The 57,671-nt window shown below is 49.1% G+C and carries 57 protein-coding genes and 2 tRNA genes (2 of these 59 running past the window's edge); 23 read left to right on the forward strand and 36 right to left on the reverse strand.

What is annotated here, in order from left to right; translation table 11 throughout:
• On the forward strand, positions 1–67 hold the 3' portion of the coding sequence (locus AC0IXI_RS10680) for a LysR family transcriptional regulator (RefSeq protein ID WP_166671929.1). Its footprint begins 845 nt before the window's first position; 67 of the gene's 912 nt are visible here — the last part of the coding sequence; its start codon lies beyond the left edge, outside the window; it ends in the stop codon at positions 65–67.
• Between the two features lie 185 nt (positions 68–252).
• Positions 253–1,320, forward strand: a complete 1,068-nt coding sequence (locus AC0IXI_RS10685; protein ID WP_471683224.1) for an FUSC family protein — start codon at positions 253–255, stop codon at positions 1,318–1,320.
• Positions 1,321–1,430: 110 nt separating this feature from the next.
• Here the strand turns inward: AC0IXI_RS10685 and AC0IXI_RS10690 are convergent, their stop codons facing one another.
• Positions 1,431–2,360, reverse strand: a complete 930-nt coding sequence (locus AC0IXI_RS10690) for a LysR family transcriptional regulator (protein WP_471682382.1) — start codon at positions 2,358–2,360, stop codon at positions 1,431–1,433.
• Positions 2,361–2,510: 150 nt separating this feature from the next.
• On the opposite strand from AC0IXI_RS10690, the gene AC0IXI_RS10695 reads away from it, so the two are divergent.
• The 6 genes from AC0IXI_RS10695 (at position 2,511) to AC0IXI_RS10720 (ending at position 7,624) form a co-directional block, all read left to right on the forward strand.
• Positions 2,511–3,296, forward strand: a complete 786-nt coding sequence (locus AC0IXI_RS10695) for a gamma-glutamyl-gamma-aminobutyrate hydrolase family protein (protein ID WP_471682383.1) — start codon at positions 2,511–2,513, stop codon at positions 3,294–3,296.
• A complete protein-coding gene (locus AC0IXI_RS10700) occupies positions 3,268–4,353 on the forward strand; it encodes a M14 family metallopeptidase (protein ID WP_471682384.1) in 1,086 nt (361 codons plus the stop codon). The genes AC0IXI_RS10695 and AC0IXI_RS10700 overlap by 29 nt, the downstream gene beginning before the upstream one ends.
• A gap of 19 nt (positions 4,354–4,372) precedes the next feature.
• A complete protein-coding gene (locus AC0IXI_RS10705; protein WP_471682385.1) occupies positions 4,373–5,734 on the forward strand; it encodes an MFS transporter in 1,362 nt (453 codons plus the stop codon).
• 129 nt (positions 5,735–5,863) lie between these two features.
• Complete coding sequence (locus tag AC0IXI_RS10710; RefSeq protein WP_413499006.1) at positions 5,864–7,009, forward strand: transglutaminase-like domain-containing protein; 1,146 nt, start codon at positions 5,864–5,866, stop codon at positions 7,007–7,009.
• Complete coding sequence (locus AC0IXI_RS10715; protein WP_134182255.1) at positions 6,981–7,343, forward strand: mercuric transporter MerT family protein; 363 nt, start codon at positions 6,981–6,983, stop codon at positions 7,341–7,343. Before AC0IXI_RS10710 ends, AC0IXI_RS10715 begins: the two co-directional genes overlap by 29 nt.
• Positions 7,340–7,624, forward strand: a complete 285-nt coding sequence (locus AC0IXI_RS10720) for a heavy-metal-associated domain-containing protein (RefSeq protein WP_471682386.1) — start codon at positions 7,340–7,342, stop codon at positions 7,622–7,624. Before AC0IXI_RS10715 ends, AC0IXI_RS10720 begins: the two co-directional genes overlap by 4 nt.
• A gap of 75 nt (positions 7,625–7,699) precedes the next feature.
• Here AC0IXI_RS10720 and AC0IXI_RS10725 read toward each other — a convergent pair whose 3' ends face one another.
• The gene (locus tag AC0IXI_RS10725) at positions 7,700–8,908 is read right to left on the reverse strand and encodes an MFS transporter (protein ID WP_471682387.1); all 1,209 of its coding nucleotides are present in this window, start codon (positions 8,906–8,908) and stop codon (positions 7,700–7,702) included.
• 94 nt (positions 8,909–9,002) lie between these two features.
• Between AC0IXI_RS10725 and AC0IXI_RS10730 the strand changes: the two genes are divergently transcribed.
• Entirely contained in the window at positions 9,003–9,938 is a 936-nt protein-coding gene (locus AC0IXI_RS10730; RefSeq protein ID WP_471682388.1) for a LysR family transcriptional regulator, read from the forward strand.
• Between the two features lie 25 nt (positions 9,939–9,963).
• Here the strand turns inward: AC0IXI_RS10730 and AC0IXI_RS10735 are convergent, their stop codons facing one another.
• Genes AC0IXI_RS10735 through AC0IXI_RS10750 form a run of 4 tightly spaced genes read right to left on the reverse strand, consistent with a single transcriptional unit; the run spans position 9,964 to position 14,586 of the window.
• Complete coding sequence (locus AC0IXI_RS10735; RefSeq protein WP_064511782.1) at positions 9,964–10,935, reverse strand: Csu type fimbrial protein; 972 nt, start codon at positions 10,933–10,935, stop codon at positions 9,964–9,966.
• A gap of 41 nt (positions 10,936–10,976) precedes the next feature.
• Positions 10,977–13,298, reverse strand: coding sequence for a fimbria/pilus outer membrane usher protein (locus AC0IXI_RS10740; protein ID WP_471682389.1), 2,322 nt, complete (start codon positions 13,296–13,298; stop codon positions 10,977–10,979).
• Positions 13,299–13,314: 16 nt separating this feature from the next.
• Positions 13,315–14,034, reverse strand: a complete 720-nt coding sequence (locus AC0IXI_RS10745) for a fimbrial biogenesis chaperone (RefSeq protein WP_424222237.1) — start codon at positions 14,032–14,034, stop codon at positions 13,315–13,317.
• Between the two features lie 21 nt (positions 14,035–14,055).
• Complete coding sequence (locus AC0IXI_RS10750) at positions 14,056–14,586, reverse strand: Csu type fimbrial protein (protein WP_064511779.1); 531 nt, start codon at positions 14,584–14,586, stop codon at positions 14,056–14,058.
• A gap of 673 nt (positions 14,587–15,259) precedes the next feature.
• On the opposite strand from AC0IXI_RS10750, the gene AC0IXI_RS10755 reads away from it, so the two are divergent.
• On the forward strand, positions 15,260–17,224 hold the full coding sequence (locus tag AC0IXI_RS10755) for a PhoX family protein (RefSeq protein WP_471682390.1): 1,965 nt from the start codon (positions 15,260–15,262) through the stop codon (positions 17,222–17,224).
• A gap of 369 nt (positions 17,225–17,593) precedes the next feature.
• On the opposite strand, the gene AC0IXI_RS10760 is transcribed toward AC0IXI_RS10755, so the two are convergent.
• From AC0IXI_RS10760 to mdtK, 3 genes are all read right to left on the reverse strand, one after another.
• Positions 17,594–17,670, reverse strand: a tRNA-Val gene (locus AC0IXI_RS10760).
• A gap of 26 nt (positions 17,671–17,696) precedes the next feature.
• Positions 17,697–17,773: transfer RNA gene (locus tag AC0IXI_RS10765), tRNA-Val, on the reverse strand.
• 153 nt (positions 17,774–17,926) lie between these two features.
• Positions 17,927–19,300 carry an MdtK family multidrug efflux MATE transporter gene (gene mdtK, locus AC0IXI_RS10770; RefSeq protein ID WP_064511776.1) on the reverse strand — a complete coding sequence of 458 codons (1,374 nt, stop codon included), beginning with the start codon at positions 19,298–19,300 and terminating at the stop codon, positions 17,927–17,929.
• 226 nt (positions 19,301–19,526) lie between these two features.
• Between mdtK and AC0IXI_RS10775 the strand changes: the two genes are divergently transcribed.
• The gene (locus AC0IXI_RS10775; protein ID WP_064511775.1) at positions 19,527–20,168 is read left to right on the forward strand and encodes a riboflavin synthase; all 642 of its coding nucleotides are present in this window, start codon (positions 19,527–19,529) and stop codon (positions 20,166–20,168) included.
• Between the two features lie 87 nt (positions 20,169–20,255).
• Here AC0IXI_RS10775 and AC0IXI_RS10780 read toward each other — a convergent pair whose 3' ends face one another.
• The 5 genes from AC0IXI_RS10780 to punC form a co-directional block, all read right to left on the reverse strand.
• Positions 20,256–21,179 (reverse strand): LacI family DNA-binding transcriptional regulator, encoded by a 924-nt coding sequence (locus AC0IXI_RS10780; protein WP_064511774.1) that lies wholly within the window; start codon positions 21,177–21,179, stop codon positions 20,256–20,258.
• A gap of 56 nt (positions 21,180–21,235) precedes the next feature.
• Positions 21,236–22,627, reverse strand: a complete 1,392-nt coding sequence (locus AC0IXI_RS10785; protein WP_471682391.1) for a glycoside hydrolase family 1 protein — start codon at positions 22,625–22,627, stop codon at positions 21,236–21,238.
• Between the two features lie 50 nt (positions 22,628–22,677).
• The gene (locus AC0IXI_RS10790; protein ID WP_064511772.1) at positions 22,678–23,997 is read right to left on the reverse strand and encodes a PTS sugar transporter subunit IIC; all 1,320 of its coding nucleotides are present in this window, start codon (positions 23,995–23,997) and stop codon (positions 22,678–22,680) included.
• 206 nt (positions 23,998–24,203) lie between these two features.
• A complete protein-coding gene (gene cfa / locus AC0IXI_RS10795; protein ID WP_134182273.1) occupies positions 24,204–25,352 on the reverse strand; it encodes a cyclopropane fatty acyl phospholipid synthase in 1,149 nt (382 codons plus the stop codon).
• 295 nt (positions 25,353–25,647) lie between these two features.
• The gene (gene punC / locus AC0IXI_RS10800) at positions 25,648–26,841 is read right to left on the reverse strand and encodes a purine nucleoside transporter PunC (protein WP_471682392.1); all 1,194 of its coding nucleotides are present in this window, start codon (positions 26,839–26,841) and stop codon (positions 25,648–25,650) included.
• 115 nt (positions 26,842–26,956) lie between these two features.
• Between punC and punR the strand changes: the two genes are divergently transcribed.
• Complete coding sequence (gene punR, locus AC0IXI_RS10805; protein WP_064511769.1) at positions 26,957–27,868, forward strand: DNA-binding transcriptional activator PunR; 912 nt, start codon at positions 26,957–26,959, stop codon at positions 27,866–27,868.
• Between the two features lie 20 nt (positions 27,869–27,888).
• Here the strand turns inward: punR and purR are convergent, their stop codons facing one another.
• Entirely contained in the window at positions 27,889–28,914 is a 1,026-nt protein-coding gene (purR, locus tag AC0IXI_RS10810; protein WP_064511768.1) for an HTH-type transcriptional repressor PurR, read from the reverse strand.
• A gap of 295 nt (positions 28,915–29,209) precedes the next feature.
• Here purR and cydH point away from each other — a divergent pair, with 295 nt between their 5' ends.
• Positions 29,210–29,299: a cytochrome bd-I oxidase subunit CydH gene (gene cydH, locus AC0IXI_RS10815; protein ID WP_034455366.1), complete on the forward strand. Its 90-nt coding sequence runs from the start codon at positions 29,210–29,212 to the stop codon at positions 29,297–29,299.
• A 52-nt stretch (positions 29,300–29,351) separates the two neighbouring features.
• Here the strand turns inward: cydH and sodB are convergent, their stop codons facing one another.
• Positions 29,352–29,933, reverse strand: a complete 582-nt coding sequence (sodB, locus tag AC0IXI_RS10820; RefSeq protein WP_064511767.1) for a superoxide dismutase [Fe] — start codon at positions 29,931–29,933, stop codon at positions 29,352–29,354.
• Between the two features lie 192 nt (positions 29,934–30,125).
• A complete protein-coding gene (locus AC0IXI_RS10825) occupies positions 30,126–30,974 on the reverse strand; it encodes a C40 family peptidase (RefSeq protein WP_064511766.1) in 849 nt (282 codons plus the stop codon).
• Between the two features lie 362 nt (positions 30,975–31,336).
• Here AC0IXI_RS10825 and AC0IXI_RS10830 point away from each other — a divergent pair, with 362 nt between their 5' ends.
• Positions 31,337–31,681 carry a Grx4 family monothiol glutaredoxin gene (locus AC0IXI_RS10830; protein WP_064511765.1) on the forward strand — a complete coding sequence of 115 codons (345 nt, stop codon included), beginning with the start codon at positions 31,337–31,339 and terminating at the stop codon, positions 31,679–31,681.
• 13 nt (positions 31,682–31,694) lie between these two features.
• Here the strand turns inward: AC0IXI_RS10830 and rnt are convergent, their stop codons facing one another.
• From rnt to eptA, 5 genes are all read right to left on the reverse strand, one after another.
• Positions 31,695–32,399, reverse strand: coding sequence for a ribonuclease T (rnt, locus tag AC0IXI_RS10835; RefSeq protein WP_471682393.1), 705 nt, complete (start codon positions 32,397–32,399; stop codon positions 31,695–31,697).
• Positions 32,400–32,491: 92 nt separating this feature from the next.
• On the reverse strand, positions 32,492–32,899 hold the full coding sequence (gene gloA, locus AC0IXI_RS10840; RefSeq protein WP_064511763.1) for a lactoylglutathione lyase: 408 nt from the start codon (positions 32,897–32,899) through the stop codon (positions 32,492–32,494).
• 138 nt (positions 32,900–33,037) lie between these two features.
• On the reverse strand, positions 33,038–34,135 hold the full coding sequence (gene nemA / locus AC0IXI_RS10845; RefSeq protein WP_064511762.1) for an alkene reductase: 1,098 nt from the start codon (positions 34,133–34,135) through the stop codon (positions 33,038–33,040).
• 72 nt (positions 34,136–34,207) lie between these two features.
• Positions 34,208–34,807 carry a TetR/AcrR family transcriptional regulator gene (locus tag AC0IXI_RS10850; RefSeq protein WP_064511761.1) on the reverse strand — a complete coding sequence of 200 codons (600 nt, stop codon included), beginning with the start codon at positions 34,805–34,807 and terminating at the stop codon, positions 34,208–34,210.
• Positions 34,808–34,878: 71 nt separating this feature from the next.
• Positions 34,879–36,507 (reverse strand): phosphoethanolamine transferase EptA, encoded by a 1,629-nt coding sequence (gene eptA, locus AC0IXI_RS10855; protein ID WP_471683225.1) that lies wholly within the window; start codon positions 36,505–36,507, stop codon positions 34,879–34,881.
• 184 nt (positions 36,508–36,691) lie between these two features.
• Here eptA and AC0IXI_RS10860 point away from each other — a divergent pair, with 184 nt between their 5' ends.
• From AC0IXI_RS10860 to sodC, 3 genes are all read left to right on the forward strand, one after another.
• Positions 36,692–36,931: a DUF1289 domain-containing protein gene (locus AC0IXI_RS10860; RefSeq protein WP_064511760.1), complete on the forward strand. Its 240-nt coding sequence runs from the start codon at positions 36,692–36,694 to the stop codon at positions 36,929–36,931.
• A 57-nt stretch (positions 36,932–36,988) separates the two neighbouring features.
• On the forward strand, positions 36,989–37,885 hold the full coding sequence (locus AC0IXI_RS10865) for an aldo/keto reductase (protein ID WP_034455376.1): 897 nt from the start codon (positions 36,989–36,991) through the stop codon (positions 37,883–37,885).
• Positions 37,886–37,966: 81 nt separating this feature from the next.
• On the forward strand, positions 37,967–38,488 hold the full coding sequence (gene sodC, locus AC0IXI_RS10870; RefSeq protein WP_471682394.1) for a superoxide dismutase [Cu-Zn] SodC: 522 nt from the start codon (positions 37,967–37,969) through the stop codon (positions 38,486–38,488).
• A gap of 2 nt (positions 38,489–38,490) precedes the next feature.
• On the opposite strand, the gene AC0IXI_RS10875 is transcribed toward sodC, so the two are convergent.
• From AC0IXI_RS10875 to AC0IXI_RS10885, 3 genes are read right to left on the reverse strand one after another with little or no spacing between them, the layout of a single operon-like run.
• Positions 38,491–40,512 carry an FUSC family protein gene (locus AC0IXI_RS10875; protein WP_471682395.1) on the reverse strand — a complete coding sequence of 674 codons (2,022 nt, stop codon included), beginning with the start codon at positions 40,510–40,512 and terminating at the stop codon, positions 38,491–38,493.
• Positions 40,513–40,520: 8 nt separating this feature from the next.
• Positions 40,521–41,378, reverse strand: coding sequence for an efflux RND transporter periplasmic adaptor subunit (locus tag AC0IXI_RS10880; protein ID WP_064511757.1), 858 nt, complete (start codon positions 41,376–41,378; stop codon positions 40,521–40,523).
• A gap of 3 nt (positions 41,379–41,381) precedes the next feature.
• Positions 41,382–41,618 (reverse strand): DUF1656 domain-containing protein, encoded by a 237-nt coding sequence (locus AC0IXI_RS10885; RefSeq protein WP_034455380.1) that lies wholly within the window; start codon positions 41,616–41,618, stop codon positions 41,382–41,384.
• A gap of 174 nt (positions 41,619–41,792) precedes the next feature.
• On the opposite strand from AC0IXI_RS10885, the gene slyA reads away from it, so the two are divergent.
• Entirely contained in the window at positions 41,793–42,233 is a 441-nt protein-coding gene (gene slyA / locus AC0IXI_RS10890) for a transcriptional regulator SlyA (protein ID WP_034455381.1), read from the forward strand.
• Positions 42,234–42,337: 104 nt separating this feature from the next.
• Here the strand turns inward: slyA and slyB are convergent, their stop codons facing one another.
• Positions 42,338–42,805, reverse strand: a complete 468-nt coding sequence (gene slyB, locus AC0IXI_RS10895) for an outer membrane lipoprotein SlyB (protein WP_064511755.1) — start codon at positions 42,803–42,805, stop codon at positions 42,338–42,340.
• Positions 42,806–43,087: 282 nt separating this feature from the next.
• Between slyB and anmK the strand changes: the two genes are divergently transcribed.
• The 5 genes from anmK to pdxY all read left to right on the forward strand — a co-directional run bounded on the left by anmK (position 43,088) and on the right by pdxY (position 47,910).
• A complete protein-coding gene (gene anmK, locus AC0IXI_RS10900) occupies positions 43,088–44,209 on the forward strand; it encodes an anhydro-N-acetylmuramic acid kinase (RefSeq protein WP_471682396.1) in 1,122 nt (373 codons plus the stop codon).
• A gap of 161 nt (positions 44,210–44,370) precedes the next feature.
• Positions 44,371–44,694, forward strand: coding sequence for a C-type lysozyme inhibitor (gene mliC, locus AC0IXI_RS10905; RefSeq protein ID WP_151995865.1), 324 nt, complete (start codon positions 44,371–44,373; stop codon positions 44,692–44,694).
• 182 nt (positions 44,695–44,876) lie between these two features.
• Complete coding sequence (gene pdxH, locus AC0IXI_RS10910; RefSeq protein WP_413498165.1) at positions 44,877–45,533, forward strand: pyridoxamine 5'-phosphate oxidase; 657 nt, start codon at positions 44,877–44,879, stop codon at positions 45,531–45,533.
• A gap of 142 nt (positions 45,534–45,675) precedes the next feature.
• Positions 45,676–46,950, forward strand: a complete 1,275-nt coding sequence (tyrS, locus tag AC0IXI_RS10915) for a tyrosine--tRNA ligase (protein ID WP_064511751.1) — start codon at positions 45,676–45,678, stop codon at positions 46,948–46,950.
• A 99-nt stretch (positions 46,951–47,049) separates the two neighbouring features.
• Positions 47,050–47,910, forward strand: coding sequence for a pyridoxal kinase PdxY (gene pdxY / locus AC0IXI_RS10920; protein ID WP_064511750.1), 861 nt, complete (start codon positions 47,050–47,052; stop codon positions 47,908–47,910).
• Between the two features lie 44 nt (positions 47,911–47,954).
• On the opposite strand, the gene gstA is transcribed toward pdxY, so the two are convergent.
• The 10 genes from gstA to AC0IXI_RS10970 all read right to left on the reverse strand — a co-directional run.
• On the reverse strand, positions 47,955–48,557 hold the full coding sequence (gene gstA, locus AC0IXI_RS10925) for a glutathione transferase GstA (protein ID WP_064511749.1): 603 nt from the start codon (positions 48,555–48,557) through the stop codon (positions 47,955–47,957).
• 110 nt (positions 48,558–48,667) lie between these two features.
• Positions 48,668–50,176 carry a dipeptide/tripeptide permease DtpA gene (gene dtpA / locus AC0IXI_RS10930; RefSeq protein WP_064511884.1) on the reverse strand — a complete coding sequence of 503 codons (1,509 nt, stop codon included), beginning with the start codon at positions 50,174–50,176 and terminating at the stop codon, positions 48,668–48,670.
• Between the two features lie 615 nt (positions 50,177–50,791).
• Positions 50,792–51,427, reverse strand: coding sequence for an endonuclease III (nth, locus tag AC0IXI_RS10935; protein ID WP_134182287.1), 636 nt, complete (start codon positions 51,425–51,427; stop codon positions 50,792–50,794).
• Complete coding sequence (locus tag AC0IXI_RS10940) at positions 51,424–52,113, reverse strand: electron transport complex subunit E (RefSeq protein WP_064511747.1); 690 nt, start codon at positions 52,111–52,113, stop codon at positions 51,424–51,426. Before AC0IXI_RS10940 ends, nth begins: the two co-directional genes overlap by 4 nt.
• Positions 52,110–52,736: an electron transport complex subunit RsxG gene (rsxG, locus tag AC0IXI_RS10945; protein WP_471682397.1), complete on the reverse strand. Its 627-nt coding sequence runs from the start codon at positions 52,734–52,736 to the stop codon at positions 52,110–52,112. The genes AC0IXI_RS10940 and rsxG overlap by 4 nt, the downstream gene beginning before the upstream one ends.
• Positions 52,737–52,745: 9 nt before the next feature.
• Positions 52,746–53,795, reverse strand: coding sequence for an electron transport complex subunit RsxD (rsxD, locus tag AC0IXI_RS10950; protein ID WP_471682398.1), 1,050 nt, complete (start codon positions 53,793–53,795; stop codon positions 52,746–52,748).
• On the reverse strand, positions 53,796–56,087 hold the full coding sequence (gene rsxC / locus AC0IXI_RS10955) for an electron transport complex subunit RsxC (RefSeq protein WP_471682399.1): 2,292 nt from the start codon (positions 56,085–56,087) through the stop codon (positions 53,796–53,798).
• Positions 56,080–56,658 (reverse strand): electron transport complex subunit RsxB, encoded by a 579-nt coding sequence (gene rsxB, locus AC0IXI_RS10960; RefSeq protein ID WP_064511743.1) that lies wholly within the window; start codon positions 56,656–56,658, stop codon positions 56,080–56,082. Before rsxB ends, rsxC begins: the two co-directional genes overlap by 8 nt.
• The gene (gene rsxA / locus AC0IXI_RS10965) at positions 56,658–57,239 is read right to left on the reverse strand and encodes an electron transport complex subunit RsxA (protein WP_034455395.1); all 582 of its coding nucleotides are present in this window, start codon (positions 57,237–57,239) and stop codon (positions 56,658–56,660) included. The genes rsxB and rsxA overlap by 1 nt, the downstream gene beginning before the upstream one ends.
• Positions 57,240–57,328: 89 nt before the next feature.
• On the reverse strand, positions 57,329–57,671 hold the 3' portion of the coding sequence (locus AC0IXI_RS10970; RefSeq protein WP_064511742.1) for a DUF2569 domain-containing protein. The gene runs 110 nt beyond the window's last position; the window shows 343 of its 453 coding nt (coding positions 111–453); its start codon lies beyond the right edge, outside the window; the stop codon is at positions 57,329–57,331.

Here is a 57,671-nt window from a genome sequence, read left to right on the forward strand (position 1 = left end):
GCCAATTGTGAAAAAGTTTATTAATAATGTCGCTGCAACACAGGCTGAAATAATTGCTGGCAAATAAAAATATCAACTTAATAATATATATCAATAAAAACGGTATCTGTCTTATGTCTGACAGGTATCGTTCAGTCCATGAAGTATAAAGCAATAGCTTAAATGCAGGGTAACCCAATGTACTTGTCAGTTTTTATTGCCAGGGCACTGTTTATCCAGAGTAAAGAGTGAATGAAAAAATCTATCTTTGCAGTGCGTCGTGACAGGCCATTAACTCCTCGTGAATTATATATCCATCGCAATTACCGCATAATACATGGCATCCGCATCGCTGTAGCATTCGTACTGACATTCCTGATAATCAGGATGGCGAATTTACCAGACCACTCCTGGCCACTTATTACACTCGTGGTGGTTATGGGGCCAATAAGCTTTTGGGGGAATGTTATTCCTCGCGCATTTGAACGTATTGCAGGTACGTTAACCGGTGCGATATTGGGTATCATCGCTTTGCATATTGAAATGTACTCCTTGCCTTTAATGATGGCATGGTGTGGTTGTGCACTATTTATATGTGGTTATTTAACAATGAGTAAGCGCCCATATGCCGCCTTACTTATTGGTATCACAATGGCAGTGGTAAGTAGTGCTCCGGCTGGTGATTTCCAAACTGCGTTATGGCGAAGTACAAATATTATCCTTGGTTGCATTCTGGCGATGGTTTTTACCAGTATCTACCCGCAACGGGCCTTTATTCACTGGCGTATTCAGTTAGCGGACTTTTTGACTGATTTTTCGAAAATAAGTGCTACGGGCTTCTCCTGGAATGTTCTGAGCCGCCCGAATTTGACGAAACTGGACTCACGAATACTCGGGAATGTAGTGAAAATGCGCAGCCTGCTTATGCCGGTCAGTCGAGAGGCAGGAATATCTAAAACGCTTCTAAATGAGATTCAGTCCATTGCCCGAGATATGATTGCTACACAAGGATTACAGGCTAATGCTCATTGGGCCTCGCGCAGCAGCCGCTTTCTTATTCTGAATTCGCACACTCTTGCACAAGTGCAGCAGATGACTCAGCAAACGTTGCAAACACTGGCCGTGGCGCTGCATGAGGGAAATCCATCACCCGCAGCGGCAAATAGTGAGCGCTTGACTGACATAACGAAAGAATTGCATGAATTGTTAGTAGCCCACGCCGGGGATGAACTCGTTGAGAATGCTATCCACGGGTATGTCTGGTTGAGCCTTCAACTTGCTATCAAACTTGAAAAACTATCAACTTTAATCACTGAAGCCTTAACCGAGCAGAGAGGTTAATACATCTGGGGTGAACCAAAGTTTAGTGGAATCATTTCAGCTACCAGGCTCGTTTTGATACCAGGCACTGTGGGGACGGGGTTTTCATTTATACATAATAAGATGACGAACTAAAGCTGAGTGCGGCGAATTTCCGTCTGTTTAAGTCGGTTACGAATGAGTGTCATCACGCGTTCTGTGACCGGTGGCAGAACTCTGTCCGTAAGCCGAAGTATTCCGAGCGTCAATGTCAGAGAAAGTGGGGGAGTAACATGAAGTTTCACCACTTTTCCTGCCTCCACGTCATTGATCATTGAGATATCAGTGGCGGCGAGGATAGCGTTACTTGAACTGAGCAAGTATTTGACGATTTGGAAGTCGTTACTTTGCACATCGAAATTGTTGTAAAGCCCCGATGATAACCCGTACAGCTCTTCCATATGTTCAACTACTGCAGGGTCAAAATACCCTGAAGCAATCACCATTGGCCAGCACTTGAGCTGGGCGATATCAATGTTCTTCTGCTGCGCGATAGGATGTTGGCGACTGGCGTACCATGCAAACCCGCAGGTAAAAAGAGCTTCTACGGCGAGGTCTTGTTGATGGCGCGCAATACTTGTATCCCCCACGAAGAAGTCAATTTGTCGGTCGCGTAGCAAATATAGCAACGGGCCTGATGTTTCCACGCTGACTTTAATCTGTACTTCCGGAAGCGTATTGAGCATCGTCTCGATAAGCGGGCCAAGTAATTCATCTATGAGTGACGATCCCATTCCCAACGCAACGCGCCCGGTTTCCCCTGATTGCATCATCTTCAATAAACGTTTGCCCTCCTTCTCATTCATCAGCATCCGACGTGCCGTCGCCACCCATGCTTGCGCGTAGGGTGTTGGGCGCAACCGGCGGTCAGTACGGATAAAAAGCGGCACGTTTAGCTGCGCTTCCAGTGCTTTGATACTGCGTGAAAGTGCGGGTTGGCTTAGATGTACAGCCTCCGCCGCGGCACTGAGTGAGATGTTCTCCATCAGTGCAATAAAGTGCTGTAGCTGGCGGGTATTCATACTTCCTCCACTTGCAGTTTATGCATGGAAACCGTCCTGATTCTGCATTTCACGCAATCAAAACAAACCATTAACATTTAATTAATCTTTGTTCAATGGGAATCCCCTATGCAAACGGTCAAACCCGAATTACCCCGTCCTGTGGTGGCAGTGATCTGCGATCGAATTAGCTACTTCCAGCACAATGTTCATGCTGTACCTGAAACCTATTTGCGCGCTTTGCATGAAGCAGCAGGTGTTATGCCTGTTCTTATTCCAGCCTGTCCTGAGCTGCTGGATTTAACAACACTGCTAGCCACTGTTGACGGTGTATTACTGCCTGGAAGCCCCTCGAATGTGGCGGCGGAACGCTATAAAGCTGAGCCGCTTCCTATAGAAACACTGAGAGATCTGCATCGCGATGAGGCGGTCTTCTCACTCTTGCCGTCGGTTATTGCGCAGGGCATTCCCTTGATGGCGATTTGCCGAGGATTTCAGGAGTTGAATGTCTTTTATGGCGGCACTTTGCATCGTGCCGTCCATGAAAGGCCGGACGCGATAGACCACAGGGAGGGAGATCACGCGCGTGCCATTGAGGAATGGTACGGAGACAGTCATCTGGTCAGCGTTACGCCGGGCGGGTTGCTGGCAACGTTATCAGGAACTCAGGCCGTCAGGGTGAACTCACTACACCACCAGGGGGTTGATCGCCTCGGGCAAGGATTACGTATCGAGGCTTTTGCGCTTGATGGACTGGTAGAAGCGTTTACCGCACCTGAGGCCCCTGGTCTTGTGCTCGGATTACAGTGGCATCCCGAAATGTCGCTTGGACACAGTCCGCTTGCACAACAACTCTTCACAACATTTGGCGACTCATGCCGCCGCCGTCAGCAATCCAGACTTTCCACTAAATCGACAGGAGACAATGATGAGTTCATTAGCGCATATGCTGTTTAGCAGGAACTATGCGATGTCACGGCAGGCATTCCTTGCTGCTGCTCAAGCCCGAGGACTCGCTGTTGATAGCTACATTTTGGACTTGCCCGGTGTTGAGGGAGAAACGCTGGCGACAGACGTGGTGCTTGATGGCCCGGAAGATGCGGAGAATTTGATTATTACCATCAGCGGTGTTCATGGTGTAGAGGGATATCCTGGCTCGGCAATCCAAAAAGGGTTGTTGGAGATGGGGCCAATAAACGAGCGCAATACCGCTATTTTGCATGTTCATGCAATCAATCCGTGGGGATTTTCCTGGTCGCATCGTACCACTCAGGAAAACGTCGATTTGAACCGCAACTTTGTCGATTTCAATCAAACACTACCTGCTAACGAACGTTACAGCGAGATTCACGATCTGTTGCTACCTTCAAGTTGGCCTCCACCGGTAGATAGCGAAGATAAACTTCGAGAATTGGCAAAACTGTGGGGTGCTAAGGGTTTCCAGTGTGCGGTAAGTCTTGGGCAATATCGGTTTGCTGATGGGCTTCACTATGGCGGAGATAAACCGACCTGGAGCAATGATACCTTCCGTGCGATTTTGCGTCGTTATGCAACACGCTGCCGTCGGATAGGCTCACTGGATATTCATACTGGGCTTGGCCCTTATGGCTATGGTGAGCGGATTTTTGGTTGTGAAGATGAAGGGATTTCTATTAAGCGGGCTCGTGACTGGTGGGGCGACACTATTACTTCGGTAAATACCGGTAGTTCTACCAGCGTTCCGTTAACGGGGCCGATTCAAGCCGCTCTGTTTCGTGAGTGTGAGCAGGCACAGCAGACCAATATTTGTCTGGAATATGGCACTTATCCGCAATCACAAACGGTACTGGCAATGCGCGGAGCGCACTGGCTAACACGTTATGGTAGCGATGACCCACGACAATGTGCCGCTATTCGTCAGACGCTAAAAGATGCTTTTAACCCGCAAGATCCCTGGTGGCAGGAGGCTATCTGGGCCCAGGGGAAACTGGTGTTCCAACAAGCCGTAGCGGGTATTAATCGCAATCAAGACTGACATATTCCTGGAGAGTCGCATGAATCACAATACCGAGCGTTTGGCGCAGGGTGGTGGCGCAGTACCAGCACAGCCAGTTCATTGGCGGGTGATTGTTGCCGCCGTCGCAGGCAATGCTTTTGAAGTTTATGATTTTGTTATTTATGCCTATTTTGCTGTTTATATTGGACAGACATTTTTCCCTATTACCGGGGATTACGGCAGTCTGCTGGTGGCAACGGCGACCTTCGGGGTCGGATTCTTCACGCGTCCATTGGGCGCACTGTTTATTGGTAGTTACGCAGACCGTGTCGGGCGTAAACCCGCGATGATTCTTACCGTATCGCTGATTACGCTAGGTACGATGGGTATAGCACTCACGCCCAGTTACGCCAGTATCGGTATGATTGCTCCGGTGATTGTTGTGTGCTGTCGCCTGTTACAGGGGATTGCTCTGGGCGGCGAAATTGGCCCAGCGACATCGTTGCTAATCGAATCAGCCCCGGCAGACAAACGTGGCCGCTATGCATGTTGGCAGATAGCAAGTCAGGGTATTGCGGTCACTACCGGGGGGCTGATCGGTGTGATTATTACGCTTGCGATGTCACCTGAGAATTTGCAAAGTTATGGCTGGCGCATTCCGTTTATCTTTAGTTTGCTGATGGTTCCACTGACCATTTATATTCGTCGCAATGTTCCCGAGACGCTGCATGCGGAGGATAAAAAGGAAGATAAAATCGTTGATATGCTCAAAGGCATGTGGCGTGACCATCGCCGTTTTCTGATTATCGGGTTGGGTGTCATGCTCGTCGTCAACGTCACATCGCAGTTGATAAACTACATGACATCTTATGCCATCAAAACGCTTCATCTTGATCCGAGTATTGCCCAAACCAGTATCCTTATTGCCGGGCTAATGTCGTTTTTTGGCGCGCTGGCAGCGGGAAGGTTGTGCGATAAATATGGGCGTAAGAAGGTGCTAATCTTGCCGGTAGTTGTGTTGTGCATCGTAGTCGTGCCACTGTTTTCATGGCTGCATGAAGCACCGGATGCGACACGTTTGCTGACGGTGACCTTCGTCATATCGGCTCTGATTGTTTTCCCGACTACCGCCGTGTTGGTTATTGTGCCGGAGATTTTGCCTGCCGGTTATCGCAGCACTGGCACATCGCTTATCTATGCGCTCGGGTCGGCACTATTTGGTGGGACAACACATTTTATTCTGACGGCACTTCTTGCGTGGACTAATCATCCTGTGGCCCCTGCCTATTATGTATTGTTTGCTGCAGCCGTCAGCTTGTGCGCGATGTCGTTGCTGCCGGAAACGCGAGACCTCGGCGTAACGGCAAACCCGATGCGGCAAAAGAGGGTGGCAAGCCTGCCCATTCCAAAGCAGGAATAGAGGCAATAAACAGCCGACCAATTGATCCAGTTTATAATTGAGCAAAATACTTAACTGCATAATACTGGCCGACCTCCGCAGGTGCGGGGTTAAGCGCCAGCTTTTTCTGGCGACCGAAGGTATATCTCAATGGAAAGGCGAAACTTTCTGAAAAGCGTTGCAGCACTATCAACTATTGGTTTGGTTCGTCCGGCATTTTCAGGAACCAAACGTGTTGATGATCCGGCAATTGCATCTTCTGATACCTCCCGCCGTTTTGTGGTCACACAAACGTATAGTCTCAAAGCGCCGGCAGGTTCCCAGGGCAAAGTTAATTTGTGGATACCTGTACCAGAAGACACTTCATTTCAGACCTTGCTCGACCTTTCCTTCAACGGTAACTACCAGAAAGCCAGCCTGACGGCTAATAACCGTTATGGTGCCAGAATGTTATTTGTTACCTGGCCGGATTCTGAAGGCTCGCTGGATATTCGCGTTGATATGACGGTCGAAACCCGTGATTGGGAAGTGCTAAAAGACAATAAACTGGCCGACTGGTTGTTGCCTGAGCAAGACGCAGTCATCCCGGACGAAATTAAACCTTTCTTGCTGGCAACTCCCCATATTCCTGTCGACGGTATCGTAAAAGAGACTGCACTGAAAATTGTTGGTGGCGAAAAAGCACCGATAAAACAAGCTCGTTTGATTCACGACTGGGTTAGCACACACATGCATCGCGATGATGCTGTGATTGGTTGCGGTACAGGTGATGTGGGCGAAATATTGAAAGCGGGTAAATTGGGTGGTAAATGCACCGACATTAACTCCGTCTTTGTCGCGCTGTGTCGCGCAGTTGGGATTCCTGCGCGCGAAATGTTCGGTATTCGTCTTGGTGCCAGCCGCCTCTTGGGGCAGTATTCGAAGAAAGCTTTCGGCAGCGCTGATGAGCAGGGTATTGCAAAAATAAATGGTGGCCAGCATTGCCGCGCGATGTTCTGGCTGGCGGGCTTTGGATGGATCCCGGCTGACCCGGCAGATGTCACCAAAATGCGTTTGACCGAGAAGAAAGAGAATGGTGATCCGGCTGTAAAAGCGGTTAGCGATTATCTCTTTGGCAATTGGGAAATGAACTGGGTGGGCTTTAATCACGCACGTGATTTCGCGCTTTATCCAGCAGCAGAACAAGGTGATGTCAACAATCTGGGTTACCCATATGCCGAAGTAGATGGCGATCCTTTAAACTTCTACGACCCGGCAGCATTTAGCTATGACTACGTCAGCACCGAACAGCATTAAGGGTAATTTAGTCACGTTGCTGGCGGCATTAATTGCCGCTGGCGCTTCAACACTGTGCTGCATTGGGCCGTTGCTGTATCTGTTGTTTGGTATTTCAGCTGCAGGACTCACAGGGATCCCGACGCTACCCTGGTTACAAATTCCCATGGTAATTGTCTCCCTGGGATTGATGGTTCGTGGATTCTGGCGGCTCTATTTGTCCCCTAAGCCAATATGCACAAGTGTTGTCAGCCGCCGCGTGCTGGTCTTGTTGTATTGGTTATCAGTGCCATTGGTACTGTTCCTGACCACTTATCCGTATGTCTTACCCTGGATTTGGGAAAGTATGGAATGAAGAGATTTTTATGCCTGGGGCTGTTTTTGTTGACGCCTCTAAGTTGGGCGGCCAATAAAATGGTCACTATAGATATAGGGCAGATGAACTGCCCGCTCTGCGTGATTTCGATAAATCAGGCTTTGCGCAGTACCGATGGGGTTATCAAAGCAAAGGCGTCATTAAAAACGCATCAGGCACAAGTCATTGTTCCGGACAATTTTGATAATCAACAACTGCTGTCGGCAATTGCTAAAACAGGATTTACTGGCCAAATTCACGCGGTGACTGAGGCACAATAATTCCTGTTACCGCGACGATTGTGATTGCTGGAAGCTCATTGGCGAATCACCACCTCCCGTAGAGGTGGTGATTGTTTATTTGGCGGAGCGCCCCATTAAGCGGATAAGCAACCCGCACAGTGCCGCGAACGTTGCCAGCCCAACCATTCCCGTCCAGTCGAAGGTTTCCAGCGCTTTACTACCCAGCGTTGCACCTACTGCCATGCCGATAAACACCACGGTAAACATAATGGCGTTCAGGCGACTACGGGCAGCCGGATTTAACGCATAGATGATGGTTTGATGTGCCACCAGTGAGGCCTGAATACCCAGGTCAAACCCGACCGCACTAATGGCGATAATAGCCAGTTGCACAGGGACGGGAACAAACGGCATCACAAACATCAGGGCAAAGGAGATAACAACCAACGCGGCTGCAATTTTCGTGACGAAATCAGGGCCACGACGGTCAGCAAGTGAACCTGCCAGCGGTGCGGCGAGCGCTCCTGCTGCACCTGCCAGGCCAAAAGTACCGGCTACGGCAGAGCCCATATGGAAGCGCTCTGCCAGCATAATCGCAAGCGTTGACCAAAAAGCGCTGAACGCAATCGACAACAACCCTTGTGCCAGAGCGGCACGACGTAAAGTCGAATACTCCATCCACAGTTTGCCTAATGAACGCAGTAGCGCGGGATAGCGTAGTGTGGTTTGCGGCTTGAAAGAGGGTAGTACGTACCAGAGTGTCAGCGTGACGACCCAAACACCTACCGCCGCAATAGTATAAACACTACGCCAGCCCCATAGTTCTGCCACGATGCCACTAAATACACGTGAAAGCAGAATGCCCGCCAGAAGCCCAGTCATTACCATTCCCACGGTTTTACCCCGATTGCTGTCAGAGGCCAGTGTGGCGGCGGCAGGGATAATATCTTGCGCTACGGTCGCAACCAGGCCAATTGCCAGACTGCTGAGTAATAGCACATGCCAGGAAGTGGAGAATCCACACAGCAGTAACGTCAACGAAAGCAGGGTGCCTTTAATCAGAATGATACGACGGCGGTCAAAGCGATCCCCAAGTGGGGCGAGCAACAAAATGCCGAGCGCATAACCAATTTGCGTCAGTGTGGGTACCAGGCCGACATCACCGACACGGGCATGGAACGTGCTGCCGATAATCCCCAACATTGGCTGGCTATAATAAATTGAGGCAACACTCAGGCCCGCGCCAAGGGCGAGGAGAAAAACGATTTTGCCAGACAGCATGGTGTTGGACGTTGATGTGGTCATTGTGGAAAGCTGGCTCATGGCTCGCTCCAGTGGGTTAATGTGCGGCCATTCTTGTCGTTTTTTGCTTTCGGCTGTAGCCCCCGCAGGGGTAAAACTGTTATACACTTAACGTATGAATAAAAACTTTAATCCCGCTGGCGACCGTATAGCCATTTTGCAAACCTTTGTGCGAATCGTTGAGAGCGGCAGCCTTTCAGCCGCAGCCGCACAAATGGATACTACCCAGCCAACAATAAGCCGACGCTTGCAAAGCCTCGAACAAATGCTTGGCGTTAAGTTAATCCAGCGTACTACCCACACCATGAAGCTGACAGATGACGGCGAACGCTGCTATCAGCATGCCCGCAGGTTGATTGAAAAGTGGCACCTTCTGGAAGATGAAGTTAGTGGTGCAAGGGACGAACCGGCCGGGGCGCTGCGCGTACGTGCGCCACACGCATTCGGGCAGGATCAACTGATTGGGCCGCTTGGCGATTACCTGGCGCGCTATCCGCAAATCAATATTGAGTGGATTCTTAACGATCGTTCGCCGGACTTTATCCCTGAAGGAATGGATTGTGCGATTCATGTTGGGGCAATCACCGATCCTTCTGTGGTCGCCATTTTACTGGCGGAAGTGCCGCGTATCGTGGTGGCTGCTCCTTCACTACTTGCAAGCCATGGGCCGGTTAATGAAGCCGCGGATTTGGTGAAATTCCCGTGGGTGGCGCTGAGTAGTTTTTATCGCAATGAAGTGACGTTAAACGAGGGAACCAGCGGCGACCCTTTCCGCTTCGATATTACCCCGAGACTGAGCACGGATAGCCTGTACGCGGTGCGTAAGGCAGCTTTAAACGGATTGGGTGTAGGGATGGTTTCATCATGGGTTGTGAAAGAGGATTTGGCGGAGGGCACGTTGCAGCATGTTCTCCCTAACTGGCAGGCTGCACCTTTACCCATCTATCTGCTCTATCCTTACGCGAGTTACTACCCGGCACGTCTGCGCAAATTTATTGAGCTAATGAAAGAGGTGATGCCAAGTCTAACCGGCACCCGATCTGCGCGTTAATCAGGCCGCGAGCCATTTACCTTTTTCAGTACGTCACATTAATGGTGACGGTATCGGCGTAATTATCCGGGGCGTAATTTGCATTGGGTACGGTTGCGTAAACGGTATATGCAGTGGTCGATCCGGTACCGGTGCCATTGACACTGTTTGCTGTAATACTTCCCCATGGAGTCCCGGACTGGCCCGACGTTGAACGCAGTTGATACGGGACTAAATCTGTATTGCTCCCGCTCCCGCTGGTTTTCATTTGCCCGCTGCCTGTGGTACTGCCGTTCGATGGACTAAGCCCTATCGAATAAGGGGTATTATTCGAGCAGGCGACACCAAGAGTATTACTCGATCCGATATTGGATTGATTCATTGTTACCGGGCCAATACTTATATTATTGACGAAGCTAATGTTGCATTGCTTGGTCACGACTGCGGTCACGTTAAACGGGAAACTCGGGCCGGTTCCATTGCCGCAGTCAGCTGGGGGGAGAGCCAGGCCTGTATTCGTGGTAACACTTGCGGTGGCAGAATTAAAAACATCTAAATAGCTACCGGGAGCCGCGGTGATTTGGGGTGTCGTAAGCTTTGCGTAAACTGTCAGACTACCCGTTACGGGCGTGAGATTGAGGAGCGCTATTTGGGCCATGGGAGGAGGGGTTCCAGCCTGGTTCTGATTTCCCCAAATTACAGTATGAGCTTGGTTTTGATAGAGTTGATAGTTCAATGTGCTGGCTGGTGGGCCAGCAAAAGACATGCCGTGAGGGTTAGTCTGGCCATTACTCGACGCGCCAATATTAAAGCAAAGAGTGATCGCGCTAAGCACATCTGTAAGGACTTTGCTGCACGAATAGCTGAACGTCATCGACGTTTCAGCACCTGTGCTGGACAGTGGACTTACATTCCCAAAATTAATGGGCTGCACGCCACTGATTGAGCAACTTAGCGCGTGGCTAACACCAGGAAACAAACTTAAGACTGCGAAGAAAAATAACGCTCTTAAACGCATATAGGTTTCCTTTCTCTTAACAAGTGCAATTCATCTCGTCCTTAACGACAAACGAGTGGGCCAAGTTGCGCAATGCTGGCAGCCTTCTGCGGGTAATCGAACTGCACTGAGCAAGTGCCTTTGGCGGCCATCACTTTTAATGTGTTATGCAGTTCCAGCGTATCGAAATAAACCAGACCATCAAAACCCACGATGGTTTGCTGGTTTTGCTTAGCATTCAGCTCTACCTGTGTCCCTTCCTCAATCGGTTTTCCTTGTGTATCAACCACGATTATTTGCGCGGCGCGAACCGGTGTAATACCAAATTTGACTAGCGAACCAGAACGGTCGGCAGGTGTTGCGTAAGCATTAACCTGGTCGATACGCGTATTGGCGGGTAAGTTCATCGGGTCGATGCTTAACAGATTATTTTCATAGCTTTTAATTGGCGTCACTAGCAGCAAGCCCTGGCTGTTGCTGGTGCCGATGAGATTGTTTTGCAGTTTGATTGGCAAATCAGGAATACCGTCGGTGGAGACAACGGCAAAGCCATCATCAATTGTGCGCGCGGCAAACAAACCGCCCCCCATCATCACCAGGGAGCCGCTACCACCAGCATAGGCATACTGCGTATCGGAAGTGCGGTTAAAACCGCTGTAAACTTTGCCATAGCGACCCAGGTAACCCAATTCTCCCTGGCCGTTTTGTTGGGAAGATTGTTGGCTTGCTGCAAGATTCCAGCCCCAACCCCCATCTGAAGGTTGGGTACGGCTGGCATTAAGCATATAACCGTTTTCATCATTCGTGCGTTGTACTGTGCTGCTGGCGCTAAGGTTATTACTAAGGATAAATGTGGCAGTCAGGTAGAGGTTCCGATCCCGGCTGTCGTCTACGTTTTGATTCACGCCAGCAGTGAGGTAAATATTATTTGCTACCGCCGCATACCAGTTTGCACCCGCGTAACGTACTGAGGTTTCCTGTGGGTAGCGATATTGCAGGTAGCTCAGACTGACATTGCCATATGAGGGCATGTTGTAGCCAACGACAACATTGCTATTAAGTGATGGCGGTGCTGAACCATAGCGGCTGGCGATATCACGGTAATCACCTGCGGTGGCAATCGTCGAGGTGCTGAAGTTAAAATTGCTGCCAATCCAGCGATAACCCAGGCTATACAACATTCCGTTGTCACCCGCGTCGGTGCTCATAGCCAGAGACGTTGATAGGGTGCCAACACGACCGCCAGGTATCCAGTCCATACTGAATCCAGAATTGAGCAACTGTTTGCTTACTTCAGAATGAACGCCACCTGTAAAACTGTTACTGATACCCCGCCGCCAGGTTCCACTAAAGGAAGGTGTGCTGGCGTAATCAAATGAAGAGATCCCGTAATTTTCGCGTACCACCCCCAGTTCAGCTGACCATTGTGTCAGCCCTTCGCGTAATAGCTGCTGATCCTGGTAAAAGGAAAAGCTCTGTGTCGTCGTTCGACCCAATGCATCAGTCATATTCACCTGTGCGTAGCCCGCACCGCTGATATTAGGCTGGGTGTTGATTTCAAAATTCCCCGCAGGCACTTCTCCGTTATAATATTTCATGCCATTTATAAATAATTCCACATTTGACGGTACCGTTGCCGAACCTAAAAAAGAGGGTAGCGGTGTGGTCGGCATATTAGGTTGCAGGTTGAAATCAGTGCCTATTTGAATACCCGCGATGCGTGTCGGGCGCGACCATGTGAGGCTGCTGGTGAGTGTGTCACCGAGGGTTAAGCTAAGGAGGCGGTCAGGAAACGACGACCGCCACTGCGTATCAAGGCGACTGAAATTGTTATCGGCCGTAACTCCATCAGTTTGCGTGGAGTATTGAGTTAATTGAGTTGAGCTCAGCACCCCTGCTGAATTAAATGCGCGTAATTCAGTAAAGCTGCTGACGTTACTTCCGTCGCCTTGCGCTGCGTAAACATCATAATTGAGTAACATGCCCCGTGATGTGGAGACGACCGGCGGAGGAATATCAACTTGATTGAGTTTGGTGGTATTTAAATTCAAGGTGCTAAGAGGGGCAGTCAATTTCAGTGTTTGTGATGAAACATTATAATCAAATTGTAATTGACTTAAACTATCAAGACGAATCGATTGGGCCGATTCATCAGGCAATTTAAACCCTATTTTTTGTAGTGTTTCTTTGTTGCTATATAATTTACCAGCAAGCTCACTAAAATGTTCGATGCCAATATGGTTTCCATTCAAAGTGACGTCAAGATACAAATCTATTGCATTAGAATGTTCGTTATCGTTACTAATCACTGGTGTGATGGAATTATTATCATTGGCCAAGGTAATTCCTGGCGCTAATATTCCACCGAGCAGAAGAACTATCATTATTCTAATGATTACCTTAAAGTTCCTGCACCTTTTTTTGTCCATTTATAGTAACTTCTAATTTGCTTCCGGGGGCAGTATCCGAGGCAGGGAAAGGCAATTTCCAGCGCATGGTTGCGCCGGGAAGTACGTATCCCAATAGCCCCTGTGTTATTTCTTTTCTTCTACCTTGCGTGTTGATATATGAAGCACCAGACAACTGAGCATGGCTATTCCCCTGATTGCTCACTTCAAGAAATGCTTCACTACCAATACGTTGGATTCCCCACTGCAATTTTGCTGAATGCTCGCTGGCACCTTTAGGTTGAATAAAAACGGGAACTGAATAATGCAAAACGAACTGAATTTTATTTTTTTGTAGTTCGGCTGGAGGCAGTTCATTGATTGACAGCCTATAAGCTTCCTCCACAGTATTTGAGGCAGGCCCCATGTGAATCACTCGAATCAACTGTTTCTCACCGGGTGCCAGTTTGAGCATTGGCGGGCTAATAACCAGATTCTGAGAAGAGTTGAGCTGGTCTTCATAACTTTGCTGGTTCCAACTATAAACACGAACTTGCGCATTTATGGTCTCTTCACCCTGGTTCATTAACCAGATGCCATCAGCATTTTGTATACTTTGTAGGGTCAGTGTCACAGGCGAAACTTGTAGGCCGCTTGCCACCGTATTTTGTGCAAATACTGCCGCCGATAACAGGCACATAACCCCAATAACCGTTCGCGTCTGTGGCTTCATATTTATAAATAGTCCTTTATATTAATAGTTTACGTTAACGGTTACAGTGTCTGCATAGCTATCAGGTGCGAAGTTTGCGCTGGTGGCAACTGCATATACCGTATAGGTTTGCGCCACTCCTGAACCAGTTCCACCAACACCGTTGCCTACTGCGGAGGTGGTGGCAGTATTACCCCAGACGGGACCTGTGCCTGATGTTTGATGTAATTGATAAGGGACTTTATCGCTGTTTGTTCCACTGTTATCGACCGATGACATAGATCCAGCACCTGTGGTATTGCCACCATTGACGGTGGATGGTGCAAGGCCGATGAAATAAGGCGTGGTTCTTGAGCACTGGACAGTAAAGGAGCTATTCCCGGTTGTGTTAGTTGCAGTACTACCGACAGAGCCCAGATTAATATTTGCCCCGCTGCCAGTGGTCACAACGCACGAAGCAGTAATAGTAATTTGTACCTGAAATGTGTTGGTTGCCACGACGGCATTTGCAGATGGAACAAAAGCAAAAATCATGAAAGGAAAAAATATGCGCATTTTAATGATTGATTTCATATCTTTGCACCTATTCAGATACCTGCGGTTTGTCAATAATGCATACGGATGAATGTCGAATGTCTATTAAAACCATAGGATCAGGTGCATTTTTATGCCAATTTCGGGATGCATTAAGTTTTTTAATATGATCAGATACGCACTTTAAGTTTTATTAGGCGAGTTTGATAATTACATGCAGGAAAGTCTGCTATAAGTCATTTCGACCTGAGATGCGGGATATAAAAATTAGCAATAATAGAATAATTTCAGGTGCAAACAATCACAAAGGTAAATGAAATGTGGTTTGTTAACTTTCTAATTCAGAAGGATATTTTTTATTTTGATAAAACAATAGCTCAAGATCAGGATTATTGAAATGGGAATGCATGAGGTATTTATGGTGGCAAACTGCTCACATGATTGAGGTTAATATATGGTGATGCGACCGAAATTATTCGGTTGTATGAAAAAGAAATAAAGCTAAAACTTCGGCCCAGACATTAAATTTCACTATTAAAAATAATCAAACAGTAATCGAAAAACATTAAGCCTGTTACAGGGTGGTGACATTACTACTGGATGTTTGTTCATAGGTAATCAAACAACCAGGACCTTCTCATGCTGTTATAAATGTGTAACAAAACCTTCTTACACTGCTCACTTCTGATAACAATATCGAAAGGAAGCCATGATGAGCAGACCTCTTAAGCCGTTGTTTAAACAGGAACACAACGACGAAATCAGCAACCGCAGCACCAACCCCGTTTTTTCAGATGTTGCCAGTGCGTATTTGAGCCGGCGCCGATTCCTGCAAATGGGGGCAGTCGCGGGCGCCGTAGTAGCCTTCCCGACGTTGCTAAAATCCCAAGCTGCATGGGCCGTAGAAACGGCTCTGGCACGTCCTTCTTCCCTTGGTTTTACCAGTATTGAAGTTTCAACGGATGATACCGTGCGGGTGCCGGAAGGCTACATCGCGCGACCATTTTACCGCTGGGGAGACGCCGTAGGTTTAAAGGGTAACCTGCCGGAATTTAAAACCGATGGCAGTAACACTACTGATGAACAGGCCGCTCAGGCGGGAATGCACCACGATGGTATGGCATGGTTTAGTTTGCCGCAGGGAGGAACCGAGCCGAATCACGGTTTACTGGCGATGAACCACGAATACATAGACAACGGTTTGCTGTTTAAAGACGGTGTGGCGAACTGGAATCTGGATAAAGTGCGCAAGGGCAAAAATGCTATGGGCATTTCGGTTATTGAAGTGAAAAAAGAGGGCGATAACTGGAGCGTGGTTCGTCCTTCTGAGTTTGCGCGTCGTATTACTGTCAATACACCGATGACCCTCACTGGGCCTGCCAAAAATCATGAATTAATGAAAACTGCGGACGATCCGCAGGGGCAAAGGGTGCTTGGTACTATGCAAAATTGTGCCAACGGCCATACACCGTGGGGCACTTACCTGACTTGCGAAGAAAACTGGTCGGATATTTTCGTTAAAAAAGCTGCGCCAAATGCCCTTGAAAAGCGTTATGGCATTAGCGACAGTGATGAATCCTATCGCTGGAACGAAGTCGATCCGCGCTTTAGCGTAGATGCAACGCCTAATGAGCCTAACCGTTTCGGCTGGGTGGTAGAAATCGACCCTTATAATCCGTCATCGACTCCACGTAAACACACGGCATTAGGGCGCTTTAAGCATGAAGGCGCTGCGATTACCCTGGCGGCGGATAACCGTGTAGTTGCTTACATGGGTGATGATCAGAAATTCGAATACATCTATAAGTTCATTTCCAAAAATCAATATGATGCGAGCCTGCGAGATGCCGCCATGGACCTGCTCTCTGAAGGCACGCTGTATGTGGCGAAATTCAATGACGATGGTAGTGGCACCTGGCTGCCGCTGGTATATGGGCAATCGGGCCTTGATGAAACTAAAGGATTTGCCAGTCAGGGTGAGTTGCTGATTAAAACGCGTCTTGCTGCTGATGCCGTTGGTGCCACAAAAATGGACCGCCCTGAGTGGATTGCGGTCGACTCGCACGCAACGGGCAGTGTTTATTGCACCTTGACCAACAATAGTGACCGAGGCAAGGAGGGCAAAGCACCTGTCGATGCTGCCAACCCGCGCGCTAATAATGTCTACGGCCACATCATGCACTGGACGGAAGAGAACGGTGACCCTGCATCAACCGCCTTCAAGTGGGATATCCTGGTGCTAGGCGGCAAGCCGGATAGCACAGATGAGAAAACCAAAGGCTCAATGAAGGGGGCAGAGTTTGGCAGCGCAGATGGGTTATCATTCGACCATCGCGGTGTGTTGTGGATTCAGACCGATGTCTCCTCCAGCACTATCAATAAAAAAGCCTATGAGGGAATGGGCAACAACCAGATGCTCGCCACTGTTCCAGGTACCAACGAATATCGTCGTTTCCTGACCGGGCCACGTGGCTGTGAGATAACTGGCATCGCCTTTACCCCAGATAACCGCACGCTATTTATTAATATTCAACACCCCGGTGAACCTGGTGATGATATCAGCGATCCGGCAAACCCGACTGCCGTCTCCACCTGGCCTGACGGTGATAAAAACAGTCGCCCACGATCTTCCACTGTGGTTATTGTTAAAGCTGATGGCGGAATTATTGGTAGCTAACAAAATAGCCTCTACAGTTGAGCGGAACAGGGATGTTTTGCTCAAAGCCTGAAGAAAAGGTGAGGGGATAACAATGGCAGTCGAACGTTCTTCTGAAAAATGAGCGATCGGAATGGGACGTCGCAGCATCAACTAAACAAAAAGGGTAGCCCAATGAGGCTATCTTTTGGCTCCAGCTTCATTTAGTCATCTTGTGAATGTTGCCTGGAGCATTAGTAACACATTGTCTTCATTGCCCTGGTAAGCAACAAAAATCAGAGATACTAAGAAAAGAGTTTTAATAGGAATTAAGTAGAGCAGTCGAAATATAGCTGGATTAGTTAGGATTTTATGTTCGGAGAGATAAAGCTTTGGATGTTTCTTTATGAATGGTGCGTCCGAGTGGACTCGAACCACCGACCCCCACCATGTCAAGGTGGTGCTCTAACCAACTGAGCTACGGACGCACTGTTTGTTGCGGTAAAACTTAGAATGGTGCGTCCGAGTGGACTCGAACCACCGACCCCTACCATGTCAAGGTAGTGCTCTAACCAACTGAGCTACGGACGCACTGTGTTGTCTGTGACAACGGGGACGAATATTAGCGGCAGCCCCTGAGCCTTGCAAGCTTTAAACCACAATTTTCTTCCATATTTCACTCGTTTGCTGCGCATCTGTGCAACCCGCTGGAAAAATAGCCGCCAAAACGGCGGCTATTCGGGTTTATCGTGCGGCGCGCTGCAAAATAGTGATTGAAGGCTGACGTTGCAACCAACGCATCCGCAGCATCATCATAATCGCAGCAGACGTTAGACCGATGATAAAGCCGGTCCAGAATCCTGCTGGCCCCATCGGTTCAACAACCCAATCAGTGAGTGCAAGAATATAGCCGCTTGGCAATCCCAGCACCCAGTAGGCGATAAACGTTATAAAGAAAATGGAGCGTGTATCTTTATAACCACGTAGCACACCGCTGCCGATAACCTGCACGGAATCGGAAAGCTGGTAAACCGCCGCCAGTAGCATCAGGTGTGCCGCCAGCGCGACAACTTCCGGATTGCTGTTGTAGAGCAGGGCGATGTGTTCACGCATCACGATGGTGAAGATAGCCGTGAGGGTTGCCATGCACATACCAACACCAATACCTGTCCAGGCGGCGGTTTGCGCATCGAGTGTTGAACCCTGGCCCAGACGGAAGCCCACGCGGATAGTGACTGCCGCTGAAAGTGACATCGGCAAAACGAACATCAGCGAGCTGAAGTTCAGAGCTATCTGGTGGCCTGCAACGTCGACAATCCCCAATGGTGCGACCAGCAGTGCGACAACCGCAAACAGTGTCACTTCAAAGAACAGAGCCAGGGCAATCGGCAGGCCCAGTTGGGTCAGGCGATATATGACTTTCCAGTCGGGCTTGATAAAGCCTTTTGGCAATTTCAAATCGCGCATTGAGCGTGCTTTTCGCACATAAGAAATCATGAAGAAAAACATCACCCAATACACCGCAGCTGTTGCTACACCGCAACCTACACCGCCGAGTTCCGGCATGCCAAAGTGGCCGTAAATAAAGATGTAGTTGACCGGAATATTGACCAACAGACCAATAAAGCCCATCACCATACCGGGTTTGGTTTTTGCCAGTCCTTCACATTGGTTACGGGCAACCTGGAAGAACAAATAACCAGGGACGCCCCACAGCAGCGCGCGTAAATAACCCACGGCTTTATCGGCAAGTTCTGGGTCGATATTTTTCATCGCATGAATGATATGGCCCGCATTCCACAGGACAATCATGATCAGCGCCGAGACAAATCCCGCCAACCAGAAGCCCTGGCGAATCTGGTGAGCAATACGCTCACGACGGCCTGAACCGTTGAGTTGCGCGACGGTAGGCGTCAGCGCCATTAACAAGCCATGACCAAAGAGAATGGCGGGTAGCCAGATGGATGTACCGATTGCCACAGCGGCCATATCGGTTGCGCTGTAGCCACCGGCCATCACGGTATCGACAAAACCCATTGAGGTTTGTGCAATCTGCGCGAGGATCACGGGTATCGCCAGTGCGAGTAACTGGCGGGCTTCAACTATGTACTTCTGCATTTGAACACCTGAATATTTTTAGTTATTAGAAAGACAGCAAGACCGCCAGAAATGGCAGAAAAATAGGAATCGCAGGGGAATTAGCCTGACTATTGTAGCGGCAGAAAACGAATACGCCAGCCAAATAATGGTGGGGTAGTGCGGATAGCTGGTAAGCATTTTTTCCAACTGTTAAAGTGATGTATTACACATTATCAGCCGCCAAATTATTACCAGGAGCTTTACGATGTTTACAGGTATTGTGCAGGGCACTGCAACCCTGGTCTCCATTGATGAGAAACCTAACTTCCGTACGCACGTCATTGAAATGCCCGACGCGATGTTACCTGGCCTTGAAACAGGGGCGTCGGTTGCGCACAACGGCTGTTGTTTGACGGTCACAGAAATCAATGGCAACCACGTCAGCTTTGATCTTATGAAAGAGACGCTGCGCATCACCAATCTCGGCGAGCTAGTGGTGGGCGACAGTGTCAACGTTGAACGCGCCGCCAAATTTAATGATGAAATCGGCGGGCATCTTATGTCCGGTCATATTATGACCACCGCTGAAGTGGCGAAAATTTTAACTTCAGAAAATAACCGCCAAATCTGGTTTAAAATGCGCGATAAAACGTTGATGAAATATATCCTGCATAAAGGATATATCGGCATTGATGGTATTAGCCTGACGGTGGGTGAAGTGACAGCATCGCGTTTCTGCGTGCATTTAATTCCTGAAACGCTTGAACGCACCACGCTTGGCAGCAAGAAACTTGGCAATCGTATTAATATCGAAATTGACCCGCAAACCCAGGCAATTGTAGATACCGTTGAGCGCGTGCTGGCACAGCGCGAAGCGACTTTGGATGCGTTACTACCGAAGGCGTGAGGTTGAAACGGTGGATTATGCCTACGGCTTATCCACCCTACAGTTTCGAGCGTTAGGTCGGATTAGCGTAAGCGACATCCGACTGTGTTAAGCAATCAACAAACTTCCGCGCACCAAATCACTGGTATGCCGTTCACCAAGCAACAACTCTACCGCCCGACGGGCAATACTCTCCAGCGGATATTTAATTGCGGGAATAGCATTCGAACCAGGCATTCGGGTTGAGCCGTCAAGACTGAACACCATCACCTGCTCAGGTACTTTTAACTGGTATTGATTGAGCATCATCACTGCTTCTTGCGCCTGCGTATCATCGGTGACCAGCAGCGCAGAAAACTTCACTCCACGGTTTATCAAGCGTTGTAGCGCAATGCGCACCGATGATTCATCGTCAATTACCAGTTGGCGGTTGAAGGGCACCACATGGTTGTGAAGCGCCTGATGATAACCTTCAAGTGTGAGCGCTGCCGCTTCACCACTGGCAAAGTTAATCAAAGCGATTTGTCGCCGCTTTTGATTGCATAAATAGTGCACTGCCGTTTCGGCAGCAAAAATATGGTCACACTGGATACTGAGGTTATGTGAACCGCTCAGGCAATCAATCAACATGATTTCGTCATCAAGTTCCGGTAACGGAAAACGAGCGCCCACCACCACTAATGCATCACATAACCCATTTGAAAGCTCCTGAGCTGCCTGGGCCACACTGTCATGGTCATTGGCAAAGCGTAACAACAAATGTTTCTGATGCTGATTAAGCTGTTTCTCAAGTGCCTGCAGATAACCCGTTGACTGCTGAATATGTTCGGTTGCGCAGATAACGCCAATGCAATTGGTTGACTGGGAACTCAAAGATTGAGCGATAGCATTCGGCTTGTAGTTAAGTATTTCTGCCGCGCGTAAAACGGCCTGACGACTCTCTTCTTTCACGCCGCGACTGCCGCTTAAAACACGCGAAACGGTTGCTTTAGAAACCTGCGCCAGGCGTGCTACATCATTAATATTCGACATGGTGTGAGTTTCCCGCTTCTCAGCCAGAAACGGGCCTCGCGGCCCGTATGCGGAGATTACGTACGATCGTTAAAACCATTTTCTGCGGCGGTTGCTTTGTACCATTCGCCACTTTTCTTGATGGTGCGTTGCTGTGTCTCGAGATTTAACGAGACAAAACCGTAACGGTTTTTATAGGCGTTGCACCAGGACCAGTTATCAATAAACGTCCACATGTGATAGCCGAGGCAATGGCTGCCTTCGCTGATGCCTTTATGCAGCCATTTCAGGTGGTCGCGCACGAAATCAATGCGGTAATCATCCTGAATCTGGCCGTTCTCGTCGAAGCGCTGTTCGTTTTCAACGCCCATGCCATTCTCGGAAATATAGCAATTTGGGTTGCCGTAATTTTCACGCAGGTTGGTGAGAATGTCGTAAATCCCTTGCTCGTAGATTTCCCAGCCGCGATACGGGTTCATTTTGCGGCCTGGCATTTCGTAGGCTTCAAAGAACCATTCCGGCATGAACGGGCTGTCAGGGTTTACCAGTGAATCGCGGCATTTGATGCGGCGCGGCTGGTAGTAGTTGATACCGAGTAAATCGACGACACCTGCCGCCAACAACTCTTTGTCACCAGGCTGGCACGCAGGCAACTGGCCATGCTCTTTCAACAAGGCCACCAACTCTTGCGGATATTCACCACGCAAAGCAGGGTCAAGGAAGCTGCGGTTAAACATCAGGTCAGCGATGTTCGCCGCTTTCACATCCGCAGGGTTTTGCGAACGTGGGTAAGAAGGGGTGAGGTTGAGGATAATACCGATTTCGCCGCCGTCATTACGCTCGTGATAAGCCTTTACCGCCAGAGAGTGGGCGATCATGGTGTGGTAGGCAACGGTGGCTGCACGTTTGAAATCCACCACGTTCGGGTAATGGAAGTCGTACAGATAGCCGCCTTCGACGGGTACAACTGGCTCATTGAAAGTAAACCAGTGCTTCACGCGGTCGCCAAACAGCTCAAAGCAAACATTAGCAAATTCCGCATAGGCCGTGACAACGTCACGGCTTTCCCAGCCGCCTTGCTGCTGCATGACCATCGGCATATCAAAGTGGAACAGGTTGATAAATGGCTTAATTCCCTGAGCCAGCAGTTCGTCAATAACCTGATTATAGAAGGTCACAGCTTCCTGATTTACCGCACCGCGCCCTTCAGGGATCAGGCGTGCCCAGGAAATTGAGGTACGGAAAGTATTGTGATTCAGCTCTTTCAGCAGGGCGATATCTTGCTTCCAGTTCTTATAGAACGTGGAGGTGTCTGCCGGGCCAACGCCGTTATGAAAACGGGTTGGTTGTTCTTTAAACCACTGATCCCAAATGGTGGCAGACTTGCCAAAAGAGAGCGTTTCACCTTCAGTTTGCGGTGCTGAACTGGCGCTGCCCCACCAAAAATTATCAGGAAATACGTATTTCATTTTCGTTCCTCGTTTGACGTGCCTGCCATCCGGGCAGGCAATAAAAAATATCAGTTTGCTGTAATCGGGCTGTCATTCTCCTGCGTATTACGTTCTTCATCCTGTTTCAGCAGGGTGCGTTCGTAAGCCTTCAGGAATGGGTAATACATCACAGCCGACATGACCATACAAATCAGGCACATGATTACGGGACTTACCGCCCAGTTTGCAGCCCATGAAGCGCCAATAGGTGCCGGCGTGGTCCACGGCGTCAGCGAGACAACCTGTGCAACCCAACCTAATTTTGTGGCGATATAAGCAAGCGTTGCGTTAATCATTGGTACCAAAGTAAACGGCAAGAAGAACATCGGGTTCATGATGATTGGTGTGCCGAACAAAATTGGTTCGTTGATGTTAAAGAAGCTTGGCACCACGCCCATTTTGCCGATGGTGCGCAGATGAATCGCACGGCTACGTAACAGCAAGAATGCCAGTGGCAGCGTTGACCCAACACCGCCAATCAGCAAATAGTGGTCCCAGAAACCTTGCAGATAGATATGCGGCAGGACATTGCCCGCAGCCAGAGCGGTCTGGTTAGCGGAAAGGTTAGCCATCCAGAACGGGTTCATGATCCCGGTGACGATAAGCGCACCATGAATACCGGCAAACCACAAAATCTGGCAGATAAAGACGGAAATCAAAATCGCAGGCAGCGAGTCGGATGCGGAAACTAACGGCGCCAGCAGATGCATAATCGCTTCGGGAATAATCATCCCTGTGGTTGACTCAATAAATAAATTCAGCGGGTGCAAGGTGGCAACAATCACCACAACCGGAATCAGAATTTCAAATGAGCGCGCAACGCCTGTCGGCACTTCTTTCGGCAAACGGATGGTGATGTTGTGGCGTTTTAATAACGCGTACATTTCACTGGCATAAATCGCCGTGATCAGCGCGGTGAAAATGCCCTGGCCGGAGAAGTACTGCGTTGAAATCTGCCCGTCTTTATACGGTGCGGCGACCAGTAAAAAGGCCATAAACGCCAGTAAGCCGGTCATTATCGGGTCGAGCTTATAGTGCTTCCCGAGGCTTGCGCCAATACCGACAGAAATAAAGAACGTCATCACACCCATGCTGAGGTTAAACGGCAGCATTAACTGTTCACGGTAGGTGAGAGAGAAATTCAGCCATGATCGCGCAAAAGTCCAACTGCTGTCTGGCGAGAATGGCGGGAAGATAAACACTAACAAGAAAGACCCGATGATCATAAACGGAAGGGCGGAGATAAAACCGTCGCGAATGGCGATGACATGGCGCTGAGAGCCCATTGCTCCTGCCATTGGCGTGACTTTTTGCTCAATCACATTGACCATTTTTTGGTACATGCTCATGGCGGTATCCTTGCTATTGTTTTTTGGAAAGTGGACTGATTGTGAAACAACATGGAAACCGGTTTCCAATGAATAAAGAGATAAGTGTTAACGGGATCAAACTCGTGAAGAAAGTAGCGCAGGAAACGTGAAGGGACTCACATTTTGTTAAGAAAATGCAACATGTTTGCAAGGATTGAATTTACCCCGGCGGAGCCGGGTGGAAATCAGTGCGGAACCCGTAAACCGTTTTCGACGCCACGAGTGAAGACGACTTGCCAGAGCTGGATATCACGTGCACGGAAGGCACCGGCACAAGCATTCAGATAATAACTAAACATGCGTTTGAATCGTTCTGAATAGTTATCTGCAATTTCCGGCCAAAAGTTATTGAAGCGTTCATGCCAGGCCATCAATGTTTTGTCATAGTCGGCGCCAAAATTGTGCCAATCTTCCATCACAAAATGACCTTCGCTGGCATCGGCAATCTGGCGCACTGATGGCAGGCAGCCATTAGGGAAAATGTACTTGTCTATCCATGGGTCAACACCGTTAAAGGTTTTATTCGAGCCAATGGTATGCAGCAGGAAAATACCGTCGGGTTTTAGGTTGCGGTCGGCAACATTAAAATAGGTGGCATAGTTTTTCGGCCCAACATGTTCGAACATGCCGACAGAAACAATGCGGTCGAATTGCATATCCAGTTCGCGATAGTCTTGCAGTGCAATATTAACGTTAAGCCCGCTACAACGCTCTTGCGCCAATTTTTGTTGTTCGGCGGAGATGGTTACACCATGAACGGCTACGCCGTAATTCCGGGCAGCAAATTCTGCCAGACCGCCCCAGCCGCAACCAATATCAAGTAGCGTCATTCCTGGCTCAAGATGCAGCTTATCGCAGATCATTTTAAGCTTGGCGTTTTGTGCATCACTTAGCGTAGTAGCGTCTTTCCAATAACCGCAGGAATATTGCATATGTTCATCAAGCATGCGGCTAAATAAGTCATTGCCCAAATCATAGTGTTCTTTACCGACTATCCACGCGCGTTTTTTGGATTGCAGATTAACTAAGCGCGCGGCGGCTACACGTAGCGTGTCTTTTAAATGGTGGGGGAGTTGCCGCTCAAGTCCGGCGCGAATGGCATTATGGAAAAAAATATCCAGTCGTTCGCAGTCCCACCAGCCGTCCATATAGCTTTCACCAAGACCCAGTGTACCCTCTTGCAGAACACGCTTAAAAAAATCGGGATGCTTAACCTGTATATCGAAGGGGCGTGGGCCATTAATTTCTACCCCTGCCCGCGTGAGCATATCGTTCACAATCCGATACCACGGGTTATTTCTTATTCTGACTTCTTCTATACACGATGAACTCATAGCTTCTCCATCACCAATGTGAAAGGAACCTTAAAACAGCGTAGACGCTATTTTGGGCATGTGAGAAATGTCACGGAAAATTCCGTGTGCCTGATATCCGACGTAGAACAGAGAAAGGGGGCTTGGCGCCCCAAAAACAGCTGTAAAACAAAAACGGGAGCCAAGAGGCTCCCGTTTTAATTTGATTATTATGGTGTTATTTGTTGAGCCGTTTATGAGTATAGGCTCGCTTAAGCGGTGATTCAATCACATATTCTTAGCAAGCTAATCATGTTGAGGCTGAGCAATTTTAATCTTAATGTGCATCCGATTCAGCCGGTTGCCAGACTTCGGCATTTTTACGACGCTGAAGCAGATAACCCAGCATGGCCAGAACAATTGTTACCAGCATGACACTGGTGGTAGTCAGCAGTGGTGTAGCGACCAACCACGACACCATCAAACTTGCCAGGAAGCACAGGCCCAATTGCAGCGTGTTTTGCAGCGCAGCGGCTTTACCTGTGGCTTGTGGGAAAGGCAACAGTGCAGAAGCAACAACGATTGGGTAAATCGCCCCGTTGGCAATCGCCATGATACAGAATGGGATGAGCAGCATGGTCAGGTTTGCGTGTCCACTTATCGATACCGCCCAGGTGCCGAAAACACTCAACGTATATAACGCAAGCAACCACGGCAGCATTTGCTTGCCTTGCCATTTTTGCAGTGCGCTACGGCAGCCATAACCACCAATCAGGAAGGCGATAGTTTGCGGCACATAGCTCAGGCCAATTGCCGCCGGGCTGTAACCCATATCGTTCAGAATAAACGGAGAACCGGTCAGCCAGGCAAAGAAGCTGGCAGAGCAAGCTGCGTAAATCAACACGTTGCCGCTATAAACACGAGAGCGCAGTAACGACATAAAGCTGACTTTATTGTCTTCTGTTTGCGGGTGATGCTGGGTACGTGGTTTCAGACGCAGAGTTGGGATCATCAGCACCAGGGTGATTGCAAACAGGGTGGCGAAGATCGCCTGCCAGTCGAAGTGCACCAAAATCCAGCTACCGAGCAGCGGTGCCAGTGCCGGAGACAAGCCAACCAGCGGCATAATCGTGGCGAAAATACGATTTGCGCGGTTTGCCGGGTAGTAATCGGTCACCAGTGCCTGCCAGCTTACTGCGGCAGAACAAACACCAACGGCCTGAACGAAGCGCAGCACCAGCAGAGCGGTGGCACTTTCTACCCACAACATTCCAATACAACCGACGGCGAACAGACTCAGACCGGCCAGCAAAACTGGTTTACGTCCGAAATGGTCTGACAGCGGCCCCCACATTAACTGGGCAAACGCAAAGCCCGCAAGGAACAGGCTCAGGCTCGCACTAACGGCGGAGGCATCGGTCTGTAAATCTTGCTGAATGGCAGCGAAAGCAGGCAGATACATGTCTGTGGCAAGGAAGCCCAGAACACTTAATCCAGCCAGCCAGATAAGAAATCCTTTTGATGGTTGCATAATTTTCTCTTGTTTTATCTTGCAGGTTGATCGCCGCGAGAGTGTACGGAGTGCAAATAGGCTTGTGAAACGCTAATATTTGTAGGTTGCATTCAAAAATTTTGTGAGCAGAGAAATGTGGTCAGAATATTCGCTGGAAGTGATAGATGCGGTAGCGCGCAATGGCAGCTTCAGTGGTGCAGCACAAGAGCTGCACCGCGTTCCGTCAGCTATCAGCTATACGGTACGGCAACTTGAAGATTGGTTAGCGGTTCCGTTATTCGAACGTCGCCATCGGGATGTTGAATTAACCCCCGCAGGCGTCTTTTTCCTGAAAGAAGGCCGCTCTGTTATCAAAAAAATGATGACGACACGGCAGCAGTGTCAACAGATCGCAAATGGATGGCGCGGGCACCTGGCTATCGCAGTTGATAACATCGTTAAACCTGAACGAACGCGTCAGTTGGTGTTGGATTTTTATCGTCATTTTCCGGATATCGAACTGCGTATATTCCAGGAAGTGTTTAACGGCGTGTGGGATGCGCTGGCTGATGGGCGAGTTGAAGTCGCGATTGGTGCGACACAAGCTATTCCTGTCGGGGGGCGTTATGCGTTCCGCGATATGGGGACGTTGAGTTGGCGCTGTGTGGTGTCATCAAATCACCCACTGGCACAGCAGGGCGGAACCTTAAGTGATGATGATCTGCGAGCCTGGCCGTCGTTAGTACTGGAAGATACCTCCCGTTCGCTACCGAAGCGTATTACCTGGCTTTTGGATAACCAGCGTCGAGTTGTGGTTCCAGACTGGGAATCTGGCTCTGATTGTCTTAGCGCGGGTTTATGTATTGGTATGGTGCCATTGCATATAGCAAAGCCGTGGTTGGCTTCAGGGCAGTGGAGTGAGCTGACGCTCGATAACCCGTTCCCGGACGCGGCATGTTGCCTGACATGGCGGCAAAATGATGCTTCGCCAGCTCTGGCCTGGCTGCTGGAGTATTTAGGGGATAGCGAGACGATGAATCAGGAGTGGTTGCAAGAGCCTGCTTAGGCAGGCTCCTTTGACTGTTTTTAGCGGCGGTAATCGCGGAATGGGCCATCTGCCACTGAACGGCGTTCAATCAGGCGCGGATGTACTTCAATTGATTGCGACTCTTCGCGTTTATTGACGATTCTATCCAGCAGCATATTGAAAGCTGTTTCACCCAGCGAGTCCTTCGGCTGGTGAATGGTGGTCAATGCCGGTGTGAAATAACGAGCGTTACGCACGTTGTCATAACCGATAATGGAAATATCCTGCGGTACGCGTAAACCCATTTCATCAGCAGCACAAATTGCGCCCATCGCCATAATGTCGCCGCCGCAGAATACTGCGGTAGGGCGCTGAGACTGACCGATAATCTGCTGCATGGCGCGGTAGCCTGACTCAGGTTCAAAGTCACCTTGCACAATCCAGTTCTCAGGAATAGCGATCCCAGCTTCTTCCAGCGCCTTCATAAAACCAGCATGGCGGCCGCCACCGGTATTACGCTCCATTTGGCCAGGGATTGCACCAATTTCGCGGTGACCACGTTCAATCAAATAACGTCCAGCCAGATAGCCACCGTGGAAGGCATTATCGACAACGGAGTCGGTGAAATCTGCGCGGGCTTCGCCCCAGTCCATCACAACCATTGGGATGTGACGATACTCTTCAAGCATAGTCAGTAATGATTCCGGATATTCAGAGCACATCACCAGCAGCCCATCGACGCGCTTTTGCGCCATCATGGATAAATAGGCGCGCTGTTTTTCGAAATTATTGTGCGCATTACCCAAAATCAGGGTGTAGCCTTTTTCAAAGCAGCTATTTTCGACAGCTTCGATTATCTCGGCAAAATAGGGTGCTTCGCTAGAAGTAGCTAGCAAACCAATCGTTTTGGTGTGATTAACTTTCAAGCTACGCGCGACGGCGCTCGGCGAATAGTGCAATTGTTTGATTGCCGCCCAGACCGCGTTACGTGTTTCTTCCGCCACAAAACGGGTCTTGTTAATCACATGTGATACGGTTGTAGTGGAAACGTTTGCGAGCTTCGCTACGTCCTTGATTGTCGCCATTAAATTTCACTCCGGGCCATATCGTAAACCCCTGATAACCAATGTGTTAAACGTTTGCGTACGCCAACTCCTGAGGCAACGTTAAGGTTGCAGGTATGCCGGGATTGCGACATAAAACGGGAGGAGGGCGTTGAATAGATGGTACGCAATAAATTAGCGTGGGATTTTGGCCTATCCAGGAGAAAAGTGAAAGAGGGAAAAGCGATATCAGGTTAAAACCAGGGGGATTTTTATGTCTGATTGTGGGAAAATCAAGCCGACACACCGATTGTAGGGTAATAAAAGGAGTTTGCTAATGAGTACCGATCTGAAATTTTCAATCATGACCACGGTTGTTGTTTTGGCACTGATTGTGTGTGGCGCGTTAACCGCCGTACTGCACTGATACATCGCTCTGATTAAAATGGGCCGCAATCGCGGCCCATATATTTTAGGTTTTATGCTGCCAGATTCTTAGCAACAAACTCCCAGTTCACCAACGCCCAGAAATGCTCAAGATAGCCAGCACGAGCATTGCGGTAGTCGATGTAGTACGCATGTTCCCACACATCCACAGTCAATAACGGTGTTGCCGCTGTTGTTAGTGGGGTACCCGCGTTTGAGGTAGAGACAATCGCCAGAGCGCCATCTTCTTGTTTGACAAGCCAGGTCCAGCCAGCGCCAAAGTTTTTAATAGCTGCATCAGTGAACTGCTGTTTAAACTCAGCAAAGCTACCAAACGACTTATTAATGGCTTCCAGAAGCTCTCCAGTTGGTTCACCGCCAGCATTTGGTGCCAGGCAATTCCAGTAGAAGGTGTGGTTCCAAACCTGTGCTGCGTTGTTAAACACGCCGCCTTCGGAAGTACGAACGATCTCTTCGAGATTTTTACCTTCAAACGCAGTGCCCTTAACCAGATTGTTCAGGTTAGTGACATAGGTTTGATGGTGTTTACCGTAATGGTATTCCAGAGTTTCGGCGGAGATATGCGGTGCTAAAGCATCTTTTGCATATGGTAGTGCAGGTAGTTCGAACGACATTGCTGACTCCTTATTACCCTTCATACTTCGAGCTGCATCTTTGTTGGCTGCGATGCAACTCGAATTATTTTGGGTATCTATTGTTAAACATCACTTTTAGTGCGGGTTTAGGGTAACAAATTGAAAGGATAAGCAAAAGAGGGAACTCACCTGCCCAAGGAAGGGCAGGCGCAGGTTTTCGATAAATAGAGTTTAACGAATTGTTTTAGGGGTCATAACGCGTTTGGCACCGACATAGTGGCGCTGCCAGTAGTCTTCGCTTAGTGAGGTTATCTGGATATCTTGTCCGGTACGCGGTGACTGAATAAATTTACCGTTGCCCACGTACACGCCAACATGGTCAGCGGTGCCCCGACCTTGGGTGCGGAAGAAGACCAAATCACCAGTTTCAAGCTCCCCACGATCTACAGATGAGGCATCACGCAGGTGATACATCTCGTTAGCGGTACGAGGAATACGGAACTTCACTAAATCTTTGTATGCGTAGTAAACCAGACCGCTGCAATCGAAACCGGTAACCGGCGAGGTGCCACCCCAACGATACGGTTTGCCTATCTGGCCCATCAATTTGTTCATTGCCGTTTTTTGTGCTTTTTGCACACGGACTTTATGCGCCGCAGCAATCGTCGTTGGCTGCTCTGATTTAACTTTTACACAATGCGCTTTATGGCCTTTACGCGGCTTGCTGCATTTTTCGGTGAAAGTAACAGGCTGGACTTTTGCGAGCTTAGAGGTTTTATTGCGGGAGTTTTTTGCAAGATTCTTTGTTTTAGCGCTGCTGGCATTTTGGGCGGTTTTACTTTTTGCGGCAGTTGTTTCTTTTTTCTTGCTGGCTGTTTTGACTGAGGTGGTGCTTTTTTTGCTGGTGGTAGTGGTTTTACTCTTACTGCTTTTTTCTGTGCTCTTCGTTGTGCTTTTAACAACGTGCGCTTTTTGCGCAGCCACGGGACGAGCGTGCTCAGACGCATGCGTCAATGGTGTATACGGCAAGGTAAATAGCAGAGCACAGAGCGTGATAGAAATTTTTGTTATCCGCGCCACTCGACAATCCCCTGGTGAAAATGAATGCATGAGAAAAACCATCATGCCCGTGTATGATTTTGCGAAACCCGCCGATTCTAATCTATTAAGCACGATAAAGTTAATAACCTTTTACTATTCGTCTTGCTGTTTCGTTACCGGACGCAAAAAAATTAACCAAACTAATGGTTGCAAGGCTATTTATTGATCAGGCTTAGGGTCATTTGCTGATTTTCAGTGGCGGGAAAAGTGTTATTCTTGATACATGTTGTCCCTCCATCGCGTATGACAGAAAAGCCCTATAAAAAATGGTGTTTTCTGGAGAGGGCGTCAATCGCTACAATGGCAGACTAATGCCAGCACTTGGTTTGAGGAAGCAAGCAATGAGCACTATTGAAAAAATCCAACAACAGATTACTGAGAACCCAATTCTTCTTTATATGAAAGGTTCTCCGAAACTGCCTAGCTGTGGCTTCTCCGCCCAGGCTGTGCAGGCGCTATCCGCTTGTGGTGAGCGTTTCGCGTACGTTGATATTTTACAGAATCCAGACATCCGTGCTGAGCTGCCAAAATACGCTAACTGGCCTACTTTCCCGCAGCTGTGGGTTGATGGTGAATTGGTTGGCGGCTGCGACATCATTATTGAGATGTATCAGCGTGGCGAGTTGCAGGCACTGATTAAAGAATCTGCTGCCAAGCATAAATCTGAAGAGCCAGACGCAGAGTAATTTGCAACTGGAGTCAGACCTGGAGTGAAATAAAAAGCGACCTGTTAAGGTCGCTTTTTTTATGCTTCGGATTCTGGCTCAGCCGGTAAGGGAGTGGCCAGCCACCGAGTCGTTTCCAACGGTTAACGATTTCGCAAAAAAGCTCGGCGGTTTGCTCAGTATCATATAGAGCCGAGTGCGCCTGGCTGCTGTCAAATGGCATACCAGCGGCAATACACGCTTTAGCGAGTACCGTCTGGCCGAGAGCCAACCCGCTAAGTGCAGCAGTGTCAAAGGTCACAAATGGATGGAACGGGTTACGTTTTAAAGAAGCACGTTCTGCCGCTGCCATCATAAAGCTGTGATCGAATGTCGCATTATGCGCGACCATGATCGCGCGGTTACAACCGCTGTCTTTAATGCCTTTGCGCACCATTTTAAAAATGGCGTGCAGCGCGTCATATTCACTCACTGCACCACGCAACGGGTTATGCGGGTCGATACCATTAAAGGCCAGCGCTTCAGGTTGAAGAATTGCGCCTTCAAAAGGTTCAACATGGAAATGCAGGGTTTCGTCAATCGATAACCAGCCGTCTTGATCCATCTTTAACGTGATGGCTGCGACTTCAAGTAAAGCATCGGTTTTAGCATTAAACCCGGCGGTTTCAACATCAATTACTACCGGATAAAAACCACGAAAACGGTCGCACAGGCTATGCAGTTGCGTGTTGTCAGACATCAGGATCTCTTAATACGGGAAAAAGCAGCGCGTATTATGGCAAATTTTAACAAGGGAAGCTAACGGGCGCAGAGAGCACCCGTAACAGGATATTAATTACCCAAGCCTTTACCTGCGTCTTTGCTTTCGATCAGCTCAATTTTGTAGCCGTCAGGATCTTCAACAAAAGCGATAACGGTGGAGCCGCCTTTTACCGGGCCAGCTTCACGGGTGACATTGCCGCCGTTTTTACGAATACGTTCACAGGCTTCAGCCGCATCATCAACGCTCAGCGCGATGTGACCATAAGCATTGCCTAAATCGTAGCTATCGGTGCCCCAGTTATAGGTCAGTTCGATAACCGCTTCTTCGGTTTCCGGGCCATAACCAACGAACGCCAGAGAGTATTTGTATTCAGGGTTTTCACTGGTACGCAGCAGAGTCATGCCCAGCACGTTAGTGTAAAATTCGATGGAGCGTTGCAGATCGCCGACACGTAGCATGGTGTGAAGTAAGCGCATAAAATCCTCTTTTCCTCATCATTCTTCAAGTTGTACAACCTACCTACAACCCGAATTATTTGGCTAAAATTAAAGGGTTAATTTCTAAATGTAAGGTAAGTATAGCGGCGAACTAGCGCCGCTATCAATGAGAGGGGTCTATAAAGTCGGGTAATCGGTATAACCTTCTGCGCCACCACCATAGAAGGTTTCAGGGCGCTGGGCGTTGAGTTCTGCATTGTGATGCAGGCGTTCAACCAAATCCGGGTTAGCGATATAGTCACGGCCAAAGGCTACTGCGTCGATTAGGCCTTTCTCGATTAATGTTTCGGCTTTTTCTGGCGTGTAAGCACCGGCACCGATGATCACACCGTTAAAGCGCTCACGTACTTTCTGACGGAATTCTTCGGTATAAGGTTGACCGCCAGCCCAGTCTGGTTCAGACATGTGCAGATAGGCAATGCCACGTTTGTTCAATTCTTCAATCAGATACAGTGCATCGGCTTCTTCATCCGGGCCGTTATCGACATTCTGGAAAGAACCAATTGGCGAGACACGAATGCCAATGCGATCGGCACTCCACTCTTTACTTGCAGCATCAACCACTTCTAATACCAGACGTGCGCGGTTTTCGCGGCTGCCACCGTATTCATCAGTACGATGGTTGGATGTTGGTGACAGGAACTGGTGCAGCAGGTAACCGTGTGCAGAGTGTAATTCGACCATATCAAAGCCAGCATCGCGTGCATTACCTACAGCCTGGCGGAAGTCATTCACAATACCAGGGATTTCATTAAGCTCAAGAGCACGTGGCATTGAGGTGTCGACGCGAATGGCATGGCCATTTTCATCACGTAATGAGGTGCGCGTTCCGGCAGAAATTGCAGATGGCGCAACCGGTGCCTGCTGGCCTGGCTGAATACTGGTGTGAGAAATACGGCCGGTATGCCACAGTTGTACCGCTATACGACCGTCCACGGCGTGAACGCCTGCGGTAATTTTCTTCCATGCTGCGATTTGCTGATCGCTATGCAAACCTGGAGCGCCTTCATAACCTTTAGCTTGCGCCGAAATTTGCGTTGCTTCGCTGATAATTAACCCAGAACTTGCACGCTGACGGTAATACTCACCCATCAATGGCGTTGGAATATCGCCAGGTACAATGCTACGCAGGCGGGTTAATGGCGCCATAAAGATACGGTTAGGCGTGGTAATCGCGCCGACTTTCAGTGGAGTGAATAATTTATCTGCTGACATATAAAACACCTCTAATAGACCGGTCGTCTAGTGTTTGATTAAATAAAAAGTACTGAATTAAATAAAAGCCTATCAGGAGACAGGCTCCGCTAATAATTGAGTTACGTGGGCGAGGGCGCATTCTAGCGGTACCGCGCTACGTGAAATCTTCGCCTGAAGACTTGCTCCTAGCCACAGAGCATAAATTACCTGGGCCTGGCTTAACGCTGAACCGGTTAATTTCAGGCTTGATTCGGCATCACCTTTTTCCAGTGCATCTGCAATCTGGGAGACAATTTTTGCGGCACCTTTGTTCAAAGCCGCTCGCATATCTTCTGAAAGATCACACACTTCAGCCGAAAGCTTTACCGTTAAACAACTGATCAAGCTGCCGTGCTGGCAAAACCATGTCACCGTTTCCTGGTACCAGGCCAGCAACTTTTCTCGATAATTACCGCTATCGTGGGAAAAGTGCTGCTGTAAACGCAGGTTATAAGCAGTGTAGTAACGCTCAAGCATCGCCACGCCAAACGCTTCTTTTGACCGAAAGTAATGATAAAACGAGCCTTTCGGTACTTCAGCTGTGCTTAACAGCTCGCTCAATCCCATGCCAGTAAACCCGCGTTGCAGACAAAGCTGCTCGCCGGTAGCAAGGAGGTGTTCACGAGTGTCATGTTCAGGATGTCTGTTCATGGGGAAGACTGTAATAGACCAGTCGGTCTAAGGCAAGGCTCATGCGGCAGATTTTCCTGCCGCATGAAGAGTCAGGCTTTACGGCATGTGGCAAGAATATCCATATTAGATTGATATTCTGAGGTTTTAATATCCATCATTCCCAGCAGCGTTGAGAAAATATTATCCTGAGAAACTTGTTCAGCAACCGCTTTCTTTGCCAGGCAATCAGCATTGACGGCAAAATTTCGTTGGTAATCTTTCGATAGCCAGAATAGGAACGGAATGTGCGTTTGCTGCGAAGGTGCCAGCATATAGGGCGTGCCGTGCAGATAAATACCGTTTTCACCCAGCGATTCACCGTGGTCAGAAAGATAGACCAGTGCGGTATTGAATTTGTCGCCATGTGCGTTCAGTTCATCGATGGTGCGGCTAACAATATCATCGGTGTACAAAATGGTGTTGTCATAGGTATTGATGAGCGACTGGCGATCGCAATCCTGAATCTGGTTACTGTCACACGTTGGTATGAACTTGCGGAATTTATCCGGATAGCGGCGATAGTAGGCCGGACCATGGCTACCCATCAGATGCAATACAATGACGGAGTCTTGCTGCAAACCATCCAGCACGTTACCAAAGCGATGTAGAATCGCGTCATCCCAACAGGATTTGTCTTTGCACAACGCGTCTAAATTCCACTGTGTCATATCGGTATGCGGGATACGGTCACAAGCTCCTTTACAGCCGCCATCATTATCACGCCATAGCAGATTGATACCTGCATGTGCCATGACATCAAGCAACCCTTCCTGGTGACGAGCCAACGATGCATCGTAATTTTTGCGTGGCATATTAGAGAACATACATGGAACGGATATAGCCGTTTCAGTACCGCAAGATGATGCGTTAGGGAAATAAATAACGTCGCGTTTTTTCAGTTCAGGATTGGTATCACGGGTGTAACCATTCAGTGAATAGTTTTCAGCGCGCGAGGCTTCTCCAACAACAAAGACAACTACAGTTTTCTTTTTCTGTTGGCTAATCAACGTGCCTTTTTTCGCATCTTCACCAATTTTTACCAGCGTTTGATCGCCGGCAAACCAGCGGGTCAAGCTGTAGCGGCTTATCGCACTAATGTAGTTGGCAGGAGTCACCATTTTTACCACCCCTTTGTTGTTACGGAACAGTGAGGCGTAGTCTTTATAAAATACGGATGCGACAAGAATAATAATCAACAACCCAGCCAAAACGCCTACCAACCGAGTCAGGAGGGTATACCACCATCGTGAAGGTTTGATTTTGATTGATGCCAGGATGAGTGCAGGCACGATTCCCGCAATGCTGAGCCAAATAAGCAACTGCGGAGTAATCAGTGATACGGCTTCCTGGGAGTCGGTTTCAAAAACGTTCGTCATCATGTTTTTGTCGATGACGGCTCCGTAGGTGTACATAAAATAGTTACTGGCAGCACAGCCAATTATCAGTATTACCAGCACAGGTTTACGCAACCACGGCAGGTTTATCATGCTGAAAATAGTTAACCAGGCGCTGAACAGCACCACCGGTACAGAAATTGCGAAGAGCCAGCTATGGAATGAAACTGGAGCAATGATTTCCCAGGTGCGTTTTATGAACAAGAAATTGATTAATGTGAAGAAGAGTGCACAGCAAATATTAAATTTAGAATCGTTACACTGTAACTTTTTCAGGGATTCCATAACAGCCATAAAAGATCATAAAGAATGCGCACAGACTAATGAATAAAGATTAGGTGAACCTTAGTTTCAAAAATTCATTCATATCTTTGTTTGCGGGACAAGCATTAAGAATATTTACCGCACCGCTTGCAACATTTTATTTGTCGGGCTTCAATTGAAGCAATGCGACGAAAGAGGTGTGAGGGTGTCTGAACAGTTAGAATTTTTCCCAATTCAAAGCCCGTGCCGTGGGATCTGCCAGTCAGATGAACGCGGTTTTTGCCGCGGCTGCATGCGTAGCCGTGATGAACGATTTCAGTGGCAGCAATTAAGCGATGGGCAAAAACAAGAAGTGCTGCGGTTATGCCGCCAGCGGTTAGTGCGTAAATTGCGAGCAAACAAGACCATTCCCCCTGAAGAACCCCAACAACCCTCACTTTTTTAATTCCTTGATGCCGTTATACTCAGTCGCAGAATTCGTTTACTACTGAGGACAGGCTTTATGGTACAGCGCATTACGATTTCCCCGCAGGGCCCGGAATTTTCACGCCTGGTCATGGGGTATTGGCGTTTGATGGAGTGGAACATGTCCGCGCCACAGCTAGCCAGCTTTATTGAAGAGCATGTCGACTTAGGAATTACTACCGCTGATCACGCCGATATTTATGGCGGTTACCAGTGTGAAGCTGCATTTGGCGAAGCGATGCGCCTGGCACCGCACCTGCGGTCCAAAATGGAAATTGTCACCAAGTGCGGTATTGCCACTACGGCAAACCCAGGACACGCACTGGGTCACTACATTACCGATAAATCACACATTATCAGCCAGACTGAAAAATCGCTCGAGAACCTGGCAACCGATTATCTCGATCTTCTGTTGATCCACCGCCCTGATCCTTTGATGGATGCTGATGAAGTTGCAGAAGCCTTCACTTCGCTGCATCAGAGTGGAAAAGTGCGTCACTTTGGCGTGTCAAACTTTACCCCTGCGCAGTTTGCTTTGTTGCAATCGCGTTTGCCATTCACGCTTGCGACCAATCAGGTAGAAATCTCGCCGGTTCATCAGCCTACTATTCTCGACGGTACGCTGGACCAATGCCAACAGTTGCGCATACATCCGATGGCATGGTCATGCCTGGGTGGCGGTAGCCTGTTTAACGACGAAGCGTTCCAGCCGCTGCGTGATGAGCTGCAAGCCGTCGCAAATGAAATCGGCGCGGAAACTATCGAACAGGTGGTATACGCGTGGGTGATGCGACTGCCGTCTAAACCGTTGCCAATCATCGGTTCCGGTAAAATCGAACGCGTGCGTTCAGCAATTCATTCCTTAAGCCTGGATATGAGCCGCCAGCAGTGGTTCCGTATCCGTAAAGCTGCATTGGGTTACGACGTGCCTTAACCCGCAAAAACAGTTATCTCCCGGAGGATTCAACCTGTCTGACCTATGCTTAACAGGTTGAACGTGAATCCGGGAGTTAATATGAAGCGAATAAGTCTGGCTTTTTTAACGCTGTTTAGCTGTGCGGCTGTTCAGGCTGCGAGTACCGAAGTTCAAATGAATCTCGTCACGCCAAAAGGGATTGGCCACTCTCTTGGTACCGTGAAAATCACCGAAACCGATAAAGGGCTGGTCTTTGCGCCCGATCTCCGAACTCTACCTCCAGGCGAACATGGTTTTCATGTTCACACCAATGGCAGCTGTGAACCTGCAATGAAAGCTGGCAAACCTTCAGCTGCAGAGGCCGCTGGTGGCCATTTGGATCCTGATCATACTGGAAAACACATGGGGCCGATGGGTGTTGGACACCTGGGTGATTTGCCTGTACTTGTGGTCGATAACGATGGAAGTGCTACCGAACCGGTCACAGCGCCGCGCCTGAAAACGCTCGATGAAGTAAAACGCAAAGCACTGATGGTGCATGTTGACGGCGATAATATGTCCGATCAACCCAAACCACTTGGTGGTGGTGGAGCACGTTACGCTTGCGGTGTCATTCAATAAAATCAGTGGCCGCCTGCCAGAGTTCCGGCAGGTGGCGCTTGTTCAAGCTGTGAAAGTGAGCAGTAGAGCCGCCAGATAATTCCCGCAAGCTCGCGTGCTGCCGGATTGTGATGATGTGCGAGTGTCTCAGACATTCGCTGCAATTCCTGTAACGTGGTTGCTAACGAGCGTTGTTGTACTCCGCGCTCACTCATGACATCCCTCAAGGTATGAATACACACATCGCGCACTTGTGAGAGCGGGTCGGAGCGTGTTTCCCATACTCGTAATTGCCACACCACATGAGAACAATTGAGTAAAACCACTCCCCAGCGCAGCAACCAGCGACGCGCCACTTCATCTTTACTGTTACTTAATTGGCTGATGTGGTGATAAACCAGCGATTCGAACTGGTTCTCAGAGTGCTGCGGCTTACGGCTTAACTGATCGACAAAACCGCGCCGCAAGGCACGAATATGACGGCGGCCTTTACGTGTGTCGGAGCCTGGGCGAAGAACTGAAAACGCAACCCAAGAAAGACCGACACCAATGACTTTTGCCAGATTGTCATTGAGGAAATCAGCTAAGTCATAAACCGGTGGATTAGTGACGGCGATAAATGACCCCATGAAAACAATTAATTGCCCCCACAGCCCTGCAAACTTGGGTTGTTGCAGTTTCAGCAGTTGCATTGTCGCCAGCAGCGGCAACAAGAAAATCAGGAATTGCCAGAGATCGGTGATCTGTACCATCAGGCCAAATTTGACCAGGAAGCTGAATAACGACAGCCATAACAGGGTGCGCATCAGTAGCGTAAGTGAGTTAAGCGGTGAGGCGACCGACGAATAGAGCACGCAGCTGATCGCCGCCAACGACAATGCGCCACTCCCGGCGTCCCATTGAGTGTTAATACACCATGCTCCGGTTACGGTTATCACGCAAAAGGTACGTAACGCGCTCCACAATGCTTCGGTATTATCGGTATGACGTGCCAGCGGCGGCGTTTTTGGCGGGGTGAGTTGTGAAACCGGGGAGGCATTTTCCAGTTCACGCAACCAGCGGCTACTGTTCAGATACAACCAGCAGAAATAACGCAGGCGCCGCCAGAATGCCTGATGACGGTAATCAGCTTCGGGCCCAGGGGCAATCTGTTGCAACAGTCGGGCAACGGTATATTTATGGGTGCCTTCCCGCGCCAGCTCATTAATCAATGCTTCAAGAACCGGCCACAGGTTTTCCGGAGGATTTGGCCAGTTCATTAGCATTCGTCGAAGGCTTGAGATTACGCTGGTCAGACGTAATAGTTGATGGATTAAATAATTGAGCAAATTATTCTGACGGCGGAAGCGGTAATGGCTCCAGAACGCCTGAATTCTCAATAGATTCATGGTTAGAATCTGCCCAATGACACCTTCGTGCGCAGTTCGAATGGCATCTGTGGTTTCTGGTTTCCACAACATTGATGCGTGCTCTAACAACCGTGCATGCATATTTCGCAACGCACTAAGAAGGGTGGTGCCATCTGAAGTACTGGGCAGCACCATCATCATAAATCCACCGCACAAAATCCCGACTATTACCTCGCAAACTCGTGCCTGAGTGATATCCCAAAGCTGGGTTGTTTCGACGGTATTGACCATCGGGAAAGCGATGATCGCAGCGGTGTAGCCCGCCAGCATAAAAGCATAGGCTACGTTGTTCTGGAAATGGCTGGAGCTCCAGGTGCAGAGTGCGAGCCAGGATGCCATCGCAAAGGTAAACAACCAGGGGTCGTTAAGTGTGTTTCCCGCAATAATCAAAGATGCCATCGCGCCAATCAGGCTACCGGCGACTCGTCCGAGACTTTTACTGACCACGCCACCAACAGTGGGGAAACTGACGACCGCTGCTGAGGTCATCGCCCAATAAGGTTCATCTAAATCCAGGTAGTAAGCGATGGTTAATGCGAGGCACATCGCAATGGCATTTCGCAGGGCATAACGCCATTGCCCGGCGTTTGCTTTCCCCCAGGGCGTGTTTTTCCATGCCAGTGACGAGAGTTTCATCGCTTGATTCAGTGTTTAATTGAAACGGTGCAGGTGGTACCGGAAACCAGCGTAATACCTTGTGGGATTTGGTTTAGCTGAATGCGCACAGGCACGCGCTGAGCAAGGCGCACCCAGGGCACATTGGGTTTGATATCCGCCACCAAATCACTGTCGCTTTCAACACTTTGGTCATAAATGGCGCGGCCAATACTTTGCACCTTGCCTGATAACGGCACATTCCCGCTATAGAGCACAATTTCTGCTAGATCACCGGGATGAATATGGCGCAGTTTGGTTTCTTCAAAATACCCCACGACATAGAAAGAATGGCTGTCGACCAGCGCAAATACGGGCTGTCCTGAGGTCGCATAATTACCGGTACGCGTTGAAAGATTGGTTACCCAGCCATCAACAGGAGCGGTAACTGTTGTTTGAGAAATCTGCCATTTCGCCTGTTCAACGGTAGCTTCAGCGGCTTTTACGGCAGCTTGCGCGGCTTTGACATTAATATTTGCCGTGTCCATATCCTCGGCGGAAATGTAGTTGCGTGGCAGGTTTTTGCGGCGATTCGCTTCATTGCTGGCTTTTGACAGTTCGGACTGAGACTGAGCGAGTTGCGCCTCGGCATTAAGCTGCGCGATGTGATAAGGCGTTGCATCAATGGTGAATAGAACCGTTCCCGCTTTGACGAACTGGTTATCTTCAATATTCAGCTGAGTTATCGTTCCGGACACTTGCGGTGTGATGCTGACTTGCTCCGCCCGGACTTTCCCGTCTCGCGTCCAGGGGGATTGCATGTAATAATTCCATAACAGCCAGCCAACAATTATGGCTGCTGCGAAAATCACTAGCGTGGAAAAGTACTTTATTGTTTTCATATTCATGCTTTACCACACCACCAGAATTACAAGGGCTGCACTAACTGACAGCGAGAATAATGACAAATCCATCAACGTTGGATGCCAGATCTCGCCGGAATACATCCAGTCACGCAGCAGGTGATGCAAAATTAACCAGATAAAAAAGCCGACGATAACCGCTTTAAAAAGAGGAGGGAAATAGATAGAAGCGCCAAACACCAGGTCCTGAAGAGGTAGCCCTGATGTTAAAAAATTGAAGCTCACGTCAGATAATCCTTTAAAATAGCGGGAAGACTGCCGTTTCCCCAGACTTAGATGTAAACTAAAAGTATAGCTGGTTGCATAACATCAGCAAAAATAAGGATTTTGTTTTTTCAAGTAAAGCCTGCACAATAGTTTAAAATCAGTATAATAAGTTAGCAAGCTAATTATAAGGAGATGAAATTGGAATCGCCATTAGGATCAGATCTGGCACGGTTGGTGCGCATTTGGCGTGCTCTGATTGACCATCGCCTGAAACCTCTGGAATTGACACAGACACATTGGGTTACGCTGCATAATATTCATCAGTTGCCGCCCGAGCAGTCGCAGATTCAGTTGGCCAAAGCGATCGGCATAGAGCAACCATCACTGGTCAGAACGCTTGATCAACTCGAAGAGAAAGGGCTGATTTCTCGTCAAACCTGCGCGAATGATCGTAGGGCAAAACGCATCAAACTCACTGAGCGTGCTGAGCCTATCATCAATGAGATGGAGACGGTTATCAAGAAAACGCGCGAGGAAATTTTGTTAGGTATCAACGCTGAAGAACAGACGCTGTTGCTTAATTTGATAAATCGGCTGGAAAAAAATATCGTTGATTTGCAGACGAAAGAATAAGTTTTTTATTGTAAGCCTCATCATTCGGTGAGGTTTTCTGTTTTGATTATTTGGCTAGCAAAGATGCGAAGAGGGGTGACCTGTAAACAAGTCACCCTTCATAATTAATTTGGCGAAACGGTAACCTGGCTGCCGTTGCTGGCAAGTCTTACACGTTGGCCCACAGTAAATTTGGTATCACCCTGTTTCTGAACGACCAGAATGGTGTTGCCATCGTCCTTACGGATTTCCAGTTCAACACCCTGAGTTTTGTTCATCGCACCCTGAACGCTCTGACCCGCTACACCACCTGCCACTGCGCCCGCAGCGGTAGCCAGTGAACGACCTGTACCACCACCAACAGTGTTACCCAGGAAACCACCCAGCACAGCGCCACCAATTGCGCCCATCACATTTGAATCATTACCGGCCTGAATCTGAACCGGGCGTGCAGATACCAAAGTACCATAAGTGACGCTTTGTACTTGTTTAGCATCAGAAGCGCTATATACGTCGCCTGAAAGTGAGCTGGTGTTAGCGCAACCAGCCAGAGTTAACCCAACTAACGAGACTACCAGTATACGTGAAATCATTTGTGACTCTCCTGAACACTTGAAACGCTCAACTGAGCATCCTTCATGGCTAAATTATATGGTATTTAGGTGCTGAATTTAAAATAAGTTCAGACTATTAATAGCATTCATATTAGAAAAGCCTCACTTAACCGAGTATCAACCATTCATAAATAAATGTAATAGCGCCATCAATACCTATTTATAGAGTATTTTTGTTAAAAATTATTAAGTAACCATCGCATAGAATGCTAGTTTATGGTTGAGTTTATCCCCAATTTGGTAAGTCGAAAGGAGTAACAGATGAAATCAGGGCGTTATATCGGTGTGATGTCAGGCACCAGCCTGGACGGGATTGATGTCGTTCTGGCCGCGATTGATGAACATCTTGTTGCACAACAGGCAAGTTACAGCCATCCCATTCCTTTAGAGATAAAAAATGCCATTCTGGCGATTTGCCAGGGGCAGGCATTAACCCTTTCTCAGCTCGGCCAACTTGATAATCGCCTTGGTAAATTATTTGCTGAAGCTGTTCAGACATTGATGAACAACCAGGGCCTTACCTATACAGATATCACCGCAATTGGCTGCCACGGGCAAACCGTCTGGCACGAGCCACAAGGTGAAGCGGCGCATACCATGCAAATTGGGGATAACAATCAAATCGTTGCGCGTACAGGCGTGACTGTGGTTGGTGATTTCCGCCGTCGGGATATGGCTTTGGGTGGGCAGGGTGCTCCGCTGGTGCCTGCGTTCCATCATGCTTTGCTGGCGCATCCCTCGGAACATCGCATGGTGTTAAATATTGGCGGGATCGCTAATCTCTCTCTGCTTATCCCTGAACAGCCAGTTCGAGGGTTTGATACTGGCCCGGGAAACATGCTTATTGATGCGTGGATCTGGCGTCAACGCGGTAAAGCGTATGATAAAAACGCCCAATGGGCGAGCAGCGGCAAAGTCATTCTCCCATTATTGCAGCAGATGCTTAGCGATCCATACTTTGCCATGCCTGCGCCAAAGAGCACTGGCCGTGAGTATTTCAATTATGGATGGCTTGAGCGCCAGTTAGCCGCATTCCCGGGGCTTGCTGGTGAAGATATTCAGGCAACGCTCACGGAACTGACAGCTGTTACTATTTCAGAGCAAGTATTGCTAAGCGGCGGTTGTGAGCGGCTGATGGTATGCGGTGGTGGAAGCCGTAATCCATTGTTGATGGCCCGTTTGAGTGGGTTGCTGCCAGGTATCGAAGTCACGACGACAGATGAGGCCGGAATTAGCGGTGACGATATGGAGGCGCTGGCATTCGCCTGGCTTGCTTATCGTACTATGTCAGGTCTGCCAGGAAACTTGCCTTCGGTCACTGGGGCGTCTGCAGCAAGCGTGATTGGCGCAATTTTCCCAGCCAACCCGCTGTACTTACCTTAGTTAGTTCGCGCGGCTGAACGTCGCCAACAAAAAGGTAACTTGAATTATGATGAGCATAATCAGAGTTAACTGAAATTCACTACCGCACTAAATCTCTAAACTGAAGGTAATGGGGGACGGTACTATCCCCCGCTATAAAAAAAGAACTTCAGGACATGCAGATGAAAAAACTACTTATTGCCGCCATTCCCTTCATGCTTTCAGGATGTAGCTACTACAACACCTTTGTTGAGAAGATGCAGACGGATACTCTGCAATATCAGTGTGATGAAAAACCGCTTACCGTTAAATTAAATAACCAAAAGCAGATGGTGAACTTTGTTTATGACAACGAATATTTGTCGCTGACACAAGGTTTGTCCGCATCAGGTACGCGCTATACCGATGGTGTTTATGTATTCTGGTCGAAAGGTGATACCGCAACGGTGTACCGCAAAGACACGGTCGTGCTGGATAATTGCCAGCTTCAAAATCCGAAACATTGATACTCTTCATACTTCAAGTTGCAGGGGCGTTGGCTGCGCTTACTCATTCCAGTTACTTACTCAAGTAAGCTCCTGGGGCCTCGTTCGTTTACCGCCTGCCTGCAACCTGAGTTATTTTGAGTAGAGATTTTTGAGGGTGGAGCGCACAATAGCTCCACCTGACAATTGCCTGACGTAAAGCCATGTCTGATAACGACTCTTTGCAACAAATTGCACATTTGCGCCGCGAATACACCAAAGGTGGTTTGCGCCGCAATGATCTTACCGAACAACCTCTGCCTTTGTTTGAACGATGGTTAGCTCAGGCATGTGATGCAAAACTTGCCGACCCTACCGCGATGGTCGTGGCAACCGTTGATGAAAGCGGCCAGCCGTATCAGCGCATTGTGTTGCTCAAACATTTCGATGACCGGGGTTTGGTGTTTTACACCAACCTCGGTTCCCGCAAAGCACATCATCTGGAAACTAATCCGCGCATCAGCCTGCATTTCCCGTGGCATATGCTGGATCGCCAAGTGATGGTACAAGGTACAGCGGAGCGTTTATCGACTCTTGAAGTGATGAAATATTTCCACAGTCGCCCGCGCGATAGCCAGATTGGCGCCTGGGTTTCAAAACAGTCCAGCCGTATTTCCGCGCGCGGTATTCTGGAAAGTAAATTCCTCGAGCTGAAACAGAAATTCCAGCAAGGCGAAATTCCACTGCCGAGCTTCTGGGGCGGTTATCGCGTAACAATTGAGCAAATGGAATTCTGGCAGGGTGGCGAACACCGTCTGCACGATCGTTTTTTATACCAGCGCGAAGGCGAAGCCTGGAAAATAGACCGCCTGGCTCCGTAGCATCGGGAATTTGTTGTGTTAAGCGCTGGTACTCCACGTGCCAGCTCTCTATTATATGTCCCCTAAGAAATTAACTCCTTTCGCCACCAGGCGAAAAACCGTGTACCGGTAAAGGTGCAGTCGTATATAGATGGAGAATTTGATGGCAGGCATCAATTTGATAAAACAATTGCAAGAGCGGGGCTTAGTCGCCCAGGTAACGGATGAAGAAGCGTTAGCACAGCGACTGGCGCAAGGGCCAATTGCGCTGTATTGCGGCTTCGATCCTACCGCTGACAGCTTGCATTTGGGCCATCTGGTTCCACTGCTGTGCCTGAAACGCTTCCAGGAAGCAGGCCACAAACCGGTTGCACTGGTGGGTGGTGCGACAGGTCTGATTGGCGACCCAAGTTTTAAAGCCGTTGAGCGTAAACTCAACACTGAAGATACCGTGCAAGAGTGGGTGGAAAAAATCCGCCGCCAGGTTGCACCGTTCCTCGATTTCGATTGTGGCGAAAACTCAGCCGTTGCGGCGAATAACTACGACTGGTTTGGCGGCATGAGCGTGCTGACCTTCCTGCGTGATATCGGCAAACACTTCTCTGTTAACCAGATGATTAACAAAGAAGCCGTGAAGCAGCGTCTGAACCGTGACGATGTAGGTATCTCCTTTACCGAGTTTTCCTACAATCTGCTGCAAGGTTATGACTTTGCATGCCTGAACAAACTGCACGGCGTTGTGCTGCAAATTGGCGGTTCCGACCAGTGGGGTAACATCACCTCCGGTATCGACTTAACTCGCCGTCTGCATCAGCAACAAGCGTTTGGTCTGACTGTACCGTTGATTACTAAATCAGATGGCACCAAATTCGGTAAAACCGAAGGCGGCGCAGTATGGCTTGATCCGAAGAAAACCAGCCCGTACAAGTTCTACCAGTTCTGGATCAACACCGCTGACTCTGATGTATATCGCTTCCTGAAATTCTTCACCTTCATGAGCCTCGAAGAAATCGACGCGCTGGAAGAAGAAGATAAAAATAGCGGCACTGCACCACGTGCACAGTACGTACTGGCAGAGCAGGTGACTCGCCTGGTTCACGGCGAAGAAGGTCTTGAAGCGGCTAAACGTATTACCGCCAGCCTGTTTAACGGCAACCTAAGCGATTTGACTGAAGCCGACCTTGAGCAACTGGCTCAGGATGGTGTACCGATGGTTGAAATGGATCGTGGGGCTGATTTGCAACAAGCTCTGGTTGATTCCGAACTGCAACCATCTCGTGGTCAGGCGCGTAAAACCATCGCGCAAAATGCTATTACCATCAACGGTGAGAAGCAGTCTGACCCGGAATATACCTTTGCTGATAGCGATATTCTGTTCAATCGCTACACCTTACTGCGCCGGGGTAAGAAAAATTACTGCCTCGTTTGCTGGAAGTAATTAAGAAAGATCAGAAGGGCGTGGGAAACCACGCCCTTTATTTTTAGTCGATTTGTTTACACACAACCAGAACCAATATCGTTCCATCCGAGTAGAAAAATGAAAAACATCCTTGCCATCCAGTCCCATGTGGTTTTCGGTCACGCAGGCAATAGTGCCGCCGAATTCCCGATGCGCCGTCTGGGCGCCAATGTATGGTCATTGAACACTGTTCAGTTCTCCAACCATACCCAATACGGAAAATGGACTGGTAGCGTGATGCCTGCCAGCCACCTAAGCGACATTGTGCAAGGAATTGCGGACATCGGGCAGCTTAAACGTTGTGACGCGGTGTTGAGTGGTTACCTTGGCTCTGCTGAGCAGGGCGAACATATTCTTTCTATTGTTCGTAAAACGAAAGAGGCCAATCCGCAGGCGAAGTATTTTTGCGACCCGGTAATGGGCCATCCTGAAAAAGGCTGCATCGTCGCCCCTGGTGTTGCCGAATTCCATACGCGCTATGCGTTGCCAGCCAGTGATATTATTGCCCCAAACCTGATTGAGCTTGAGATCCTGAGCGGTCATGCGGTTAACTCTGTTGATGAAGCGGTTTCGACTGCGAGAGAACTCATCGCGAAAGGCCCGGAAATCGTGTTGGTGAAACACCTTGCGCGTGCGGCATATCAGCAGGATCGCTTTGAGATGTTGTTGGTGACTGCGGACGAAGCCTGGCATATTCACCGTCCGCTGGTGGATTTTGGCGAACGTCAGCCCGTCGGCGTTGGCGATGTGACCAGTGGTCTGCTGTTGGTTAAATTGTTGCAGGGTGCAACGCTTCGTGAGGCTCTGGAACATGTCACTGCTGCGGTTTATGACATTATGGTCGTGACGAAGAAAATGGAAGAGTACGAACTGCAACTGGTTGCGGCCCAGGAAGGCATTGCGAAACCAGAGCATTATTTCACCGCGGTGAAGCTATAAAACATAAACGCCCTCAACAGAGGGCGTTTTCAATTACCGACTCGTTAAATCCCTTCAGCCGTTAGAGCCGCCGCAACAGCCGGACGCGCTTTCATTCGTTCCATAAACGCATCGATATTGGTCAAGCCTTCCAGGTCTAACTTGACCGCGCCTGCCCAGCGCAACACAGTAAACAGATACGCATCTGCCACGCTAAAGCGCAGCCCCATCAGCCACTGTTTATCGTTCAACTCTTCGTTAACGTATTTAAATTTCTTCTCAAGCGCTGCTCGAGTAATGGTTTTGAACTCTTCAGGCGTTGCCGGGTTAAACAATGGCGAGAAACCTTTATGCAGTTCGGTGGCGATGTAGTTCAACCATTCCAGCGTGTGGTAGCGCGTCATGCTACCTGAAGGGGCAAGTAACTGGCGGTCAGGCACTTTATCTGCCAGGTATTGCACAATTGCCACGCCTTCTGTCAGCAGTGAACCATCGTCTAGCAGCAGTGCCGGGACTTGGCCCTTGGCATTAATTTCAAGGTAATCATCACCAGCTTCGGTTGTCTTTGCGGCTAAATCGACTTTCACCAGTGAGAAATCAACACCGGTTTCGCGCAGGATAATGTGTGGGGAGAGGGAACAGGCACCAGCTTTATAATACAGTTTCATTACTGAACTCCTATGGGGCGCTAAGATACCCTATGTTAGTGCGCATATGGGCAAAAAAAAGCCGTTAGCGATAAAAGCTAACGGCTGAAAATAACATGTTCCCCGCTACATTACGCGGTAGCTGTTTCCTTAGAGGTCTCAGCTTTTTCGTCAACCTGCTGTGCCATACGGTTCAGCTTAGGCGCAGTGAGCATCATCAGAACCGCGATAACAGCGGTAGCAATACCAATCTGCATGAACACGTGACCATATACAGCCAGTGATTGCAGTGGGTCGGTTACGTTTTCTGGAACAGCCATCAGGTTCGCAACTTTACCTGCAATGATTGCAGCACCAGCAGTAGTCAGGAACCAGCTACCCATGATGAAGCCCATCAGGCGCTGTGGAACCAGCTGTGCAACCATAGCCAGGCCCAGACCGGAAATCATCAGCTCACCGATACTCTGCAGCGCATAGCTCAGAATCAACCAGCTTACAGATACGATACCGGCATCAGATGCGAATTTCGCACCCAGTGGCAGCACCAGGAAGGCCAGGGAACACAGGATCATACCGAACGCAAATTTGTGCGGCATCGGCATGCGGTCGCCCATTTTGTTGTAGATAGCAGCCAGAATCGGGCTACCAATCATGATCCAGAATGGGTTCAGTGCCTGGAACTGCTCAGGTTCGAACATCACACCCAGAATGGAGTGCTCAACGTTACGAATCGCAAAGAAGTTCAGAGAGGTTGGCATTTGGCTATACAGCACGAAGAACACAATTGCTTCAACCATCAGAATGAAGGCAACAATCATCTTACGACGAGCCGCGCCCTGCATTGCGAAAGCTTCTTTAGCAAAGATAATCACGATGCCCAGAGCGACTACGCCCAGAACCATACGTGCGATGCCTTGGTTGTGCAGCAGCCAGGTTGCCGCAGTAACCAGCACCAGAACACCCACAATAGTGGCGCCCAGTTTGCCAAAATTCACCGGCTGGAAGTCAGGTTTAGAACCGTGGTTTTTGACCCACTTCTTACAGAACATAAAGTTCACTAAAGTGATCAGCATACCCACGAAGCTCAGGGAGAACGCAACGCTCCAGCCATACTTCGCTGCAAGCCATGGAGTGGCAAGCATAGAGAAGAATGAACCGATGTTGATGGACATGTAGTACATAGTAAATGCACCGTCCAAACGCGGATCATCTTTATCGTAGCAAGTAGAAAGCAGGGAGGATGGGTTAGCCTTAAACAGACCGTTACCCACAGCGATAGTCGCCATACCCATATACACCACAGCCACATCGTGACCGGAGTAAGCTACCAGCGCGTAACCGATAGCCAGTACGATAGTACCGAGCACAATGACGCGCTTGGTGCCGAGAACTTTATCGCCTAACCAACCACCGATAGCGACCATTCCATAGACCAGTGCGCTGAAGGAGGAGAACAGGGTGATGGAGTCAGCTTCGGACATACCCAGCATTTTGACCAGGTAAACGGCCATAATACCTTGCAGACCGTAGTAGCCAAAACGCTCCCACAATTCGATAGAGAAAATCAGATAGAACGATTTAGGTTGTTTGAAAGCATTCAGACTAATGCTTTCTGCTGGTTTCTTGTTTGCAGTCGACACATATACCTCTTTTTTTACATCCCAATTTAACAGGAGTTTTCTAAGCGTCATGCCAGCGGCATTCGCTTTTTTAGTTATAAGAAAGGGGAAACGGCGGGTAATGTTCACTATCCTGCGGCTTCAGGCAAGGGGTTTGTAATACTCTGTTACATATATCTCTCGCGGAATAAAGCTCCAAAAAGCAAATTGTTATTCAGCGTTAAATTTTATCAAAATGCGCTTTGCCGATTTATTCTCTTTGGTAATGCTAAAAAAATTCATTTTAGTTATATATTCTGCTTTATGGTCGAATGTGTAGTGATATGGGCGGGGTGTAAAGATTTGTGCAGCCTATTGTACTGCTTAAGTTAGCTAATCACTGAGGAATGCGAGGTTATTTGTTTCATTTTGATGACCTAAATTTAACATTGAGTTATCAGTGTGATCTGTGTCACATATTTATGGAAAATTCTTATCGTAAAAAAACGATTTACCTGTTGGGGTGATTATTCACCACATGATTAAACCGAAACGGTAATGATTCGTAGAATAAAACAATAGATTAGATGCGGCAGGCAGCGATGTGGGAATGAACAAGAAACTAACCTGCCACTTACGCAGCAGGTGGGAAGGGGATTAGATATCGACTTTCTCTTTGAATTCACACAGATCTTCAATGATGCACGAACCACAGCGCGGCTTGCGAGCTATACAGGTATAACGGCCGTGCAAAATGAGCCAGTGATGGCAATCGACTTTAAATTCTGCCGGAACCACTTTCAGTAGTTTTTCCTCGACCTGCTCAACGTTCTTGCCCGGAGCAAAGTTGGTGCGGTTACATACACGGAAGATATGAGTATCTACGGCGATAGTGGGCCATCCAAAGGCAGTGTTAAGCACCACGTTGGCTGTTTTGCGACCAACGCCCGGCAATGCTTCGAGTGCCGCTCTGTCTTCGGGGACCTCACCGTTATGCAGCTCAATCAACATCCGGCATGTCTTGATGACGTTCTCGGCCTTACTGTTAAAAAGGCCAATGGTTCTGATGTATGACTTAATACCGTCAACACCCAGATCCAACATAGCCTGTGGTGTATTAGCCACAGGATAGAGCTTCGCCGTTGCCTTATTGACGCTGACATCCGTCGCCTGGGCTGATAGCAACACGGCTATTAATAATTCGAAGGGGGAACTGAATTGTAACTCAGTGGTAGGGTGAGGATTGTTGTCACGCAGGCGCGTGAGGATCTCTAACCGTTTACTCTTATTCATAACGCTTTCTCAGGATTACCTTCCATTGCGGCAGCTTGCGCTGCGCGGCGCGTTTTCATTTTTTCATCAATAAGATACTTAACTGCCAGCATTAAACCCAGTCCGATAAATGCGCCGGGTGGCAACATTGCCAACAGGAAAGGGGTATCAGTGTGGAAAACTTCAATGCGCAGGACTTTTGCCCAACTACCCAGCAGCGCATCGGCACCATCGAACAACGTCCCATTACCAATAATTTCACGCAACGAGCCTAAAACAAACATTGCGCTGGTGGCACCCATGCCAATGGCTAAACCATCCAAAGCGGCAAGCGGCACACTATTTTTTGCAGCAAACGCCTCGGCTCGACCAATAACGATGCAGTTTGTAACAATCAATGGAATGAAAATCCCCAACGATTGATACAAACCGTAAGCGTAGGCATTGATCAGCATCTGAACGGTACTAACTACCGAGGCGATGATCATGACATAAATTGGAATACGAATTTCTGTCGGGACCCAACGACGTAGGGCGGATACGGCACTGTTGGTTAACACTAATACCAGCGTAGTCGCAAGTCCAAGGCCAAGAGCGTTGGTGGCAGTAGAGGTGACCGCCAACAGTGGGCAAAGGCCTAATAACTGCACCAGAGCCGAGTTATTTTTCCATAATCCCTGAACGACAATATCTTTTACTTCGCTCATGGTTGAGCTCCACAGGCTGGAAGATTATCAACTTGCGATGGCAGTGTTTTGGCGAATAATCCCGCTCGTTTTACCGCATTGACAACTGCGCGAGGGGTAATGGTCGCACCGGTAAACTGATCAAACTGACCGCCATCCTTTTTTACCGCCCAGCTTGAATCATCATTGCCTTGAACTGTCTTACCGGCAAAATGCGTGATCCAGTCACTCAGACGTGTTTCGATTTTATCGCCAAGGCCGGGGGTTTCATGGTGTTCAGTGACACGTGAGCCCAACACTTTTCCGTTAAAATCAGCCGCGACCAGTAATTGAATGGCGCCAGAATAACCGTCAGGGGCGGTGGTTTCCATGACAACCGCAACTGGCTGTTCACTTTTACGCGCCACATAAATATGGCGTTCGCCTTTGCCTAATGGTGAATCATTGACGACGACACAGCTGGCCTGAATATTGTTGTCATAGATATCGGTCGAAATCACCTGATCAAACAATAGCTTCTGCTGTGCAACAGCTTGTTGTTCGATAGTGTTTTTCGTTAAGGCATTGACGACCGCAGTTAGTCCGGTTGCCAATATCGCAAACAGAGCCAAAGTAACGCCATGTTTTTGCATCGTTTTTAGCATGACGGTTCCTTAGCGATGCCCGTAAGCACGTGGGCGGGTGTAATAATCAATCAACGGTACAGTGATGTTTGCCAGCAAAACGGCGAAAGCAATACCATCCGGATAACCACCAAAGGTACGAATCAACCAGACCAGTAATCCTGCCAGCGCACCGAAAATCAAGCGTCCACGATTGGTGGTCGACGCTGTGACCGGGTCGGTGAGAATGAAAAATGCGCCGAGCATAGTGGCACCCGAAAACAGATGAATCAGAGGAGATGCACATTTTTCCGGAGCAAACATCCAGCCGAGCGTGGAACACACCGTAAGTGTGAGCAGGAAACTAACTGGAATATGCCAACGAATGGCACCTTTGATAAGCATGAACAGGCCGCCCGCCAGGAACGCGAGGTTAACCCATTGCCAGCCGATACCAGCCAGTACACCGCTATAAATTGGCTCTTGTAACAGATCGTTGGCGGAATGCCCGGCGCGCATGCCTGTTTTAAAGGTATCCAGTGGTGTTGCCTGACTTATCCCATCAATACCCATGCGCAATTGCGTCATAGTGTCGCCAGCGAGAGTAGAGCCGGAGAAAATAACGTGCAGCGAATCAGCAAAGCCTGGAACCGTAGCAGCCAGTGTGTGTGGCGGTAACCACGATGTCATTTGTACCGGGAAGGCAATCAGCAACACCACATAACCGACCATTGCCGGGTTAAATGGGTTGTGACCAAGTCCGCCATACAATTGTTTTGCGATTATCACCGCAAAAACGGTTCCTAGTACCACCATCCACCACGGGGCAAATGGTGGAATGCTCATCCCTAGCAGCAGACCGGTTAACGCCGCAGAATTGTCACCGAGGATTCTCAGCGGTTGTTTGCGAAGTTTAAGTACCAACAGCTCTGCAGCAACTGCAGTCAGAACGCCTAATGCTATTTGCACCAGACTACCCCAGCCGAACCAATACCAAAGCATTGCCATGCCAGGCAACGTGGCCCAGGTCACCAGCAGCATAATCCGTGAGGTGCTGCGCTGGTTATGGGTATAAGGGGAGCTTGCTATCTTGAAAACCATCTATTCCTCTGATGCCATTTGAAGCGCAGCTTTACGTGCCTGAACACGGGCAATAGCGGCAGCCACCGCGGCTTTGCGCGGATCTTGTTCTTCGGCAGGTGTTTCTACAGATTGTTGTTCAGCCTGGGCCGCTTTACGGGCTTTGGCCCGGGCAATAGCAGCTTCAACGGCCGCTTTGCGAGGGTCGATGGTTTCTACCTCAGCGGCTTCAGGATCTGCTGTTTTTTCATGTGATTGCGCCGCTTTACGGGCTTTGGCACGGGCAATAGCTGCTTCAACGGCCGCTTTGCGAGGGTCGATGGTTTCGACCTCAGCCGCTTCAGTATCTGCTGTTGTTTCATGCGATTGCGCCGCTTTACGGGCTTTGGCACGGGCAATAGCTGCTTCAACGGCCGCTTTGCGAGGGTCGATGGTTTCGACCTCAGCGGCTTCAGTATCTGCTGTTGTTTCATGCAATTGTGCCGCTTTACGGGCTTTGGCACGCGCTATAGCTGCTTCAACGGCCGCTTTGCGAGGGTCGATGGTTTCGACCTCAGCGGCTTCAGTATCTGCTGTTGTTTCATGCGATTGTGCCGCTTTACGGGCTTTGGCACGCGCTATAGCTGCTTCAACAGCCGCTTTGCGTGGGTCCGGGCTGGCAGTCTCAGTCACAGTGTCTTGCGCTTCCTTTTCTGCCTGACGCGCCCGAGCTTGCGCTTTGCGCGCTTCACGCGCCGCGATCACCTGCTGGTTATCAGGCAGGCTCCCTGGCTGAATAACAATTGGCTCGCTACCCTGAGCTTTTTTGTTTTTCACTCGGGCAAGGGCCGCCTGGATAGCATCGTTGTCTTTCGCTGTCGGTTGAACAGCTGCCTGCTTATGGCGTTCAAGACGAGCAGCCTTTTCGCGCTCAAGACGAGCCTGGCGTGCTTCAAAGCGTACTTTCGCTTCAGCTGTTCGTTTGGCTTCCAACTCGATTTCGCGGATCTCAGCCTTTTCCTGACGGAAATACTGCACTAGCGGAATATTGCTGGGGCAGACGTAGGCACAAGCACCACATTCGATGCAGTCTTTAAGATTATGAGCCTGAGCTTTATCGTGCTGTTGGCCTCGGCTGAACCAGTAAAGTTGTTGGGGTAGCAAATCTGCTGGACAGGAGTCGGCACAGGCGCTGCAACGAATGCAACTCTGTTCTTCTTGCGGTTCACCCATTTCATTGGCGTTAGGTGCCAGCAAACAGTTGGTGATTTTGACGACTGGCACATCCAGCCACGGTAGGCTAAAGCCCATCAGTGGGCCACCCATAATCACTTGCTGATCGTGCCCTGGACGGAATCCGGCAAAATCGAGCAGATGACGAACAGGGGTCCCCAATCGTGCCCAGACATTACCTGGCTGTTGAACTGCACCGCCCGTCAACGTCACCACGCGCTCGGTTAACGGCTCGCCGTCGATAATGGCGCGCTTTACCGCAAACGCAGTACCGACGTTTTGCATTAGCACACCGATATCTGAGGAACGGCCACCTTGTGGAACCTGCTTACCCGTCAGAATTTGCGTCAGCTGCTTTGCTCCACCGGACGGGTATTTGGTCGGGATCACCCGCAGTTCAATACCCTGTGTGTTGCAGAGCACCGCACGCAGCATAGAAATCGCCTGCGGTTTATTATCTTCGATGCCAATTAGCACGCGCTGCGGTTGCAAAATATGCGCAAGAATTCGCACACCATCGATGATTTGCGCGGCGCAATCCTGCATCAGACGGTCATCGGCAGTGATGTACGGTTCGCACTCGGCAGCATTGATAATCAGCGTGTCGATTTTATCGCCACCGCCTTGTAATTTATTCCCGGTCGGGAAACCAGCGCCACCTAAGCCTGCAACACCAAACTGGTGAATGCGGGTAATCAACTCATCGCGGCTGCGGGATGTGTAGTCCTGCCAGCCATCACGCTCAATCCACTTATCTTCACCATCGGCTTCAATAATTACGCTGAGTTCAGCCAGCGCAGAAGGATGGGCAGTGGAGTGGGGGGCAATGGCGGTTACGGTTCCGGATGTCGGGGCGTGAACAGGTAGCATACGGCCACGCCCACGAGTCAAAGGTTGCCCTCGTAACACATAATTGCCAGGTTTTACGCACAGTTCGCCTTCAGCACCAATGTGCTGCTTCAAAGGAATAACCAGTTTTTGCGGTAACGGAACCTGGCGTAGTGGCGTGCCGTTGGACTGAGTTTTCATTTCTGGTGGATGAATACCACCATCGAAATCCCAGATTTTATCTTTTTTAAAACGGGTAAATAGCTTAAGCATGTTGCTCCACCGGAATGATACGAACCGGGATTGTTTGCAGATCCCACTTCCAGCTTTCTGTGGTGGTTTCGACCGGTCGTAGCTCAATACAGCGCGTAGGACATGGGTCGACACATAAATTGCATCCGGTGCAAAGGTCACTAATAACGGTATGCATGGCGCGGGTCGCGCCAACAATGGCATCAACCGGGCAGGCCTGAATACATTTTGTGCAGCCAATACAGTTGGGTTCGTCGATAACCGCCAACATGCGCACAGGCTCCTGGGCTACTGCATCGCCTTCAATCGGCTGCGGGTCGACGTTTAGCAACGTGGCGATCTTTAGCATCACGGCTTCACCGCCAGGGGCGCACAGATTGATCTTCGAACCTTGATTGCCGACGGCTTCCGCATAAGGACGGCAACCCGGGTAGCCGCATTGCCCGCACTGGCTTTGTGGCAGCAATTCATCGATTTTATCAACGATAGGGTCTTCCTGGACCTGAAAGCGGCGCGAGGCATAACCCAGGATAAGCCCGAATATCAGGCCTAACAGGCCCAGAGCAACCACAGCAATCCAAATCGTACTCATCAGAACTTCACCAACCCGCTAAAGCCCATAAACGCCAAAGACATTAAGCCTGCGGTGATAAGCGCGATGGCATTACCGCGAAAAGGTGCAGGAACATCGGCTACCGCAAGGCGTTCGCGAATCGCAGCAAACAGCACCATTACCAGTGAGAAACCTACCGCTGCTGAAAAACCGTAAAGTGCCGATTGCAGGAAGTTATGACCGAGATTGATATTTAGCAACGCAACACCAAGTACCGCGCAGTTAGTGGTGATTAGCGGCAAAAAGATACCCAACAGGCGATAGAGCGCCGGGCTGGTTTTACGGACTACCATTTCGGTAAATTGCACGACTACTGCAATCACCAGAATAAACGCCAGGGTGCGCAGATAGACCAGATCAAGAGGAATAAGGATCAACTCATTGACCAGCCAGGCGCAAATTGACGCCAGAGTCAGTACAAAAGTGGTCGCCAGCCCCATGCCAATAGCCGTCTCCAGTTTTTTGGAAACGCCCATAAACGGACACAGGCCAAGAAACTTCACTAATACGAAGTTATTGACCAGAACCGTACCAACAAAGAGCAGCAGATAATCTGTCATGAATGAGACCTGAAACAAAAAAAGCCGCCTATTATCGTCTAACCGCAAGATGACGACAACTGGGCGTTTATAGGGTTATTACCGCGTAATTAAGGCTTAATAAATGTTTGCTTCACGCGTTGCGAGCGTTTGAGGTAAGGAACCAGCAAGGCTGCAGCCAACAGAGGGAACATTAGCTGACGTAATGCCAGATCGTCACTCACTGGGGAAAACGCGAAGGTTTTAATCGCCAACAACACCGACAGCAATAACCAAAGAATATAATGACGTACCACATTCTTACGGCGTTTGAAGAAGGCGATAGTCAACCACACGGTATAACCCCACATGGCAATCGCACAGGCGATAGAGGTGTACCAGAGCACGACCATTTTGGGGCCTTGTGCGCTCATAAGTCGATGGCTTTCTGGGGAGATAAGCATCATAAGATAA

It is taken from the genome of Buttiauxella sp. AC038 (genome assembly GCF_979253565.1).

Coding starts and splice junctions, on each gene's coding strand:
- anmK (WP_471682396.1), top strand. CDS start 43,088: ATGAAATCAGGGCGTTATATCGGTGTGATGTCAGGCACCAGCCTGGAC.
- slyA (WP_034455381.1), top strand. CDS start 41,793: ATGAAATTGGAATCGCCATTAGGATCAGATCTGGCACGGTTGGTGCGC.
- cfa (WP_134182273.1), bottom strand. CDS start 25,352: ATGAGTTCATCGTGTATAGAAGAAGTCAGAATAAGAAATAACCCGTGG.
- AC0IXI_RS10745 (WP_424222237.1), bottom strand. CDS start 14,034: ATGAAGCCACAGACGCGAACGGTTATTGGGGTTATGTGCCTGTTATCG.
- AC0IXI_RS10730 (WP_471682388.1), top strand. CDS start 9,003: ATGAATAAAAACTTTAATCCCGCTGGCGACCGTATAGCCATTTTGCAA.
- nth (WP_134182287.1), bottom strand. CDS start 51,427: ATGAATAAGAGTAAACGGTTAGAGATCCTCACGCGCCTGCGTGACAAC.
- mliC (WP_151995865.1), top strand. CDS start 44,371: ATGAAAAAACTACTTATTGCCGCCATTCCCTTCATGCTTTCAGGATGT.
- rsxB (WP_064511743.1), bottom strand. CDS start 56,658: ATGAGTACGATTTGGATTGCTGTGGTTGCTCTGGGCCTGTTAGGCCTG.
- rsxA (WP_034455395.1), bottom strand. CDS start 57,239: ATGACAGATTATCTGCTGCTCTTTGTTGGTACGGTTCTGGTCAATAAC.
- AC0IXI_RS10720 (WP_471682386.1), top strand. CDS start 7,340: ATGAAGAGATTTTTATGCCTGGGGCTGTTTTTGTTGACGCCTCTAAGT.
- AC0IXI_RS10690 (WP_471682382.1), bottom strand. CDS start 2,360: ATGAATACCCGCCAGCTACAGCACTTTATTGCACTGATGGAGAACATC.
- rsxC (WP_471682399.1), bottom strand. CDS start 56,087: ATGCTTAAGCTATTTACCCGTTTTAAAAAAGATAAAATCTGGGATTTC.
- AC0IXI_RS10705 (WP_471682385.1), top strand. CDS start 4,373: ATGAATCACAATACCGAGCGTTTGGCGCAGGGTGGTGGCGCAGTACCA.
- AC0IXI_RS10700 (WP_471682384.1), top strand. CDS start 3,268: ATGAGTTCATTAGCGCATATGCTGTTTAGCAGGAACTATGCGATGTCA.
- slyB (WP_064511755.1), bottom strand. CDS start 42,805: ATGATTTCACGTATACTGGTAGTCTCGTTAGTTGGGTTAACTCTGGCT.
- AC0IXI_RS10750 (WP_064511779.1), bottom strand. CDS start 14,586: ATGAAATCAATCATTAAAATGCGCATATTTTTTCCTTTCATGATTTTT.
- AC0IXI_RS10865 (WP_034455376.1), top strand. CDS start 36,989: ATGGTACAGCGCATTACGATTTCCCCGCAGGGCCCGGAATTTTCACGC.
- nemA (WP_064511762.1), bottom strand. CDS start 34,135: ATGTCAGCAGATAAATTATTCACTCCACTGAAAGTCGGCGCGATTACC.
- rnt (WP_471682393.1), bottom strand. CDS start 32,399: ATGTCTGACAACACGCAACTGCATAGCCTGTGCGACCGTTTTCGTGGT.
- cydH (WP_034455366.1), top strand. CDS start 29,210: ATGAGTACCGATCTGAAATTTTCAATCATGACCACGGTTGTTGTTTTG.
- AC0IXI_RS10830 (WP_064511765.1), top strand. CDS start 31,337: ATGAGCACTATTGAAAAAATCCAACAACAGATTACTGAGAACCCAATT.
- pdxH (WP_413498165.1), top strand. CDS start 44,877: ATGTCTGATAACGACTCTTTGCAACAAATTGCACATTTGCGCCGCGAA.
- eptA (WP_471683225.1), bottom strand. CDS start 36,507: ATGGAATCCCTGAAAAAGTTACAGTGTAACGATTCTAAATTTAATATT.
- purR (WP_064511768.1), bottom strand. CDS start 28,914: ATGGCGACAATCAAGGACGTAGCGAAGCTCGCAAACGTTTCCACTACA.
- AC0IXI_RS10940 (WP_064511747.1), bottom strand. CDS start 52,113: ATGAGCGAAGTAAAAGATATTGTCGTTCAGGGATTATGGAAAAATAAC.
- sodC (WP_471682394.1), top strand. CDS start 37,967: ATGAAGCGAATAAGTCTGGCTTTTTTAACGCTGTTTAGCTGTGCGGCT.
- AC0IXI_RS10755 (WP_471682390.1), top strand. CDS start 15,260: ATGAGCAGACCTCTTAAGCCGTTGTTTAAACAGGAACACAACGACGAA.
- AC0IXI_RS10880 (WP_064511757.1), bottom strand. CDS start 41,378: ATGAATATGAAAACAATAAAGTACTTTTCCACGCTAGTGATTTTCGCA.
- AC0IXI_RS10710 (WP_413499006.1), top strand. CDS start 5,864: ATGGAAAGGCGAAACTTTCTGAAAAGCGTTGCAGCACTATCAACTATT.
- sodB (WP_064511767.1), bottom strand. CDS start 29,933: ATGTCGTTCGAACTACCTGCACTACCATATGCAAAAGATGCTTTAGCA.
- tyrS (WP_064511751.1), top strand. CDS start 45,676: ATGGCAGGCATCAATTTGATAAAACAATTGCAAGAGCGGGGCTTAGTC.
- AC0IXI_RS10785 (WP_471682391.1), bottom strand. CDS start 22,627: ATGAAATACGTATTTCCTGATAATTTTTGGTGGGGCAGCGCCAGTTCA.
- mdtK (WP_064511776.1), bottom strand. CDS start 19,300: ATGCAGAAGTACATAGTTGAAGCCCGCCAGTTACTCGCACTGGCGATA.
- AC0IXI_RS10725 (WP_471682387.1), bottom strand. CDS start 8,908: ATGAGCCAGCTTTCCACAATGACCACATCAACGTCCAACACCATGCTG.
- punC (WP_471682392.1), bottom strand. CDS start 26,841: ATGCAACCATCAAAAGGATTTCTTATCTGGCTGGCTGGATTAAGTGTT.
- AC0IXI_RS10735 (WP_064511782.1), bottom strand. CDS start 10,935: ATGCGTTTAAGAGCGTTATTTTTCTTCGCAGTCTTAAGTTTGTTTCCT.
- AC0IXI_RS10715 (WP_134182255.1), top strand. CDS start 6,981: ATGACTACGTCAGCACCGAACAGCATTAAGGGTAATTTAGTCACGTTG.
- rsxD (WP_471682398.1), bottom strand. CDS start 53,795: ATGGTTTTCAAGATAGCAAGCTCCCCTTATACCCATAACCAGCGCAGC.
- AC0IXI_RS10775 (WP_064511775.1), top strand. CDS start 19,527: ATGTTTACAGGTATTGTGCAGGGCACTGCAACCCTGGTCTCCATTGAT.
- punR (WP_064511769.1), top strand. CDS start 26,957: ATGTGGTCAGAATATTCGCTGGAAGTGATAGATGCGGTAGCGCGCAAT.
- gstA (WP_064511749.1), bottom strand. CDS start 48,557: ATGAAACTGTATTATAAAGCTGGTGCCTGTTCCCTCTCCCCACACATT.
- AC0IXI_RS10850 (WP_064511761.1), bottom strand. CDS start 34,807: ATGAACAGACATCCTGAACATGACACTCGTGAACACCTCCTTGCTACC.
- rsxG (WP_471682397.1), bottom strand. CDS start 52,736: ATGCTAAAAACGATGCAAAAACATGGCGTTACTTTGGCTCTGTTTGCG.
- pdxY (WP_064511750.1), top strand. CDS start 47,050: ATGAAAAACATCCTTGCCATCCAGTCCCATGTGGTTTTCGGTCACGCA.
- AC0IXI_RS10780 (WP_064511774.1), bottom strand. CDS start 21,179: ATGTCGAATATTAATGATGTAGCACGCCTGGCGCAGGTTTCTAAAGCA.
- AC0IXI_RS10740 (WP_471682389.1), bottom strand. CDS start 13,298: ATGATAGTTCTTCTGCTCGGTGGAATATTAGCGCCAGGAATTACCTTG.
- gloA (WP_064511763.1), bottom strand. CDS start 32,899: ATGCGCTTACTTCACACCATGCTACGTGTCGGCGATCTGCAACGCTCC.
- AC0IXI_RS10790 (WP_064511772.1), bottom strand. CDS start 23,997: ATGAGCATGTACCAAAAAATGGTCAATGTGATTGAGCAAAAAGTCACG.
- AC0IXI_RS10875 (WP_471682395.1), bottom strand. CDS start 40,512: ATGAAACTCTCGTCACTGGCATGGAAAAACACGCCCTGGGGGAAAGCA.